The sequence below is a fragment of the Marinobacter sp. MBR-99 genome (assembly GCF_040547575.1).
Classification (GTDB): Bacteria; Pseudomonadota; Gammaproteobacteria; order Pseudomonadales; family Oleiphilaceae; genus Marinobacter.
In genome coordinates this window covers 1-57421 of the sequence record NZ_JBEPPY010000026.1, presented here as the reverse complement: position 1 = coordinate 57421, position 57421 = coordinate 1, and the positions used below count along the sequence as shown (strand labels likewise).

Below are 57421 nucleotides of genomic sequence, written 5' to 3'. Positions count from 1 at the left end.
CAGAATCGGCATCAAAGCGGGAAAGCCGGTTAATCTCATCCTGCAAGGCATTGAACTTATCAACAAACTCCTGCACCCGACCTGCAACCGCATCAGGATCCTGAGCAATCTTGACCGTAGACGTGCCGGTGGCGAACAAGTCAAAGGTTACACCATCCACCACTCCATCGACGGTATTGCTGGAGCGTATTACCTCAATACCGTTAATTTCCAGGCGCGCATCCTTCGCAGCCACCGTCTCCGTCATATTGGACGTTACACCATCAAAGGCGAACTGAGACAGGCCGGTATTGTCCGTGTTATTGCCATCATCATCCGTTACGGAGATCTGAATCGCGTTATCAAGACCAGACTCATCCGCCGACAAAACAAGGCGAAAGCCGGAACCTGTGTCCACAACACCAGCCGACACTCCGGCATTCGAATCGTTAATCGCTTTCGCCAGACCATCCAGTGTGTTGTTGGTTTCATCAACGGTAATGGCCGTTTCCACCCCGCCCACGTTAAAGGTCAAGGTTCCACTGCCCACCTGGGTGCTATTTCGATCAGCAAAGGTGCCAGACGCCAGCGATTGCGCCTGCGCAAGTTCCTTTACATCCAGACTGTAAGAACCACGGCTCACTTTGGATGGGTCTGCAGTAACGCCGGCAACGCTCTCATTAGAAGAAGACGCGGTAAAGGCACGAAGCCCCTCAGGTTTGCTTAGAGCCTCCATGGGCGAACGCAGCGCTTCAATCGCACTCCGGATTCGGCCAAAGGCAGAAATCTTGGCCTCGGCTTGCGACTGCTTTTGATCCAGCCGAAGCTTTGCCGGGGCACGCTCTGCCTGAACGAGCTGGTTGAGCAGGTCATTGGTAAAAATACCAGACCCCACACCCAACGATGATATACCTGCCATAAGCGCCTCCTGAAAGGCTGATTAACTAACCGCTAAACCGTTTATCGGCTGAAAGCGGCAAAACTTTGCCCTAAACGGCAAAATCTCTGTAAAAAAATGTAACCCTGAAAACCATAAGCGCAAACACCGCCGGACCCAACTCAGGGTGCGGCGGTGCTGAACAGCCATTGCTTGCGCAGCAAGCCCGACCAAACAAAAAATCAGACTTTCACGCTAAACAACGTCAGCGGTTCGTCCTGCTGCAATTTTTCTGCCAACCTCAACGCCACTTCATCAGGAATCTGGCGGATAACCTCCTGGGTTTGTTGATCGACCACACGAACGATGGTCTGGCCCAAGTCGTTATCAATCTCGAACTGCAAATCCCGCTGAACGTTCTGTGCGTAGTCGTTCAGCCTTGAAACTGCATCGTCCAGAGACTCCCGTTGCTCGGCTGCCTGCTCCTTCAGTCTAGCAGAAGCAGAGGCGGCTTGAACCGCCGAAGCATTTGCAACGGATGCCGGCTTACCTGATGGAGAAGCTTGAGCGGAGACATTGCTGCCTTCGTTCCGAGGTGACGCGGTAGCCCGAGCCGGAGCCTGCTCACTGGAGCGTACCAGCTTCAAGTCCGGGCTGTTCAGGTTCACGTCATTCATAGCTTTACCTCGCTATCCTCTAACGGCGGTAAACCGGCCTTCCTTGTATGAGAGACCGGTTACTCACCGTGCTATCCCTGTTACTGCAGGAGGGACAGAACCTGGTTAGGACGAGCATTCGCCTGAGCCAGAACGGAAATGCCGGCCTGCTGGAGAACGTTAGACTTGGCCAGTTTTGCGGTCTCGGCGGCGAAGTCGGCGTCGAGGATTCGGCTGTTGGAGGCGCTCAGGTTCTCAATACTGCTGCTAAGATTTGCAATGGTAGACTCAAACCTGTTCTGTTTTGCACCCAGCTCGGCGCGGAATTCATTTACACTTGTCAGGGCCGCATCCAAAGTACCTAATGCCGTAGTAGCAGCTGAGCCGTCAGTACCAGTAACATCTACCGAAACGGTGGTTGCATCAGACGCCAGACTAAGCCCTACCGCAGTCATGTCAGAACTCAAATCAATCGCAATAACTTCGCTGGCGTTCGCACCTACCTGAAAATCAGTAGATCCTAAACTTCCATCCAACACGTTAAGACCATTAAATGTCGTCTGGTCTGCAATTCGTTGAATCTCAAATACTCGCTCATCAACCTCGGCCTGAATTGCACCTCTATCTGTCTCACTGTTCGTTCCGTTCGCTGCTTGAACAGCCAGTTCCCGAATACGCTGAAGGTTATTGGTAATCTCATCCAAGGCACCCTCTGCAGTTTGCGCCAGAGAGATGCCGTCGTTAGCGTTCCGCTGGGCAACAGTAAGGCCGCGAATTTGGGCGTCAAAGCGAGTGGAAATAGCAAGACCCGCCGCATCGTCTTTGGCTGAGTTGATTCGCAGGCCTGAGGACAAGCGCTGCAACGCCTCGTTACTGAGACTCTGAGATTTACCCAGTTGGTTTTGAGCGCTGATTGAAGCTACGTTAGTATTAATACCGAGAGCCATAATGCTTCCCCTTCGACAGATGTCGTTATTTCATGGAAAAGGTCTGGCGCCCGTTTCTGAGTTGGTAGCGCCGCCCTGTTATTCCACTTAACGGCACCACATTGCGATGCTTTAGGAAAAATTCAGCCAATTTTGTAAAGTAATGTAAAAGATCAATCGACCCCCTCAAGATGCTCAAAAAAGCGGCAAAGCGATTCCGCTCAGAATTGGCAGATTACCGTCACCACAATCAGCACCCCCGCCAACCAGAATAAGAACACCGTTTAATTTCAAATACCTAAAACAAATAACCGCATATTGGCACGCCCTTCGCTTATGCCTTCGCACAACGGCAACATAACGAATTTCTGCCGGTGGAGATGCAAGTTGAAACATCTTTACCCGGCACTTCTGAGCAGGGAGAATCGATATGCCTCAGGTCATAAACACTAACATTGCCTCGCTGAACGCACAGCGTAACTTGAATTCATCACAGGGCCAGGCCAACGTGGCTCTGCAGCGGCTGTCTTCTGGCTTACGCATCAACTCGGCCAAAGACGATGCGGCGGGCCTGGCGATTTCCACACGGTTTGAGTCCCAGATTTCCGGTCTGAATGTGGCTCAGCGGAACGCTAACGACGGCATCTCCCTGGCTCAAACCACTGAAGGCGCACTCAACGAAGTGGTTTCCAACCTTCAGCGTATTCGTGAACTGTCAATCCAGTCTGCTAACGCGACCAACAGCGAATCAGATCGCGAAGCGCTGGATGCTGAAGTGCAGCAACGTATCGCTGAAATCAGCCGAATTTCGAATCAAACCAACTTTAACGGTTTGAAAGTGCTTGATGGTAGCTTTGGCATTGCCTCTTTCCAGGTAGGAGCCAACTCTGGCGATACCATCAGCGTTAACCTGACGGAAGGCACCCGGGCAAGTGACATTGGGGCGATTGCAACTGCCAATGCACTGAATGTTGATTTTGACGATGGAGATAACACCGTCGTCGACGGCGACACCCTTACAGTGACAGTGGGTGATGGAGATCCTCAAACCATTACCTTTACCGGAAACGAAGAAAGCATCTCCGATGTGGTCGAGACCATCAACAGCCAACTCAAAGGCGCATCTGCTATCATCAATGCTGACGGTGACGGCATTGAGTTAAAGTCAGACCAAGCACTCAGTGGCATCGCCTTTAACACAACGAACACTGACACCGCACTGACTCTTGATGAGACCGAAGCAGCCTTGGCAGACAGCCTCGAGAACGTTTCCGTGGCCACCGTTAACGGAGCCAACGACGCCATCTGGCGTGTCGATGCAGCCCTGACAACCATTAACTCGATCCGAAGCGAACTCGGCGCCATTCAAAACCGCTTCGAATCCACCATCGCCAACCTGAGCACCACCTCAGAAAACCTCTCGGCCTCCAACAGCCGAATCCGCGATGCCGACTTCGCCGCAGAAACCGCCGAACTGGCCCGCACCCAGGTGCTCCAGCAGGCTGGCCTCTCCGTACTGGCCCAGGCCAACGCAAGGCCCCAGCAGGTGCTCCAGCTACTACAGGGCTAAGCTCTCGCACCACAACCAAAACGGCCGGGCTATTCACCCGGCCGTTTTACTTTTGGGGTCAGACCCCAAGACATTTCACCACTTCAAATGTACTTTCGTTCCCGACATTCATCGCCGATTAACCTGACTCTCCATATATTGTCTGAGCAATTTGTTAATCCGGGTTTGATAACCTTTCCCCTGGGCCTTGAACCAGGCCAACACATCCTCATCTATCCGAAGCGTGACAGGCTGCTTGGCTGGCACTCGCAGTTCGGCCCTCTCGAAGAATGCATCATCCAGCTCTGGTATATCGCCGGTATCGATTTGCTCGTCGCTTTGTTCCGCCATTCGCTGCCAGTCTGTTTTAGATGTTCTGTTCATAGAGCCTCACCTCCCGACGGGTAGCTTTTCGAGCCGAAATAATCCGGACAGCATCCACGAAATCGATACCGTGCTTGCGGATGTTCCGGGCATTCTTTGCCTCATCCCACTCAAAGCCCATCGCACATCCTTGTATTTACATCTGTATGCACAAAGTACCGCATTTGGGGTCAGACCCCAAAACATTTCGCTGGCCCAAATGTACTTGATTGGCAACTCGCTCAATAACGCTCCTCGCCCACCACAAACCGCTCAACCGCAAGCTGCACAGCCTCATTCAACCCAAGCCCTTCACCGGCTGCTTTCATTGCCAGCTTCTTGTGTAGCTCTCTGCCAATTCGGATATTGAACGAACCTTTGAACGGCTTATTCGGTTCGATCCCCATCGCTGCGCAATCGGCCAGATACTCATCCACCGAAACCCGGAACTCTTCCTCAAGCGTGCGCAGGTTTTCAGCTTCATATGTGACGAGGTCGTTTATAAACAGGAGCTTGCCGTAAAGCACCCCCCTGTCCAGATCATGCTCGATTGAGCCAACCTGCCCCTTATGTTTCAAGATATTTGAATTCATACCAGCCCCCAGGCTTTCAGTGTCTGCACCACATCCCGAATCATCAATGGGCCGCAAACTTTCTCCGGATGCGGCCTGTGCAACCGAATCATCAAACCACGCTCGCCGGAGTCAGCCTGCAAGTAAAATCGCACCCGCGAACCACTGCCTTGGACTTCTTCAAATCCCAAACTGAGCAAATATCTACGCAACTCAGTCCACGCAATGTCCTTAGGCGTGGGCTTTCTGAGCAGCCTGGCCCTGAACTTGTCCTTATTAACCATTGGATCATCCTGATCAACACATGCAACTATATTACGGTTGCAAAAGTTTGATCGCAACCCTAATGTGAGAATTCGGGGTCAGACCCCAAGACATTTCACTGGTCCAAATGTACGGGGGTCAGACCCCAACCTAAGCCTTAGCAAACAGCCCCTCGAACAAAGCCGTTCTCCGTAGCCGTTGCTCACCCTCCCCGCAAAACGGGGCTCGCTCAGGATTCAAGTCGATGAACCCCAACAGTCGGAACAGGCGAATTACCCTGGAGTCCAGCGCCCAGCGGGTTTGCTGTTCTTCGCTGGCATACGGCCGCGGGTGCGCCGAAAGGGGCAATTGGGGGAAGGCTGTGAGCATGTCGTCTATGTAGGCCTCAACCGGCAACCAGTCGCCGCCTTTCTCTGCCAGCAGCCACAAGAAGAAAGGGCCGACGGTTTGTATATCTTCCAGCCCGTCGTAATGGTCCACCCAGGCCCAGTTGAATTCAGAGAACGTGGCGGCCAGCATGTCCTGGTAAAGGGTTAGCCAGCCTTTGGTGTCGAGGCGTTTGGCGGCGGATTTCTTCAGTAGCAGGCGACCTTTTTCCTTTCGGGTGTAACCGGCCAATTCCAGGAGTACACGAGTGAGCTGCACCCCAAGAATGTCCTCCTCGGAACGCACAGAACCGTAACCGGCAAACGGCACCACAACCTCCTCGCCGGCGGCCTCAATCATGGCCTTCACCTGCTGGAGCGGCAGGTTTCCTTTGCCGGTCAGGCGAATGCCTTTCTCGCCCAGCTCGTTCACCAGCACTTTCGCCATTTGCAGGATGGGGGCCGTATCCAGTTCCTGGTCTACCGCTTTTGCATTGATCAGCGGCTTGAACACAGACGGGCAATGCAGCGGGCTCTGGAGGAGCTCATGCATCTGACCTGGACTTAAGCCGCAAAAATCAACAGGCGGCAGAGCATCAACGTCGCTCTCCGCGAACAGAGCATCCCGCTCTGGAAGCAACTGATTGATCTCCTCCAGGTTCACAAACTCAGGATCAAACACCCCGCCCCACCATTCCATCACACCCTCATGCTCTGGGTGTAAGGGATCAAACATTGCGTTCAAAAACTCATAGTAACCGTGAACGCCACCCACATCTTCCGGCGGGCACTGGCGCACAGCCTTTATACAACGGGGAAGTTGCCCGTCATCGCTTGCGGGCAGAATCTTCTCTAGCCTTACCTGGTGCTCCCAACTGTCGCCAAAATCATACTCATACCTGATGGCCTGACCTTCCCGCTTCAGAACACTGCCCACCAGCAAGCGGGTTTCATCCCGAAAGCCCATCATGTCATCCTCATCCTCCGCCGGGCCGCCAATCAACCGACCATCAGATGCCTGAAACAGATGCAGATGCGACGCCCGCCACCCCATGGCGATCTGAATAATCCTGTGTAAATCCTGAAACGTCGCCTCCGGCGAAATCAGCAACCTCCTCCAGATGGGCGGCCTGATCGCAGATAGCGTGACCTTGACCTGATAAACACCCGTACCCTGCGAACCCATAACCACTCCTATTTTTGGGGTCTATTTTTGGGGTCAGACCCCAAGACATTTCGAGGCTGCAAATGTTTTGGGGTCTGACCCCAAATTCCACACCTTACCTGACCACCTAGCCCAAGTTATGATAACTTTCACCTTGCACATTCCTGAAAACGCATGAGGTAATAGCTATGCAACTTGACGAGCTAATCAGCATGGTCAGCCGCTTGCCGCCGGCGAGACAACAGGAAGTCATCGATTTTGCGGCCTTTCTTGAACAGCGATACGCTGCAAAGAACAATCAACAACAAACCGACTGGTCTGAGGAAGACTTCAAGGCCATGAGTGCAAAGCAAGCAATGCGGGGCTTAGAGGATGAGCCAGAACTCTATTCAAACGAAGATATTCAGGAGCACTGGCAGTGAAGCAGGCTGGCGATATCGCTTTGATGCCATTTCCATTCACCAACCTGATCAACGCTAAAAAGCGGCCTGTCCTGCTTTTACGAAAATTGGACAATAGTCACGACGACTGGCTGGTCTGCATGATCTCCTCCCAGTTACACCAGTTCAACCCAGATCTCGACTGGAAACTCGACAACACCCATCCGGAATTCGGTGAGTCTGGCCTGAAAACCTCCAGCGTCTTCCGACTGTCAAGAATAGCGGTACTCGATGGATCGCTATTACTGGGCAAGCTCGGCACTCTACCCGACACCAGACTGCAAAACCTCAAGCGCCGCCTGGCAGCCTGGATCACCGAATCCTGAATAACGATTTGGGGTCAGACCCCAAGACATTTCGAGGCTGCAAATGTATTGGGGTCTGACCCCAAATTCATACACCAAACTGGCACACCTTTCGCAACACCTCCCTCAAAGCACGGCAAACCGTCAAAAAACTGCAGACCTTTGCCGCATCGAATCATGGCTGGTAACGAGGTGTTCCATGCACGTACAACATCACAACGCTCATCTTTCCCGCTCTGTTCAGGCTCAGGTGGCGCGGTTGGTTTTGCAGGCGAACCTGGCGTATGGGGAGTCCAACAGTAACGGGCTTTCCTATGTGCAGCGGTTGAAGGCGCGGCATGAATGCCGGGAGTATCTGGACCAGGCGTTGGCTATGGAGCCGGAGAACGCGGCAGCCCTTGGGCTGTTGGGCCGGGTGGAGATGGACGATGGCCAGCTGGAGAAAGCTCACACTCTGTTCAATGCCAGCCTGAACAGCCAGCCGGGGCAGGCGCAGCAGTATTGCAACCTGGGGTATTGGGCCCTGAAGAGCGAGCGCCCGGCCCTGGCTGAGGAATACTTCCTGCGGGCGTTGGAATGCGACCGGCAATCCGCCGCCGCTTTCTGTGGTGTTGCCCACGCCAAGCGCCTGCAAGGGCAATTCGATGTGGCCTACCTGCATTACCGCAAACTGCTGCAAACCGGCTCCCAGTGGGATTCGGTGTATTCCGGCATGCTTACCTGCGCGCAGCATCTGCAGATTCACAAGGCGGACACCGACCTGGCGCAAGATGCCATCGCCCTGCTCCGCAAAGACGGCCTGCCGCACCAGGAAATCGGCCGGTTTGTCGGCGCCATCATTCAGCAGCAGTACGATCTTGATAACCCGAATGCCGGGGTGTTTCTGGATGCTGCCGCTGAAGACGAACTGCTGATTCTGGCCCTGCAGAAAACCCTGATGCCCAACGCCGCCGTGGAAGAACTGGTGGTGATGCTGCGCCGGGCGATCATGGCGGAAGTGGCGCAAACCGCCAGCCTGCGGGATGAACTGCAGCCCCTGTGCCTGGCCATTGCCGAATACGCAGACCGCACCGGTTACGCCCTGGCCGCGGAAGACGATGAAGAGCGCCTGGCGGCCACGATTAACGACAGCATTGTGGCGCAATTCGCCGTGCGCGAACCGCAAGAAGCCCTGATTGGCTCGCTGATGATCAGCGCCATGTACGGTGCCCTGTTCCATCAAAGCTTTGCCATGCAGCTGGGGCAATGGAACCTGGTGGACTGGCCCCTGGCCATGCAGCCGATGATGGCCGCCAGCTATTACAGCCGCGCCGAAGAAGAAGCCATCAAACAGAATTTTGACGAAAAAGCGGAAGAGCTCTGCCTGGCCAAAACCGACGTGCCACAGGCCTGGCCAGCGTGGAGCCAGCTGGCCTACCGCACCGAAACCAGCCTGAAAGCCGTGATGGCCCAGGAACTTGGACTGAATACAGACAACCTGCCCGCCACCCTGCGCATTCTGGTGTGCGGCGCCCAGTCCGGCCAACGTGCCATGGAACTGGCGCAATACCTTAACGATGTCGAAGTGATCGCGGTAGACGAATCCCTGGCCAACATCGCCAAGGCCACCCGCATGGCGCAAACCCTGAACATGGACAACATCGTGTTCTGGCCCTGGTCCATCGCCCAACGCTTCGTGGCCGATGGCCATCAGGTCCATTGGGTGGAAGTGGGCCGCCTGCCATCACCGGCCATGACCGAGCTTTCCCTGGCAGCGCTCATCAATAGCGCCTCCATCAGTGGTGCCGTCGTTCACATGCACACCAGCATGGCCGAGCAAACCGCCGGCGACAAACAGATCCGCCGACTGATTGCGGAGCACCAGCTGCAACCCTCCCGCACCAGCCTGCGCCAGCTTCGCCGTATGGTACTGGCCAACAAGCAAGACGCGGTGTGGGCCAACCTGCTGAAAGACGACGACTTCTACAGCCTCGGCGGCTGCCGCGACCGCTGGTTCCGCCCACAAGACGCCGCCCAGCTCAAAGAACTGCTGGCGCTGGTCAGTAACGAAGTGGAATGGAAACTGGTCAAAGCCCGGGACGAAGACGGCCACAGCCTGGCCACCGCTCCGGTACAACGCCAAATCCAGGCCGAGGCCCTGGGCAGCGAAGTGCAAAGCCTCATGGGCCAGAACCTCAGCGTCTACTTCCAACGCCGCAGATAAACGTTGGGGTCAGACCCCCGGACATTTGGCCGCATCAAATGTCTTGGGGTCTGACCCCAATTTCAACGCTGCAGGATTGCAATCACTCGATCAACCAGTCGGCCCACAGCCTCATCACTCAGGCAGGCGACTTCTTTGAGCAGAATAGATTCGTTGGCGGTGAACAACTTACCGGGCCGGGCAAAGCTCTGGCGATGGAGGGTACCTCTGGCTGCTGATATCCGAGAAGGGAAACCGAATCAGAACTACACTTCCTTTTTTAAATGCTCCCACGCTTTTTCTTCCTCATCCTTGAGCCAATCCTCCGCCAGCGCTGATTCTGCAGCAGCCAGCACCTCATCCTGAGGCTCCACCTCATCCAGCAAGGTAATCAAAACCCGGCGGGCGCCCTTGATAGAGACCTTCTCTAACCACTCAATATGGCCCTTCTCATTGATAACCGCTTCAACTGTATGTAACACCTTAAGCCTCCTTATTGGACGGCGTTTGTTCAATTATAACCCAATTCAGCAACAATCCCGGATTCCTCGAATTTGGGGTCAGACCCCCGGACATTTGGCAGCATCAAATGTCTTGGGGTCTGACCCCAATTTTACATGTAGGGGATGAGGGATTCGCCGTAGAGGTGGAGGTCTTCGAGGATTTGCTGGTTCTTGGGCGTGAGCTCGGGGTCGGCGGCGAGTTTTTGCAGGATGCGGCCGTACTCTTCCAGTGAGCGCCAGCCCTTTTTGGGATGCATCAGGCGTTGGCTGCGAAATTCTTCCCAGCGTTCCATTTCTTCGCCGCTGAGGGTGCCGGGGTAATTGCGAGCGCGGTAGCGGAACAGCATGTCTGGCAGGCGTGCGTCTTCAAAATTCACATCCTGCTCGCCCAGGGTATCTGCCGGCTGGGTCAGCAACCAGTTCAGTTTCTCCCGGTCGGTTTTGCTGATGAAGCCGCCAGCGTAGAGCTGTTCGTCCGGGTCGGTCAGATCGCTGCCGGCGAAATCCTGCTCGAAGGCTTGAGCGATGCGGCCTGGCAGGTCTGGCGCTTGCCGCAGTTTGGCCAGGTTGGCGCGCAGCACGTCGCCATCCAGCTCCAGTTCCGCCAGCCGTTCCGGCGACAGGGTTGACAGCATGTTAGCCGGGGCCAGCACCGGGCACTTATTCAGTTGCACACCTTTCAAAGGGAAACGGCTAACGCCCTCACCCAGCTCCGCCTGTGACGTAAATACCCGCTCACGAATCTGCTCCACGGTGGCGTTGATCAGTTCAGCGGGGTCTTCCCGCAAGTCGTACACAATCACCTGGTTCTTGTTGCTCAGGCTTTCCGCCACCGGCGCCACCAGGGCGCAGCACCCGCGGGTGGCCGGGTACTTGGCGGAAATGTGGAACACCGGTTTCATGGCGGCGGTGTCCAGCATTTGCCGGGCGGAGTGCTTGTCTTTGTTGTTCAGAACGAAATCAAACAGCTTGGGCTGCTTTTCTTTGATCAGTTTGGCCACGGCGACGGTGGCCAGCACGTCAGACATCGCATCGTGGGCAGCCTCGTGGGCAATGCCGTTAGCCACCGTCAATTCTTCCAGCTTGAAGCTGGGGCTGCCGTCTTCTTTCTTCGGCCAGTTGATGCCTTCCGGGCGCAGGGCGTAGGTCAGTCGCACCATGTCGATGATGTCCCAGCGGGAGTTACCGTTCTGCCATTCCCGGGCGTAAGGATCACGCAGGTTTCGGTACAGGGTGTGGCGGGTGACTTCGTCATCAAAACGCAGGCTGTTGTAGCCCACGGCGCAGGTGCCGGGCTGGCTGAAGGCTTCGTTGATCTGGGCGATGAATTCCGCCTCCGGAAAGCCATCCTCCAGCGCCTTCTGCGGGGTGATGCCGGTAATCAAACAGGCTTCTGGGGAAGGCAGGTAATCGTCTGTCGGCTTGCAGAAGATCACCAATGGATCTTCGATCACGTTCAGATCGGCATCGGTGCGTACGCCGGCGAACTGGGAAGGGCGGTCATGAACCGGGTCCACGCCGAAGGTTTCGTAATCGTGCCAGTAGAAAGAACGGATCAAGGGAGCACTCCTGCCAAACGGATCAATGGCAGGAGTCTACCAAAATTCAAAACAACTTCGCCCCCATATCCACCTGATGAGTCCGCAACCGGTCTACACCCTCACCGGTCAACTGGCTCAAGTCCACCGTCATATTGGTGGGCAGATTAATAAACACCCCCTTACCCACGCTGATGGTGTTGGCGCCATCCAGGCTTTGCCAGTCAACATTCTCATCACGCTGGAACCCGATGAAGAAGCCATCGGTGAAGGCTACCTCGCCCTCCGCCGCACCTTCGTCACCTACAATGATGGAGCGCAGGTTGGTGAGCGGCGCGCAGTTCACCCCAGAAACACAGGACAACGGCTCATCGCCATTGGGCACAATACCAATGTGGGATGCGCGGTAATTCGTAGCTGTTTCACCCTCACCGGCAAACAATGCAGTATCGTAAATGGTGCCAGACTCGTCTTCCCGTACCTTCAGGCCGGGCATGGCGCCACTAAAACTGGTGGTATGAGAAGACACCGAACCCCGCGCCTGCTGGAACCCCAAACGGAAGCCCGCCAGGCCCTGAGCATCTTCAGCCAGTTCGATATAAGGCCGCTGGGCCTCAAAGGGAATAACCTCACCTTCATTATAGGTTCGGCCATTGAATACTTCGCCGTCGGCACGGGCGATATGCCCCAGCGCCAGGTGGCTTGCTGAAAAATCGGTGCCGCCATCAATCTGGCCCACCTGAATGTCGTCTACATTTACCCGCGTTTCCACGTCCATACCCAGGGTCATCCGGGTGAAGTCGTGGTTTTCGCCGGCAATGTTTTCTATCTGCATAAAGGCCTGCCCGGTCACCTCGCCCATTGCATCATCTGAAATGGGCTTAAGATCGGCCTGGGCAACGGGCGAAATACCCAGGCAGAACGTGGCAAGGGCAGCGTATCCATACGCTTGCGTCTTCATATTAGTGTCTCTGATTGTTTTTGTGAGTCAGTTTCCGACGCCGACTCATGCCGCCCGCTTATTTTGTTATTTCGGTGCTGGCATACGGCCACGTTATTCTTTGTAACGTTATGTGTCTTTTTGACCGTCACCAGACTATAACGGAGGCCCGCGCGTATATAGAGTGACCAAAATCACATTCACTCATTACGTAGATGTCATTTCCTCGTTAAGCATGATCGCCATCACAGGATTACACTTATCCTCACCTGCCCACAGCACGGAAGAAACAATAACCAGCGCACCGGAAATCAATGATGTAGCCTATAGATACATATCATCCGGCACTGCTATACTGAATCACTTTACCCATGGCACTGATCAACCACCGATGTCTACCCAGATCCTGATTTGCGACGACTCTGCCCTCGCCCGCAAGCAAATGGCCCGGGCACTGCCTGCTGGCCTGGCGGACGACATCCTGTTTGCGACCAACGGCGAAGAGGCCCTGCAAATTCTTCGCGACCACAAGGCCGAGCTTCTGTTTCTGGATCTCAACATGCCAGAAATGGACGGCTATCAGGTACTTGAACATATCCGCAAGGAAGACCTCCCCGTCTTGACCATTGTGGTCTCCGGCGACATTCAGCCCGAAGCCAGGGAGCGTGTTCGTAAACTCGGCGCCATCGACTTCATCAAAAAGCCCACAGACACCGGCCTTGTTACCAGATTGCTCGAGGAGTACGGCTTTTATCGCCCCGGCGAACTGGAAACCGCAGCGCTGAAGGATTCCTCTCTGCGCAGCAGCGTCAGCAAAGCCCGGGAAATCTCCGTCAGCCTGAACGACTACCTGCAGGAGATCGCCAATGTATCCATGGGTCGTTCGTCTGACCTCCTGGCACGGCTACTCAGGGTGTTCGTAAAACAACCGATCCCGAAAGTGGCGTTTATCGCCAATTCCGAACTGCATATGGCCATCTCCGCCGCCCAGCAAGGTGAAGCCTACTCCGCCGTGTGCCAGGGATTTACCGGCGCCGGTCTTGCGGGCGAGGCACTGCTGTTGTTCGAAGACGCCAGCTTTCAGGAAATGGCCGAACTGCTGCATTACGATGTGGTCGAGGGCGAAGCCGTTAACGTGGAAGTGCTGATGGACATGTCCAGCATCCTGTTCGGCGCTTTCCTGAACGGCATTGGCGATCAGCTGGATCTAAAACTTGGCCTGGGCCATCCCAGCGTTCTGGGCCAACATCGCCCCATCAACGAACTGCTGGAACACCACAGCAAGCGGGAAGAACAACTTCTTTGTATTGAAATCAGCTACGCCATCGAAAACCGCGATATTCATTGCGATATGCTGATACTGTTCACCGAAGACTCGGTGCCCTTCCTCGAAAAACGCCTCGAATACCTGGTGGATTGACCATGGCCTTTCAGAACCCCGAAGCAGGCGCCTTTCACTGGCTGGTAGACATGCTCGAATCGGTCGAGGTAGGCCTCGTGGTGCTGGACCTCGATTTCCGCGTGCAGGCCTGGAATGGCTTTATGGAGCATCACAGCGGCATTACCGGCAGCCAGATCCAGAACAAAGTCCTGTTCGACGTGTTTCCGGACATCCCGCAAGCATGGCTTACCCGCAAAGTCGATGCCGTCGCCATGCTCAACACCCGGGCGTTCACCTCCTGGGAGCAGCGCCCCTACCTGTTCAAATTCCGGAACACCCGGCCCATCACCGGCACCGAAGAGTACATGTTCCAGAACCTCACCATCAGCCCGCTAACCGGCACCAACGGTGAAGTCGACAAGATCTGCCTGTTGATATACGACGTCACCGAATTCGCCAGCAGCAAACGGGCCCTGGAACGAGCCAACGAGCAGCTCGCCAAACTAAGCATGACAGACCGCCTGACCGGCCTGCTCAACCGTGGCACCTGGGAAAACCTGGTAGATGCCGAATACGAACGCTATCGCCGCTACGGCCAGGCCACCAGCCTGGTGATGTTCGACATCGACCACTTCAAACCCGTCAACGACAACTACGGCCACCTGGCCGGCGATGAAGTCATCCGTCACACCGCCCAGACCACCCGCAACAACATCCGCCAATCCGACAGCGCCGGCCGCTACGGTGGCGAAGAGTTCGGCATCATCCTGCCGGAAACCGATGCAGAGAATGCCCGCATCATCTGCGAACGCATTCGCGAAAGCATCGAAAAAAGCACCGTGGAAACCAGCGCCGGCAACATCACCTACACCATCAGCATGGGCATCGCCCAACTCACCGAAGAGCCGGAGAACTATATGCAGTGGATGCAGAAGGCGGATGAGGCGCTGTATTCGGCTAAGGAAAGCGGGCGAAATAAGGTGGTTGTTGGGGAGTGATTTTTGGGGTCAGACCCCCGAACATTTGGCACCACCAAATGTCTTGGGGTCTGACCCCAACTTAAAAGAAGCGGCCGATGAGCCCGGTGATAGCTCCGGTTATCGGCGACAGCAACCTACCCAGCAGGCTGTCAGCAGTGGTCAGTGCGTTTCGGTCCAGCTGTTCAGTAACTTCGCGCACCACGGTGGCCAGGGCATCCGATAGAAAGTTGGTGGGCAAGGTGGCGTTCTGGTTGATGGGTTCTGGCGCTTCCTCAAGCAGCAGCACTTCCAACACCAGAGTATTCAACGCAGCGTTGATTGAACCGATCAGCGCATCAGAAGCGGCCGAACTGTCCAGTTTGGAAACTTCCTCCAACGTGCCACCAACACCTCGCAAAGTGGTCGCCAACAAGCTAGTGACACCCCGCAGCACTGGCGCTGGCTCGGCCTGTTGATCCACCGCATCCAGAATGTTCTCCAGATTAATCACCAACTGTACGACCGGCCCCAGTAGGAACGCGGTGTCTTCCGACAACCCCTGGCCAGAGCTCGCATCGCCCTCCCCCCCGAAACCAAGCGCGAAGGCTTCAAACGCCGCCCCAAGGCGATCAAAAGGTGCTGGCAGCTCGGAGGTATCTATAGCCTGCAAACGCTCGGCAGCCGCTTGTACCGCCAACGTAGCCTGGGCCATATCCTCCGGAGAGCCGGATTCAGAGACCGATGACGCCGCCGCATCCAGCGTCACCAGCAGAGTATCCAGACCGTTGATCAGCTGGGCAACGGCTTGCTGGGTTTCAACGTTCGGATTGGCAATATTCAGGGTATTCAGGCCACTGACCAGCTCCTCCCGGAACAGCTCTAACGGGCCCGTGAAGTTGCCGTCAAAGCCCGCACCGCCAGCCAGGGGCACCGGCAGGGAAACCGGCGAGCCGGAGAAATCCTTGCCCCGGGCGATGTTCATTGGCTCGACCTTTTCCAGGCACTGGGTGTAGGCTGGAGTAAGCCCACCATCAGCACCCAGCACACCAAAGCCTTCAAGCTCCGGGTCTACGGTGTAGGCCTCAAAGCACATTTGTGCAGGCGCGCCCGTGGCCGGGTTGCTTTCCATCGCCTGCACCCAGAAAAAGCCGTAGGTATCGCCGGCCTGGTACATGGCCTGGTTTCGGCTTTCATCCTGCAGGGAGCGGGTTTTGCCGGCGGCGCCGCTCACCAAAAAACGGGTTCGACCACAGCTTTCCACCGGCTCCAGCAATTGCAGGTCGTGGTCGTGCCCGGTCATGATGAAATCGGCGTAGTCGCACACCCCCTCTTCCAGAAAATCCTTCCAGCGCTGGCCGGAGATCACCGGCAGAATGTACGAGGGAATGAAATCATAGTTGCCTGCGTTGCCGTGCAAGCCATTGGACAGATACGGGTGATGGGCCATGGCGATGTTGAACAGCGCCTGCGACGAGATCAGCTCGTCCTGGGCCCACATCAGCTGAGTCATGCCGTAGTTTTTCCAGGTAAAGCGGGCGTCCGCGTCTGCCAACAGCGAGGCAATCGGATTGGAATCCAGCGACACCACCGTTAACAGTGGCTTGCCTTCCCGGGTTTTCGGCATCAACGCGGTGGGTATCTCGCCGCTATTGAACGCATAGTAGCGGGCAGGCATGCGCCAGCGGGGGCTGTTGCCCTCGTAGTGGTAATCCACCTGAATATCGCCCCGGCTGTTGTTGGCGCCATCGCCACCCACATAGCCGGTGTTGTCGTGGTTACCCAACACCATATAGAACGGGCGTTCCCCCATGGGCTCAAACGGCTTCTCAAACTTCTCGATAAACTGAATGTCCTCCACCGAGGTGGCGCCGTCTTCATAGATGTTGTCGCCAAACCCCAGCACAAACTCGCAGGGGCCGGCTTCTGCCGATTTGAGCTCGCAAACCTGTGCCATGGCTTCGCCCACCGCATACTGGCCCGGGCTGCCGGAGCCAGAATCGCCGATGGCGATAAACTGGGTTGAGGCCACCGCACGGGCGCCATCCTCGTCACCCGGCGCAGTTACATCGGGTTGGGTGCCCGGCGTAGTGGGTTCGATATCGTCATCACCGGAACCGCCACAGGCCACCAGGGTGAGCGGTACGATCAAAAGGGCAAGCAACTTCAGTTTAGCGTTCATACGACAGACTCCAGGGAATGAACGGCGCCCAGCACAGCCGCCAGTTCCTGTTGATGTTGAGGCGTTGCGGCCGGCGCCAGCAGGCTGGTTTGTGTGGTTCGGGGGCGGGATGGGGTAAGGTTGTCTGTGATCAGGCGATACCGTTGGCCAAGCTGTTTGGCAGCGACTTTCACCAGTTTGCGCTTGCCGGTGTCCAGCTCGCCTTTGCGGGTTTCATCGGCAATCGACGCCACATAATGAAACTCCGCCTGGGCGCCGAACCGGTCCACATCCATCAGAATAAAACCGCGGGTTTGCAGCTCGGCGTACTTCACGTGCGGGTTGGTAGTGCGCACCGCGACAGCAGCCAATTCCGCCAAACCAGCCGGGAAGCCCGGCGAGGTTACTGACGGGCACACAAACTCCACCGCCAGCGCTTCAGGCGCAAACAAGTCACCCACCACAGACGCCGGATTCCGATAGATCTCATTGGCCCAGGAGGTATGAATATCACCGGTGAACACCACCACGTTCTCCACACTGTTCTGCTCGATGGCGTCCAGAATGCGGGTGCGGCTTGCGGTGTAACCATCCCACTGGTCCATATTCAGGCCCTGTTGGGTGGTGCCATAAGGCAGCTGTTCGGAGATCAGTTCCGGCTGGGGCAACTCCGCCAGGTTCAGCTGCCCGAACATCACCTGCTGGCCAATCATCTTCCATAAACTTCCTGAGCTGGTCAGGCCATCCGTCAGCCAGTTCATCTGGGCATCGCTGATCAGCTTTCTGTCCGGGTCTGTGCGCTCAGGGCCGAAAGGCAAAGACGCCTGGGCATCCCGGCCTTCGATGCGGGTATCCAGCATCCACAAATCAATCAGATCGCCATACCGGAACCGGCGCCACAGCCGTTGACTGTCTGCGCCGAAGTCCCGAACCGGCATCCACTCAAAATAGGCACGAATGGCTGCCTGCTTGCGGGTTTCCCAATCCCCCTCCGTGGCCGGGTCGTGGTTCTCCGCACCATCCATGTAGGCGTCATTGGCAATCTCGTGGTCGTCCCAGATGCAGATCATCGGGTATTGCTGATGCACCGCCTGCAAATCCGCGTCTCGCTTGTACTGGCCGTGGCGCACGCGGTAATCAGATAGGGAAAGGATTTCATTCGCCGGCTCATGAACACGATTCGGCACAGCAGCGGGATCATCGTATGTGCCCGGCTCGTACTCATAGAGGTAGTCACCCAGGTGCAGCACAAAATCCAGATCCCGCTCATCCACCTTCGCCAGTGCGTTGTACACGGAAAAATGCCCGTATGGCAGATTGGAACAGGAAACCGTCGCAAACCGTGCCCGTCGCACCCGCTGTTCCGGTGCCGGGAAAGTACGGGTTCTCCCAACCGGAGACACATTCGGGCCGCAGCGGAAGGCGTAGTAATACCAGGTGTCGCTGGCCAGGCCAGTAGCATCGACTTTCACACAGAAATCCGAGCTTGCCTCTGCGGTAGCCGAAAAAACCTGAGGCTGCGAAAGATCCGGCTGCCGGCTCACCAACACCTGCACAGGCAACGAGGTTTCGGTCGGCAGCGCCGGCGTAACCCTGGTCCAGAGAATCACCCGGTCATCCAGAGGATCTCCGGAGGCAACGCCATGCTCGAAGAAACCCAGGGGCGCATTACCCGGCCGCCCAGAACCACCTGGGGACAGCGCCGTTTCGGCAGGCAACTCCACCGAAGAACCAGAATCACCACACCCAACCAAAGAGAAAGCTGGCAGCGCCAAAGACGATGCGAGGAAAGATCGACGTTTCATTGTTGTCATCCAGATGCTGTATTCAGAACGGAATTTTATAGAACGATCGCTTCAGTTTATTGCATAGCATATTCTATGCTGCATATTATGACAAAAAAACAAAATTGGGGTCAGACCCCAGGACATTTCGGGTGGTCAAATGTCTTGGGGTCTGACCCCAAAGATACAGAATGTTACAAAAGCGAACTTTGCTCACAGAAATAGGAAAACTGACTATCTAGGCTACACACTCGAAGCGGTATAACAAATACAACCTTACCGCCCCCTTACACATTGCAATGGAGTGTTTTCGCCAATGAAGAAGTCCGCACCCTGGTGGATTGCCGCAGGATCCGTCCTTTTCTTACCTTCAGCAATTGCCGCTGAGTTGACCGTATCGAACAGCAGCCAACTTCAAGAAGCTTTATCTCAAGCTGCAGCCAGCTACGAAGACGACACCATCATCCTCCAGCCAGGCGTATATGCTACCAACGCCCAACCTTTCTCCTACTTCAGTGACAACGGTGGCAGCCTGACCATTAAATCAGCTGACTCCGACAACCGGGCCATCTTGGACGGCCAGGGGTTATCCGCTGTGCTTCGTCTGGAACATACCAACTCCGGACTGCTTTTCGGGGAGACAGACGACACCGAAATCAGTCTGGAACATCTGGTTGTGCGAAACGGAATCGGTGATGGAAACGCGCGGGACGGTGCCGGCTTGTGGGTAAAAGGGGCTCACCTGAAACTTGAACAGTCTTCGCTGGAGAACCATGTTGGGGCGGGAAGCGATACAGGCGCGGCGCTGTATTTTTACGGCAACCGCGATAAAAACATCATATTGTCCGGGACAGCTATTGAGAACAACACGGCCTCAACCAGCAGCCGAGCTGCGGTGGTTTTCATCGATAGAGCCAATCAGTTCACCCTGACAGATGGCAGCTCCGTCAGTGGCAATACCGGCAACGCGGGCGTCGTAAAACTCGACAATAGCCCGGCTATCATCGAAAAGAACAGCCAATTCATCGACAACATTACCCGCGCATATGGCGTCATCTATCCTGATCCGAGCAACTATGTTCAGATTCGCTCAAGCCAGTTTATTGGAAATGAAACCACCACAAATACCGGCTCGGGAGTACTCTACTATGGTGCGTACCAAATCGACGACGCACTTTTTGAAAACAACAAGGCTGTGGGCTATGCAGTCGGCACACTGAACAGAGTCAAAGACCAATATATCCGTAATTCGAGATTCATCAGCAATGAGTCAACGGGCGGGGGCATTGTCCGGCTGGGCGATATAACCGGTAATCAATACGCCCTTAACAACTCCCTTTTTGCCGGCAACGTGGCTTCGGGTACAGACAACGGTATCGTAACCTGTAACGCCATTTGTGAGATCGCCAATAACATCTTTGACCGGAACACAGGCAGCGCTTCCGTGCACTCAAGGCGAAGCATCGCTCAAGACTCCACTATTGCAAACTCAGTGTTTCTCGGTACTAACGATGTCCTGAGTTTCAAAGACAGCAACTCCAGAGCAACGCTGATTAACAACTTTCTGGATCCACAGAGACCTCAGTTAATTCATACACAAACCATCCAAAGAAATAACATCCAGAACCTGTCGGACAGCGGCCTGGATACTTCCAACGACTACCAGATACTCGATAACTCCCCTCTCATTGACGCCGGCACCACAGACGCCAGTGAGGTATCCCTGACCGCCACGGATATCCGAGGCAATGCGCGGGTATTTGGCGACAGCGTCGACATCGGCTGGGAAGAATACGGCTCCAGCATGACCGTCCCGGTTATCACGCAATTTGAACTCGTCACCACCGGTGCAAGCAATCTGGACCTTCTCCAGTTCAGGCTTGAATATGATGTGGCAGAAGGTACTGACTTCGAGTATTTGTCCGTCGAAGTCAAAACAGACGAAACAGAAATCTTCGAAACCGTCTCACTGCAGGATAACCTGTTTGATTTGGTCATGATGGAAGGTGGCCCTCACACGGTAACCGCCAAAGTGACCAACACCAGTGAGGGCGTTAACGAGTTCGCGACCCAAGACATCTCCTTCCGTTTAAAAACGCTGAGTGCCGAGGAAGTTTTTGAGCGCGCAGAACTGCATGCCAAGGAACTTTGTGCAGATAAACCCATTGATTGCGGCATCGATACAGACGCCATTCAACAGGCTGGATTTGAATCCGGTTATGCCGAGGCACTTGAATTGTGTCGCCTGAATCCGGAATCGGAAATATGCGACATCGACCTGCAAACCTATATCGATCACGGCTATGCGAACGGTTTCAACAACGGCAAGGCCACCTGCGTTCAAGAGCCAGAATCCTGCGGAATCAATACTGGCGGCTTTGATGGCACCCTGATTCCTGAAATGAGTTCAGCTTGGGAGCTCTTTGGAACGGGCCAGGAAATCACAACCACAGATCTGCCCACCACATTCGCCGATGCTCAGATCGTCTGGGCCAAAACTGATGACACCTGGAGGGCTTGGTCCCCAAACACAGCTACCCGGCAGTTATTGCAAAACAATAACGTACCGCTAGTCGAATCCATACCCGCCAACAGTGGCTTCTGGGTCAAAAAGTAAGGGGGCGATATGAAATTCTCAAGATACCTGATTTCGCTCATCCTTCTCTTCGCCCTGACGGGATGTGGTGGTGGAGGTAGCGACGGTGACGGGCAAGACCAGCCCGAGCAACAACCACCCGGAACCAGCCAACCCGCACCGGAAGAACCCGCCTTGCCGGATGAAAATGAGCCCGAGCCAGAAGATCCGGCACCAGAGCCTGAGCCCGAGATTGAACAGGCTACCGTGCCAGACTATCCCGCCATCGAGGATGTGCTACCGCCCGGCGTTCCAGTTATCAGCTAAAGCTGAAATTGGGGTCAGACCCCCGGACATTTGAGGTGGTCAAATGTCTTGGGGCCTGACCCCAAATCTACAAAGTCAGTTGATACCGGGCATAACGCCCTTTGCCTTGAATAGGAGAGAGTACACCTTGTGCGACCAGGTTCTGAAGGTCTCTGGTAGCGGTGGCTTTGGAGCAGCGGGTCAGGTTCTGGTATTTCTTTGCGTTGATTCCGTCCTCAAAACCGGGAGCATCGTGCCCGAGCATTTTGCGAATCAGCTTCAGCTGCCTGTCGTTCAGATCATGGTTATTAAGCGAATCCCAGAATCGGGCTTTTTTAACCACGTACTGGATAACATGGATGCTACCTTCCAAAGCCTCAACAATGCGTTCACCAAACCAATTAACCCATGGCGTTACATCCAGCGTCTCTTTCGAGGCTGCATTCAATTGCTGGTAGTAAGCTTTCCGGTGCTTACTCAATACGGTCGCCAAGCTCATCATCAACGGCTGCTTTAACATCTGGGAAACTGCCACATCGGCAATGGCCCGGCCTACCCTGCCATTGCCATCTTCATACGGATGGATAGTTTCAAACCAGAGATGAGCAATCGCAGTACGAGCCACACCCGGAAGCTCCAGCGAATCGTTATTGAACCAATCCAGAAACACCTTCATTTCCGCCGGCACCCTCGACGAGGGCGGCGCCTCGAAATGCACTGTGGGATTGTGAATAGCACCCGAGACTATCTGCATAGCATCAGAGTGCGTACGCCACTGCCCAGCCGCTGGTCGCGCATCCGAAAACGCGCTTAAACCGGCCCCTGGAAGAACCAACTTATTCCAATGGTGCAGCCGCTGCTCCGTGAGAGCTTCGCGATAAAGGTCCATCACCTCGAGAATGACTGCCGAGATCCCCGCTGCGACTGGGTCATGCACAGCAACCTTCTCATCCGGTTTCAGGAAATGATTCTTGATGGAACTGCGCACATCTTCACGGTTGAGCGCCTCCCCCTCAATGGCACTGGTCTCAATCGCAGCACTCACCAGAAGATCCAGCCTGGCTTCGCTTCCGAGATCCTCCGGCACAACCGCCATCGCTCCCAGAATTCTCTGGGAGGCTGCTAGCGCTTTCTGCGTCCAAAATTCCGCTGCTTCACGATCAAAGCGAAAGTGCGGCCAGTCCTTCAGTTGCCAGGTATACATTGCGTGAGCCATTAAAAGAATTTTATCGGCTCATAATATGATAAATATTGAGCCGAAGTAAGCGCTCTCTTGGCTCAAGGCTCTGGATTCGGAGAGATGGGTATTAGCAAGGAAGGCTTGGAGATTGGCTCTGGCAGAAGGGTGGGGTCTGTCCCCACGGGACCGACCCCAAACGCACCAGCTCTAACTATGATGCGTAAACCAAATCGGGCCGCTAATTCAGCAGCCCGATTCAATCAATCCTGCTGCCAGCTCTGAACAGCTTCCTTACCGTGCTTTTCACGCCACTCGTTCAGAGTCTTGTGATTGCCGCCACGGGTTTTAACCACTTCACCGGTGTGCGGGTTCTTGTAGGTTTTCATCGGGCGCTTGGCGCGGGTGCCGGTTGAAGTGTCTGCTTTGGCACCAGCAACCGAGGGATCAATCGCCGCCAGAATCTGCAGAACGTCCTTGGGAGATTTGTCATATTCCTTCATCAAAGCACGAACCTTGTTTTCAAATTCCAGTTCGCCTTTCAGTGCCTGGTCCTTCTCGAGCTGTTCCAGCTCAGCGGCCAGCTTTTCCATCAGCTGTTTTTTCTGGTAGTAATCATTAATCTTTGCCATGGAAATAAAACCTTATTCGATGGGTTTTAATAAAACATTGAATATGACGAGAAGTCGAAGCCAATCATAATAAACAAATCACAACATGGCAAAGTAAATTACTTAAAAGTCATTAACAAAAAAGCCCGACAATATGTCGGGCTTTTTATTTGGGGTCAGACCCCGGAACATTTCACACCACCAAATGTCTTGGGGGCTGACCCCAGAATTATAATCTCAAATCAGCTTGCCCCAACGGCAACACACCTTTCAAATCAAACAACACACCATTGCCATTGGTATAACCACGTAATTCATCCGCATTCAAAGCCGCATATTCCCGATGTGGAACCGTCAGTAACACTGCATCGTAATCGCCCTTGTTCGGCGCCTGCACCAGGGAAATACCGTATTCATGCTCCGCTTCAGCATTGTCTGCCCAGCAGTCTGTTACATCCACCTGGCAACCGTAATCCTGAAGTTCACGCACCACATCAATCACGCGGGTATTACGCAAATCCGGGCAGTTCTCTTTAAAGGTAAAGCCCATAATCAAAACTCGGGAACCCGCAATGGTTTGGCCTTTCTTGATCATCGCCTTAACCAAAGCCGCCGCTGCATAAGGCCCCATATTGTCATTCACCCGGCGGCCCGCCAGGATAATTTCGGGGTTATAGCCAATGGCCTGGGCTTTATGGGTCAGATAATACGGATCAACACCAATACAATGCCCGCCCACCAGACCGGGTTTAAACGGCAGGAAATTCCATTTTGTTCCCGCGGCCGCCAAGACTTCATTGGTATCAATCTTCAAGCGGGCAAAAATCATGGAAAGCTCATTCATCAACGCAATGTTCAAATCGCGCTGAGTGTTTTCAATCACCTTGGCCGCCTCGGCCACTTTAATAGAGCTGGCCTTATGGGTACCGGCGGTGATGATACCCGCGTACAAGGCGTCCACTTCCTCAGCAATCTCCGGCGTAGAACCAGAAGTCACCTTCATGATCGTCGTCACCCGGTGCTCCTTATCGCCCGGGTTAATCCGCTCCGGGCTGTAGCCGGCGAAGAAATCCTGGTTGAACACCAAGCCCGACAACTTCTCCAGCACCGGCACACACACCTCTTCGGTGGCGCCCGGGAACACCGTGGATTCGTAGATAACGATGTCGCCCTTCTTCAGCACCTTACCCACACTCTCGCTGGCCTTCACCAGCGGCGTCAGGTCCGGGCTCTTGAACTCATCAATGGGTGTAGGCACGGTCACAATGTAGATCTGGCAATCCGCAATGCCCTCCAACGAATCCGTAAACGACAGTTGCTTCGCTGCCGCCAGCTCATCGGCAGAAACCTCACGGGTATAATCCACCCCATCCTTCAGCTCGGCAATGCGCTTGCTGTTGATATCAAAACCAACCACCTCACGCTTCTCACCAAAAGCCGCTGCCAAAGGCAAACCCACATAGCCCAAGCCAATAACACCAATCCTTTTCATAGGTTCTCCCATTTTGGGGTCAGACCCCAAGACATTTTGATCGGTCAAATGTTCTGGGGTCTGACCCCATTATTTGATGTTCTGCTGATAGGTTTGATCTAGCTGCTGCTGGATAAGCCGAGTAGTCTCGGCGCTCACGCCCAGCTCCTTGGCCACGGCGGAAAAACCGGCCAAGGCATCCAGAACACGCTCTATTCTCTGCCACGCTTTTTCCCAGTTGGCAAAACCGGCTTCAGCCGCCAACTTTTGCAGCGCCTTCACTGGCGGCCTCTTTCCAAAACCTGCGTAGGCGGTGCTATGCTCGCCAAACCTGCCAGCGCTGAATGTCACATCATAGAACGGCGCAGGCTGCCAATTGCCGTCATCGCCTTGCAGGAACGCCCAGTTCTTGCTGTGATCATCCTGATTCATCGCGAACAAGTTAAACACGGCTCGCAAGAACTGCAGCTGCGCGGCGTTAACGCCACGGCATAGCTGGGCACTGGCTTTGATCAAATCCTCGTAATCCAGGCTGGGTGCGCGAAAATCCGCATCGAGCAAACCACAGGCACTGTGCAAATGAACACAACCGGGCACATCCTCTGCCCGCCATACCCGGTCAAATCGCTCAACCGCTAACCAGGCCTTGGCACCAGAAGCTTCAGGAGCCGGCAGTAGCTGCCAACGTGGAGGCAGCAAACCGGCGCGCTCCGCCAGCGATAAGTAGACAGCCTCACACAACCCCTCTTCATGCCCCAGAGGCAGGTTGGCCGAGGTAAACTTCACCAGCCAGGCTTCATCCCCTGCCTGGGCATGGGTGCGACACACCCCATACTCCCCAGGTGAAAAATACAACTGCGCCTTGGGTCGCGCGCCTGGCGAAATACCCGGTCCATCAACAATAGGCCCCAGCCATCAGGCAGGGAGTCGGCAAACACCCCATGCAGACCACCATGGGGCTCACGCGGCGCCGGTTGAACGCTCGCATCCCATTTCAGGACAAAAGGCGACAGCGGGCTGAACCGGGCCAGGTAATCTGCATCATACTGAAAAAACACACCTTGCCGGTTCTGCGCCAGCCCACCAACCCGCGCCCGCTGCCCATCGCTGTACGTGCGCCAAACCGCTAACTGGCGAACCGGGGCAAAGCTCACTGTGCAAGCACCTCATCCAGGGAGCGCGGCAAAGGCTTTTGCTCCATGCTCGTCAAATCCTGTAACCGATGAAGATCGTCTACACACTGCCACAGCAGCAAAAACTGCCTTAATGAAATTTGCCCAGTGGTTTCAAATTTCTTGATGGTCGGTGCCGGCACAGTACTGCGCTCCGCCAGCGCCGCCCGCGACCACTTCAAGGCCTTGCGACGCTCCTGCACGTACGCCGCCAAGGCAACCTGTACATTCCGCCCTGAAATCAGATCCAAAGAGATACCTCTATGTCTAAAAATCGGTTAATTATATCAAATTGGACACAGAGGTATCTATTCATAGTAGGAGTCAGACCCCAAGACATTTTGATCAGTCAAATGTTCTGGGGGCTGATCCCAAATTTACAGTTTCACGCCGCGCGTGATGTAATCGACCGGGAAGTCGGTGGCGAGATAGGCGGCAAAAACCGGAAAATATCAATCAACCTACTCAAATACAGCCCCCACATCTTGGTTACGCAGAATCCGCACGATGAATACCCCACTATCATCAATCTGATAATAGATGGCGTGACTCTTGTAAACGCTGCACCTATACCCTCGCCTAACATGATCAACGGCAGGGTATAAGTCAGGCTGCGCAGCAATCCGTTCAAAACGCGCTTCCATGCCGTTTAAGTAATCATCCGCCTGAGTCAGACCAAAATTCAGCAAACCAAACAGATAAATAGACTCGAAATCTTCATCTGCCCGCTCACTGAGCCTGTAACTTCGCATCTTTTTCTAGCCGCTCCCTGGCTGCCTGTCGAATCTCCTGCGGGGTACGATTGCTCACACCACTTTGCTCGCCGTCTAAGAGCGCCGCACGAAGCTGTTCCAATCCAGAACTACGCGCCTGATCCTGACGAATCAGATCACGAATATACTCGCTGTCATTGGTAAAATCGCCACTGGCAATACGAGACTTAACCCAATCACCTTGCTGGCCGGTCAAGGTAATCGTCTTACGAATCGTTGTCATGCCTCCACCTCCAATAAGAAAAGTCATACTATTGGTGCAGAATAGCACGAATGGCACAACTTTTAGCAACACCTGCACTTGGGCCTGCAAGACTGCCCCCAATTAAGGTATCACCACTGCAGCCTCAGGCAGGCTCTCACGCAACTTCCCCTGCAAAGCCCGCTTCGCGCCCTCGTCCCCATGAACAATTCGAATCTCGCTGGGCGCTTGAGGAATACCCTCCACAAAGCGCAGCAAATCCTCCTGCCCGGCGTGGGCGGAATAACCGCCTACGGTGTGAACCTGGGCGCGAATATCGTAGCGATCGCCGTCAAGCTCCACCCAGCCACCTCTGGGGCCGTAGGTAAGAATGTTACGGCCCGGCGTTCCGGCCGCCTGATAACCCACAAATAATACGTCGTTACGGGCATCGCCCAGCATCGCTTTCAGATAATTTACCACCCTGCCGCCAGCGCACATACCGGAACCTGCGATCACCACGCAGGGGCGATGGGACTTGGCCAGGTATTCCACGGCGTTGAGGTGGTCTTCGTGGGAATTGATGACGGTGAGTTGCTCGAACGAAAGCGGGTGGCGGCCGGCTTTGACCAGGGCTCGCGCTTCATCGTCCCAGAAGGGTTTGAGATCGCGGTAGATTTTAGTGAACTCGGCGGCCAAGGGGGAATCGACGACGATTTCCAGATTGCTCCAGGTCAGAGACTCGCTACGGGGTCTGTCCCCTTGGGGACTGACCCCAATGGCACCATCCCCGAACTCCGCAATCAGCCCTTCAATCTCATATAAAAGCTCCTGAGTACGCCCAATACTGAACGCCGGTATCAACACCGTACCGCCATCTTCCAGCGCATGCTCCAGAACCGCTTTTAACCGATAGCGCCTGGTTTCCCGGTCTTCGTGGTTCTTATCGCCGTATGTACTCTCTATCACCAGGCGGTCAGCACGTTCCGGGGGGTTGGGCTCCGGCAGCAAGGGAGAATGAGGCGCGCCGAGATCCCCGCTGAACACAATACGCTCTGCCCCCGAGCCAGACACCGCATCGCACTCAACATAAGCCGACCCCAAAATGTGCCCTGCCCGCTGCAGGCGCACCTTCAAACTCCCAACCTCCTCCTCAAACACCGAATGCCAGCGGCCATAAGGCAACGGCACAATCCTAGCCCGTATCAGATCCAAAACACGATGAATCAAAGCGCGATCCCGGGTAAAGCCAATCTTCAGGGCATCTTCCAGGATTTCCGGGAGCATGATGGCGGAGGGTTCAGAACAGATGATGGGGCCGTCAAAGCCGGCGGCAAGCAGGTAGGGAATGCGGCCCACGTGGTCGATATGAACGTGGGTGACCACCAGGGCGCGGATGTGCTCGATGGGGAAATCGATGGCCAGGTCGGCGGCGGAGGAGCCTCGGGCTTCTTCCTGGCCCTGGAACAGGCCGCAGTCTATGAGGATGCCGGCTTGTGGGGTTGCCGCAGGCTCACGGAACCCGCTACGGGGTCTGTCCCCTTGGAGACTGCCCCCAATCGCACCAAGTTCGGCGTTCGGCGCTGACAGAACTGCGGGGGCAGCCCCCTTTGTAGCCGGCCGCAAAAACCGCAATTCGTGGCAAGACCCGGTAACGCCATTTATGGCTCCATGGTGAATAAGCTCAATCATAAAACATCCCTGTCAACGCAAATAAATTCTTTCCAGCTAATTTGCCTTTTCCGATCGCGCTAAGCGATAGGCTAGGCCAACCAAAAAGGCAGGTGATATTTTCACGCCGAGATGCGCTAACGCATAAAAGGCGTTTGCCAGGATCGGCAAATCAAGTTGCTTAATTGCTTCGAGACGAATCTTAAACTCAGCCCACCCTTTTTTCCTATCCGCTCGGCGCTTAACAAAATTATCTCCGATGCGAAACAACAGCAATGGCTGCTGGATATTCGCAAACTCGTAGCCTTCTCGCATTAGGCGCATCCATAATGCCAAATCCTCCGTCCTGAAGAATTCCACTGGGTATCTAATCCCGGCATCAAAAACGTTCCTTCGAAACATCACCGTTGGATGAACCACCGGACATTGCTTAACGAATTGGCGAAACAGAGTAGAGTGGAATTGCGGAAGGCGTTTATCAAAAACAACGTCACCGTCACCTATAATTTCGAGGCATCCTGTTCCGAGAACCGAGACATCGGGATGGCCTCCAAGATATTGAACCTGCTGCTCAAATCTCTGTTCCAAAGAAACATCATCGGCATCCATCCGAGCAAGAAAATCGACTTTTCGGTCTGCCAATGCAAGGTCTATAAGGCTATTCAGCGTCTGTGCCAAGCCGCGATTTTCTGGATAGCGGATTACTTCCAAACGATCATCATCGAATCCACTAACAGTCTCCGAGAGCTCGTTCGAGAGGGGGCCGTCGCATCCCACAAGCAAAATGAAATTCTGATATGTCTGTTCAAGAATACTACGCAGTGCTCTTTCAACCTGATCTGGCTTATCTCCAGAATAAACTGACATAAGGACTGCAATCCTGCCCGATCCCGTCACGAACGCTTCCCCTGCCGATACAACGAACAGTATTTCTCAGCCATTGCGTCCACAGAAAACGCGTCACAACTCCTGCGTTGACCAGTTCTCAACCAATAATCATTCACTGCCTTAAAACCCTCTTTCAACTGATCTACGGAACCCTGTTTAGGCTTATCGAGGCTAAAAAAAGAGACTTCAGGGAGCGATGCGTTGGCGACAGTCACCAATTCGCAATGTGCTGATATATCTGAAAGGATGCATGGAAGGCCAGTGGCTATAGCCTCCATAACAGCATTCGGCATACCCTCCGACGCTGAATTTGAGATAAACACATCAGATGCCCAAAGCGCAGGCCGCACATCCTCGCATTTTCCTAAAAATCTCACATTGCTTGATATCCCCACTGCAGCTTTGCAACTATCGAGTTCTGGGCCGCCCCCGACCACCAAAACATCCAATCTCGCTTTGAGCCGTCCAAGCGCTAAAAGCAGCTCAGGCACCCGCTTTCTGCGAATCAAATCTCCAACGATCACGACAACAAAGGCATCCGGATGTAAAGCCAAGTTCACCCGGCTCTGCAAGCGCTCCTCGGAAGAAGGGGCACAGAAAAGCTGAGAGTCAACAGAATTGTGTACTATCTCCACCTGCAACTTTCCGTTAGTCTCCAGTGATCTGGCAATCGATCCAGACACCACCGCCACTCGCCCAACATCCGCCAATGCCCGCAAGTGAAACCATGCCATTAACCAGCCTTTGAGCTTCCCATACAAAGGTGGGTAATCCTCAAACGGGTAATTTCTGAGAGTAGCGACTCGACTTATTGCTGGATCAAGCCCGGATACCAAACCATCAGCCCGGATTCCCTGTGTATGAACAACCTCTACTCCCTTGTCGGCAACTAATTTTCTTAGGCGAGCTCTACCCACGAAAAGACTTTTCAGCCGCCCCACGTTCAGGGACAGAACCTCCATACCTTGATCGAGAAAAATAGCCTTTAGAGAATCCTGGGGTTCCGGAGATAAAGTCAGAACCCACACCCGATGACCTAGCTCCTGCATCTTCGTCGACAGATATAGTAATTGCCTGGTGGGTCCCGTTCGCTCAAGAGTGGAGACAACGTACAAAATATTAATGACTTACCTCTCAACGCTTTCATCAGGCTTGGATGACTTTCCAAAGGGCATCGTAAAAACCACAAACGTCAACACGGCCAGAGCCAAGAAACGTTGGTCTAATAAAAAGGGCTCTTTGAAATGAATAAAGAACAGCCACAAACACAGAGTAGAAATGAAAATCCTGTGCCTGTCTTTGCTCGCGCCTTTGAAGGCAAGTAAAAAGAGAGAGAGTATGAATACGTAATACAGGATAGAGCCTAACACTCCCATCGCCCAGAGCAGACGAATATATCCCAAATCACTGGGAATGCGGTTCAGCTCATACGAGGAGGGATCGCCCCAAAAAACGCCACTCCACGAATTGGGCCATAGTACAAACGAAGAAAACGCTTTCCAAATACCAACATCCCATTGCCCGGAAAACAGATAATAAAAATCGTCCAATCTCCGGATATTAAATAGACCAATCCAGTTAAGAACCAACAACCCGAAGACACCGGCAGCACCACCAAACAAAACCACCTGTATTCCCGCCGATTTCTGGTTTAGCAGATAACGATATCCGAAACCTACCACTGTGATCGCTATGAGGATCAATCCTGTTCTTCCGGCAACCAGACAAGCCGAGAAAAGAATCGCCATTCCTATCAAGCGCATTAGCTTTTCCCGGAGCGCTTTGGCTTGCTCGAAACGCAACCATCCGGCAAAAAACGCCAGGGCAATGAGAGCAGACGTGCCGGCACCGCTGGCGTTCAATAGGCCGCGAGCGCGGGCACTCGTGTCCGCTATGTTGGAGTGATTGACAGTAAACAGGGCAAACCACTCTCTCGCATCAACCCAAAGTGCACCGACGACAACAGTCGATCCATAAAACACCATGCCCCAGAACAGAATATCCATAATAAAATCATAGTCTTCCTCAAGTGAGGACAGGACAATGGCAATTAACAATGCGCCCGGAAACAGCTGTATCCCAATAAGCGCAATGTCTTTGAATACCCTATAATCCTGGCTTCCCGTTACACCATACAGAGCCGCGAGATACAGCATCAGGCCGAGAAACAAGACAAAAAACCATTGAAATGCTCCGTTCCAACAACGACCACGGAGTAGCCACGGCAGTAACAACACCCCGAAACCGCCCACCCAGCGGGTTGTGTAACCAGGCAAACCGTTGAAGGCCACGGGGATAAGATAAAGAAATCCTATTACGCCCAAAAAGTATCTGGCCAGGACAGGGTACTCAACCAGCTTTTCTTGAAAACGCGATATCGGTACGACCATTGCCTTCAAGGGTTCCTGCATGGTTCACTCCCGCTAAGCAGATCCCAATAGGAGCGGGCAACGGAATCCACCGCGAAACGGGAGACGGTACTGGCAATATCATCTGGCTTCCAATTCCAGTGGGCAGCTCTCTCCATGCAATCAACAAACTTATCAATCTGTCCACGCCCGACCAGAAAACCGTTCACCCCCGCTTGGATTACTTCATCCGGGCCTGAAGGGCAGTCAACAGATACAACCGGCTTTCCATGAGCCATGGATTCGATCAGAACGTTGGGAAAGCCCTCATAATGTGAGGTAAGCAGGGTCACATCACAGGACTCATAGAAACGGTCGGGGTTTTGCCATCCTGAAAAACAGACGCTATTCGAGATCTGCAGCACCTTACAGAGTTCCTCCAGCTTCGGTTGTTCCGAACCTTCTCCAAGGATTGTAAGCCTGGCATCGCCCATTCGTTTTCTGAGCCTAGAGAACGCACTTAACAGAAAGGGTAGGTTTTTTACTGGCTCCAACCTGCCAACGAATAGAAACTCGCAACCAAGATGACGCGACTCGTTACGCCTAGCGTCAACAGTCTTGAACTCAACGGGGTTCGGAATCAACTTAATCTTATGTTCAGGAAAACCGTAATTCTCAACAAGGTCTCCAGCCATGCCTCGGGATTGCGCCACAACCGCATCAACCCTCCGATAAACAAGCTTTACCAGCGGATTCACTATATGCCGGTGCCAGATTGCCCCCTCCCTCGCATACTTCTCCGACAGGTTACTTATGTTCCGGGCGACAATGCGCATCTTTACCCCGGAGATTGCACGCGCAACAATCAAAAGAACCGCCAGTTGGTGATTAAATACCAAGACTACTTCAGGTCTCGTGGATCGAACCCAACGAATCAAACGGGGCAAAACCGATCGGGCGTGGTGGCAGCGGAAGGATTGGAACGCCAGGGCTTCTGGCAGCGGCCAATCACCCTCATCACCGCGCAATGTCAACAAACCAATCTTCCGACCCTGCTTGTCTAGCTCAGAGGCCAGAGTGCTACAAACCTTTTGTGCGCCTCCCTGGCCCATATCACTAATGAAAACCCAGACATGTTCAGAGCGCATCATCAAAAACACCCATTGATATACTTCGGGCACGCGCCTCCCACGTGAACTTCTTCAAGAAGTCACTCCGTGCTTTGGTACCAAGGCGATCGCATAGCTCGCTTTCCCTATGCAACATATCGATCGCCTCACACCAATGATCAGGGTCTTCGGGTTCGCAAAGTAACGCGTTATCGCCATCATTCAGTACCTCCCGAAGCACCGAAAGATCCGATGCCACAATCGGCTTGCCGGCAGACATGTACTCGAAAATCTTCAAAGGCGACATCCAGCGGGAAATATCGCCTCCACCGCCAGCCGTTGTTACTCGTTTCTGATACGGCGCCAGAACTACGTCGAACCCCTCAATCAACGAAATGGCCTCAGCTTGGGGCAAAAATCCCGTAAAACGGACGTTATCCAGGTGCTGCAAATGTTTTCGCCATTGCTGTATATCTCCTTCGTCCCCGCCAACGATCGTAAATTTAAATAGAGGCCTTTTTTCCGCGATGGCCGCAATCATCTCCATGCCTTTGCCAGCGTAGAGCTGGCCAACATACCCCAGTTCAAATGACTCCTCGGAACGCCTATTGAGGGTAGATACCTGAGAGTTTACGGCTGGACTGGCGGCATCGTGGGCTACCTGAATGTCATTTCCCCCTAACTGGGTATTATTCTTGTACCAACCTGCGAGGGCATCGGAGATTACAACCAACTTACGAAATCCTCGAGCACTGCAAAGCACTCTGAGGCAGAAACTACCAGCCTTACCCATTGTCTCAGAAATCGGAGCATGCGCCTCGTATGCTGTTGGAAGGCCCACCAGTGATGGCAGTACCAGGGAGGGCAAGTGACGGCCGTATACCCGCACCGCCTTCAGTCTTTTGATCGCGAAGAAAGCCTGCAACGCAAACCACCAACCCCGCCCCGGCATTTTCACCCAAGGGAGTCGAACAATACTGAAGCTCCGCGATACGCCATAGCCATCGAACAGATCGGCCTCGTTTATCGGTGTCACCTCTGGCACCACCAAGATTACCTCATACCCAAGAGAGGCAAATGCATCGCACATTTTCATCACGTGTACGCTGTTCGCCGCCCGCGACGGTATGATTGAGTTGGCAACATACACCAATCTCACCGCGCCCCTCCCGGAAAACGCAATCGCTCCAATCTAACCCGAGTTCCTCGAATCACTGCTCCCGTCGCTCTCACAGCCATAGACGATCGCCGCCAGCGACGAAAATCAGACTCAAGCAACTCTGCCAAACGCATCCAAGATTCAACAATCGCTTGCCGGCAACAGATCTCACTCGCCGCTCTGCCATGACTGGTGAGGCTATTGTATAGCGCAGCATCTGTTACAAGGCTCTCTAGCGCTTTTTCAAACTGATCCAACGTCCGAACCTGTAGGTAATTCACGCTTGGCTTACCAACCTGTTCATAGGCCGAATCAACTCCACCAATAAATGGCGTGTTTGCCAACCAGGCGTTGAACAGTTTGCTCGCTGGCTTTCGCGGATACCGCCCCCCAGAAAAATCACGAACACCAACCAAAACATCCACATTGGAATAGTCGTTCCAATCGCTCGGTGATAGTTGTCGGAAAGAAAGCCCGAAGTACTTGCAGACAGAGGCCAGAGCCCCATCGGATAAACCGCTGTTCACAGGCAAACCGGCAAAACCCACAGTCTTGACATTACAACCACGTTCAGGGTCTCGTGGTATGAGCCCCGGCTGTGGCCAATGATGCAACCAATAGCGATTAAAACCTCGCTGGCTTGCATTCTGGACAATATGGGCATGGGCCCAGGGAATCAAAGTCTTGTCAGCCGCCAAAGAAACCGTGTAGCACCGCTCACTCCCCAAACGTCGGCCCATCATCATGGATGCGGGTATAAAATTAATCGCGTCTTCCCTGGGCGTCGAGTCCAGAGTCACCCTGGCGCCAGCCCGGGCAAGAAAAATTGCAGACTGTAGAGACCAAGCGGGTTCGCTGCGGCCGAATGATCTCCAGTCATAGTCAGGGTCGGCCGCTAAGGAAAGTTGACTGGCGCCCGGCATCACGAAGTGCAAATCAACCAACGCGCGCACCTCGATTACCCCAACGCTGTATGATTAAGAGCTTGATCGCAACCACAGAAAAGAACTCTATTCCAAAAGCCAGAACAACGCCCATTAGTCCCATAACACCAGTCAAATACCAAAGTAACCAAAGATATACTGGCGTCGTACACAACAGAATGATGACGGTCTCTCGTGCAAACCCGAGGGAGAGGAATAATGGGTGAACAACACCTGCCCCCAGACTTAACGCACTCAACACTGAAAAAACAACCAATGGTGCGACCAACCCAGTGTAGCTTTCCCCCAAAACCGAAGGTATCCACCAGATACCGGGTACTGAAACCATCAGCCCCAAGGGGACGGCCAAAACCACAACCAAATAGCCGCTGTCCCGGGCAAGACGAATACCCGACTGGGCTTTACCCTCTCCGACATCACGCGACAAGAACGGATAAACTGCCTGATACAACGGTGACGATATCTGCCCCAACAGTTGGCCAACCTGACGGATAACCTTAAACTGACCAGCTGCAGCTTCGCTTAACACAGCGCCAACAACCATCACATCAAAGTGCTTGACGGGGACCGTCAGAACCGAGGAAAGATTCGTCCAAACCAAAAAAGACAGGTACTGCTTGAAATAGGAATACGTGCTGGTTACCAGCCCCAACTCCCATCTACGGGCAATGGATAGGCCCCCAAACATAATGACGGCATACCCGAGCAACATAGAAAGGCCATACACCCAAAGAAACCAGGTCATGCCGGCGCCCAAGGCAATGCCCACCGCCACGCCAACTAACCGACAAGCGTTCGCGAGCACTAAGTGCGCGGCCAACAACCGGTATAGCCCTGCAATACGCAACAGCCCGGTAGCCGCACCCGTTACATTGAAAAGCACCACCAGACAAAACCACCTGGCACCCGCCAGCACGGTCTCAGACCAGCCGAGTAATACCCCTACAAATTGAACCAGGAAAAAGCCCATAGCAGCGGCAGCGACTGCGCTGATCAGGTCTGCCATCAGACAAAATGAGACCAAGCGGGAAAGGCTAAGAGAGCCTATCGTCTCAGGAACCATACCCGCGCCAAACTTGATAAGCGTCTGCCAAGATTGAAAATTAATCAGCTTATCAACGATCACCGCATACGTCGTGATCAATGCCAGAGCGCCAAAATTCTCGGCCCCCAAATGTCGAGCGGTCAGTAAAAAAGCGACTAAGCCCAGAACGCCGGCAAAGATATTTCCCGTAAACAACGTTCCAGCCTGCTTAAACAAAAGACGAAGCCGGTCCGTGCCAGATCCCAGGTTTATCATTAGCTCGTCTTTTCAAACGGTGTAAATGGGGCCGACCACCCGAGCCAATCGGCCGTATGTGCATGGTCTACCCGCAGCGAACCACATAACCGACCAACCGCCTCACTTCGCCCAAGAAGTCTACCTGCAAGCTTCAAACACCAAACTGGTACGGGAAGCAGTAAAGGTCGCACATTGTTGGTGTAAGCCAACTGACGAACCATTTCGCGAACACTAAAATCCCGCTGGTCGCAAGGGATGAATACCCTGCCCGCAGCTTGCGGATGCGTTAGGCAACACTCAATAAAGTCTACGAGGTTCGGAAGAGAAATCAGGCTTCGATTGTTCTTCAAAAGCCCGAGCGGCAAAGGCCTTCGAGCAATTATGGCCGCCTGTAAGCGGGCGAAATTTCCTTTTACTCCCTCGCCATAGATCAGCGGTGGACGCACCACCACAAGCTCACACTGATCACCCAACGTTTCACTTAAGGCCTGCTCAGCTTCCCACTTGGAGAGCCCATAGGCGTCTTCGGGCTTTGGTGTGTCAAGCGGGTGGAACGGAGCCCTACCATCCGTGCACTCCCCATTTACTTTTACAGAACTAAGGTAGATAAAACGCTTTACACCTGCGCTCACTGCGGCTCGTGCCAGCCGCAATGAGTAATCAACGTTAATATCTCGATAGGACTGCAAGGAACTCCCTGCCGCATCGCCCATAACATGGGCTCGCCCCGCACAATGGATAACGACATCCACGCCGTTAACAGCCCCTGCCAAAACGGCTGCGTCAAATGGATGGGCCACCACGGACTGATCAACCTGCTCAGGGAAACTAAAATTCCGGAACCGGGACAACGTACGCACACGGAATTTGCCGCTACTGGCAAGCCAAGGTGCTAAACGGGAGCCGACAAAACCGTTGGCACCGGTAATAAGCACCAGAGGAAGGTTTGAACCAACGCCTTCAGACACGGCTAGGCTCGAGCTTCCCGGCGCCAACATGCACCATGAAACCACATGAAACTAAAAACACCAGCAGGAACAGTATCGGCCCCGAATGGGGAAAGACATTTGCCATCATCGACAGAGGAACCAAAGCAAACAGCATGAATGCGCCATAGCCCAAAGTCACGGGCAGGTGCCGACCGCATCGCCTGGAAAGCTTTTGATAAGCGTGAAGATTATGCGCCTGCAGCGGATTCTGCCCCGTCAATATGCGAGTAATCAATGTAACAGACGCATCTGCAACAAAAAGGGTCAGCAAAATAATCCAGCTCCACAAACTCACGTTTGTCTGGGATGCCGACAACAACATGAGAAAACCGATTACAAATCCTAGAAAGCCACTTCCTCCATCACCCATGAAGATTTTTGCGGGGGGCCAGTTCAAAATCGCAAAGCCCAATACGGCCGCCAGCATAAACGCGCTCATCCAGCTCCAGCGCACCTCTCCCATGAACCAGAAGTTCAGCGCCATACCACCAAAAAGAACAATTGCCTGCACAGCAGCAAGGCCGTCAATGCCATCCATGAAGTTATAGAGATTAATTAACCAAACCCACGCCAAAATCAATAATGGCCAAAGAACAAACGCTGAGGAGGCATCTATTGTGTAACCGAATACAGATAATACTGGTAACTTTGGAACAGACCAAAGCCCGATCACAGTTACTACAAAATGCAGAACCAACCGAAACTTTGCAGATACGTCACCAAAATCATCCCAAACGCCCAATGCAAGCATCACGAAGCCCAACGTTATAAACGCGAGCATAGAGGCGTCAGGCACCCAATCCAGAATGGAAAAAAGAATACCCAACAGAATAGAAATCGCCGCGATTGCAATTCCGCCGCCATGGGGTGTGGGAATCGAATGAGAGCACCGCTCGCTAGGCTGCACCAAAGCGTTACGACGGACAGCCCATGAGCGAACCGCTACCGTCAGCCACGCGGCACTCGCCACCACCGACAACATGACAATAGCAAGAATGATTAGAGAATAATTCATGGCACAACCTAAAAATTTTGCGCGATTATACCACGAAATTCTTTACTCTTTATTTCAACAATCAGACATATTGTTAACACACATAAACTATTGATAAAATTCTCACCAATCTACAAATGTAACACGCGAGCTCCGCCAAGATCGCTGCTCACGTCTCGCGGACCATTACACCAAACCAAATCCGCCAAATCACCGTTCGGCGAATATCCGGTATTAGCCTCTTTTAACAATCGCACAACAGCCTCACAGTTAAACGCCTGGCTAGCGCGCGAAAACTCACCCAGCAAATCCGACACCTTTGCCCAAGGCAGCGAAACCTCGCGCGCCATCATAATCCGCGGGTGCGCCGTGCCCTGTGGGTTATCCCCAATCAGCAACTCTTCAAACAACTTCTCACCCGGCCGCAGGCCAGAGAACACAATCTCAATGTCCCCACCAGGATTGGCTTCCGTTTTCTCCTCCAGGCCCATCAGGTGAATCATCTTGCGGGCCAGGTCGGCGATTTTTACTGGTTCCCCCATGTCCAGCACGAACACCTCGCCTCCCAGGCCCATACTGCCAGCCTGCAGCACCAGCTGGCTGGCCTCGGGAATGGTCATGAAATAGCGGATAATATCCGGGTGCGTCACGGTTACCGGGCCGCCATCACGTATCTGGTCACGGAATAGCGGCACCACAGAGCCAGAAGACCCCAGCACATTGCCAAACCGCACCATAGAGAACACGGTGCCGGACTGGCGCTGGGCCAAGCCCTGCAACACCAGCTCCGCCATTCGCTTAGAGGCGCCCATGACATTGGTGGGCCGAACGGCTTTGTCAGTCGAGATCAGCACAAAACGCTCAACACCTGTGGCAATGGCGGCCTCTGCCGTATGCCAGGTACCGAACACATTGTTCTGCACGCCTTCAATGATGTTGTGTTCTACCAGGGGCACATGCTTATAAGCCGCCGCGTGATAAACCGTCTGAATCGCAAACGCACGCATAACAGACTCACACCGGCGGCGGTGGGCCACATTACCCAGCAGCGGGTGAATCTCCACCCCCAGGCCTTCAATGATATTGATTGCCTGCAGCTCCCGCTCGATGCTGTACAGCGAAAACTCGGATTGCTCAAACAACACCAACACCCGGGGCCGGTGATGAATAATCTGTCGGCACAGCTCGGAGCCAATGGAGCCTCCGGCGCCGGTTACCATTACCGCTTTGCCATACAAGCTGGCCGCCACCTGGGCGTTATCGGGCCGCACCGGGTCGCGCCCCAGCAAATCCTCAATTTCCAGATCCCGAATATCGTTAATGCGCTTCTGCCCGGCAATCAGCTCAGACATACTGGGCACCGTTTGCACCGGAATGGCCAGGGGCTCCAACTGTTTCAACAACCGCTTGCGATCTACCCCGGAATCCACATCCAACGCCAACAGCAGGCGCTTAACCCGGTGCCTATGAACGGCCTGCTCGATATGACCGATGTCGTAAACCGGCACACCGTTAATCAACGCCCGATGATTGGCCTTCAGAAAACTCACGAACATCACCGGCTGATATTCCGTGCCCTGCTCCAGCGCCTGGCATAGCTGCAAACCGGTCTCTCCGGCACCGATGATGGCTACCCGCTCCTTGTCATGGCGCGACGGCCGCATCACCAACATGCGGATAGACATCCGGCTGCCAGACACAAAAATAAACGCCAGTGCCGCATAAATAACCGGCACAGACCGCGGCACCGCCACATTCAGCCAGTACCCCAACAAAATCAACGCCACAGCCGACGCCACCACACCGCCAACGACGGTCAAGAATGCCCGGTCACTCAAATACCGAACCACAGCACGATACAACCCCAGGCGCACAAACACCCCAATGGTGAACACCACCGTGATCACCGACAGCACCGCCTGTTCCTGGCTAGGCACCCAGAACTGCTGCTCAAACCGCAAAGAAAACGCCGCCCACAAGGCAAACAACAGCGCCACCACATCGGCAGTGACGGAAATCACTCGCTTATGGAACCGCGGCAAATTCAAGAATTTTTGAAACATGGATACCGTCCTTAGACCAGAAACAATGCTAACTTACAGCCAAATCCATAACTTCACGCAATACTCGACAGGTTTTATTAATTTCTGCCTCTGTCAGCGTGGGGTGCACCAAAAACATCAAACTAGTCTCCCCCAACTCCTGCGCCACCTTCAACGGCGTAACCGGCCGCCAACCTGTGCCATCAAAGGCTTTCTCATGGTAAACCTCAGAGCAAGACCCCTGAAAACACGGCACACCACGGGCACTAACCTCATCCACAATCCTATCCCGGCTCCACCCTGGCGCCAATTGCTCCGGCTTCACCTGTACATAGCATTTATAGTGGGCGTGATAACAGCCATTTTCATCGGCACACCGGGCGTCACAGCCCCCATCACAAGCAAATTCCGGCACCCGCAACCCAGAAAGCTCACGACAGGCAGCCCAAATACGTTCCGCATTGGCGGTGCGAGCCTCGTGCCACTGAGCCATCATGCCCAGCTGAATGCGGCCAATCACCGCCTGCATTTCCGTCATCCGCCAGTTTGTACCAAACGAATCATGCAACCAACGAAAACCCGGCGGGTGTTCCCGCTCATACACCGCATCCCAACTCTTACCATGATCTTTATATGACCACATCTTAGACCACAGAGCCTTGTCATTTGTGGTCACCATGCCACCCTCGCCACCAGTGGTCATGATCTTGTCCTGGCAGAACGACCAACAGCCCACATGGCCAATGGAGCCCACCGAGCGCCCCTTATAACGGGCACCATGGGCCTGGGCACAGTCCTCAATAACGTATAGACCAAACTCGTCTGCCAGCGCCATAAAGCCGTCCATGTCGCACGGCCAGCCCGCCAGGTGCACGCATACAATGGCTCGAGTACGGGGGGTAATCACCTTACGCACGGATTCCGGTGTAATGTTCTGGGAATCCGGGCACACATCCGCAAACACCGGCACCGCACCGGCGGTAACGATACTGGAGGCAGACGCCAGGAAGGTGCGCGGCGTAACCACCACCTCATCGCCCTCACCAATACCCAGCGCTTTCAACGCCAGATCCAGCGCCACCGTACCGTTGGCCAGGGCGATGGCGTATTCAGAATCCGCAAACTCCGCAAACTCCCGCTCAAACTCGCGGCACTCCTGGCCTGTCCAATAATTCACCTTATTGGAGAGAAGCACATCGCGCACTGCATTGGCCTCTTCTTCTGAAAACGAAGGCCAGGGGGAAAAAGGTCCGTTTAGCATGGTTACTCTGTTTGTCGTTTGAAATTTGAATGTCGCTAAAAGCGGGGAGAAAAGAAATGCTTATGGTTATTTTTGCCACGTACGCACACGGACATCCGCGGACAAAGCAATACAGGTTTGGGGCCAGCCGACAAGAAGGAGGTGGGGCCGCCCATTTTGAATCCTTACGGTATGGCGCACCTATCCAGCAGGCTGCAAAGGGGGCGTACCCCGCAGGGGTATGACCCCACCCTTCTGCCAGCGCCTCACGGGTTAACCTGACAAACTAAGCCACACTCTCACGCTTTGGGTGAGTCTGATCCCCCAACCCAGCCAACAGTCCCTGCACGCTGATGTCTTCATCCAGGGCATCCCAATGGATACCATGAACGCTCAGCTCAAACTCCTTGCGGCTGGCACTATCAGCGTTCAACAAACGGGGGAACCAAACCAGCGGCGCACCAACCGTTCGGCCATCAGACAACAGCACCCAAAGGTTATCCTCATCAAACCAGACTTTCTCAGGCGAAATAGTCATGCCACGCATCCTCCAAAAGCTTCTGATTTGCCTGCACCACCTCTAACAGTACCCGAATAGTGCGGGCATCAAAACCGTCATTTCTTGCAAGGGATATATCCGGCACCAGCCAGAATTTGGCTTCTTTTCCTCCAGAGCGCACATGAATATGGGCCGGTTCCAAAGGATTGCCTTCGTTAGAGTAGAAAAAGAACTTGAATCCTTGATATCTAAACACTACCGGCATTTGCATCTCCCTCCCTGGCGTTAGTTGGAATTCCTTTTCTTGTGAAGTCTTTTTTAAACTGGGTTGAGTATTCAAGGCTGTGCATGCGCGATTTTGCCATCCGTGAGCTCTTCTAACAGGCTATCCAGCGACTCCGCGCGGTGCCCCCTCCCTTCCCTGAGTTCCTGCATCGCAGCAATGCTTGTTTCGTTCGGCTGAGGCACCTTGATCTCAAAGGGGATGCCGCCGTGATTAATAACCGCACGGGCAAACAATTTGATGGCCTGTGAAGGGCTAAGGCCAACCTCTTCACAAATGTGCGAGAACGCAACCTTGGTGTCGTGGTCTATACGGGTGCTAAGCATCTCGGTTTTCATGATGCGCTCCACTTGTCTTACGTTGTCAGACATTGTGACGCAAATTCCGGACAAATGATGATGTTCTTCATAGTGCTTCCTTACTCCCTGGAGTTAATTGGAAACTCCTTTTTCTAGCCTTTCAATGCCCTTTTCGCATCCTCTCGAGCGCCGCCTCTGCTAGAAACGCCGATCGGGATCTAGCCTCAGCCGGGTGCTCCTGCACATACCGGTCAATCTGCTTCAACACCAGGCTCGGTACCGTGATATTGATCTTCTCTGCCTTGCCAAGAAACGGCGTAATATCAACTTCAACAAAGCCCCAGATAGCACCGTCAAAGTCAGGATCGCTCCTGTGCACTGCAATCGCCTGAGCGGCGGGGATCTCCTCGCCCATCTCCGCCAGCAGTTCCAGATGCCCCAGAATCGCCTCCCTGGCATTGTCCAAAGCTTCATCTTCACTGTCGCCAGCAGAAAAACAGCCCGGAATATCCGGCACCGTCACACCAAACTGCTTGCCATCATCTGTGTGAAGCGCAACTGGAAAGCGCATAGCCAATACCTCCGCTTTTGGCATCCTATACCGAAACATTTACTTCCACCCCGCCTGTTTCCAGATACTTCTCAGAGTACCCTTTGGAATTTCGGATTTCGGGTGCGGTAGCGTAACCAACCCTGGTTTATCGGGATGTTTAAAGTGGTGGTGACTGCCCGTCACACGGACAAGCTCCCATCCATCTTTCTCGAGCCTCTTTTTAACTTCAGAACTTCTCATGCAAATCCTTTTGCCTTAGTGGTTACTATAACCACCACCAATTTTTAATCAACACCATAACCACCACTTACACCTCAGGAGGACGGCTTTCTAGCCACGGCCCCACACAGACAAAGCCAGTAAGGCTTACCAAACCAACCAGGCTACAAAGGGGTCGTACCCCGCAGGGGTATGACCCCACCCTTCTGCCAGCGCCAAATACCAACCGCCAGCGCCTACATCTCCCTCCCTGGAGTTAATAGGAAACCCTTTTTCTAGCCACGGACACTCACGGACCCACACAGACAAAGCAAGTAAGGCTTACCAAACCAACCAGGCGGCAATCTTGGCGATCACCTCCTGGAATGCATCCGGAGAATGTCCGTGTCATCCGGCAGTCACGCCGGCGGCGTGTAAGCCATCCGAAACCGAACATTATCCAACTCAGAATTCAGTCTGTCCTGAAGCTTTTCCGGCTTTGACGGCAAATTAAACCGAGTCCAGTTTAGCTGTGCCGTTTCAACAATCTTCAGACCACTGGCTTTAAATGCACCTTTCCGTCGCTTTTTCTTAAAGCCAATCCCTTCCCAGGTTTCCAGAATCTGCCAGGCCCGGGCAAGCTGGCTCGTTGTGACGACACCAAGGTCCTGAGCTAACCGGCTTAACTCCGCGGCCTCATCTTCGGGGAAAAGTACATCACCACCATCAAATGCACGCCAAATCGCCTCAGCAGATTGTTCATCATGCCGAAAATAATGTTTACTGACCCCCGGCAAACTCGCGAAACACTGGTTTGCCGGCAAGATGAAAGCGCTTGCACGTTGTTGAGCTGGGCGGGGTAAGGGCTGCCAACCAACGAAGCTAAACTCCGCCGCCAATTCAACCAAGCCCATACTGTAAAATGCAGGCTCAACACTGTAGATAATGCCCGGTGCCTCCCTTGCGACAACAGGCAGATAACACCCCGCATCATCATTCCACTCACAACACGCGAAAAACGTGGCGACATCGAAGTTGCTGGTCACATCCAGCATGTCGGTATGAAAACCGTAATGCTGTGCGACACCCTGGAAATTGATGTGCAATGGGCGCCCATTAAAATACTGACTGGCGCAATACTTAACGTATGGGTGTGCACGAATCACATCCTCAAACGCCACATTGCGACAAACCGCTACCAACTTGTCCTCAAGGCGACGCAACCGGCCGAGGCCCGGCACGCAGGGAGTGAACTCCTCAACTTGCCCCCGATACACCAGGTCCGGAAATTCAACCCCAGTGTTGAACTGCACCTCCCCCTGACGATTGACGATGGCATGTTGAGCCTCCATATCGTCTACGTACAGCCCCATGGCCTGATAGCCAGGGTGTACATAGCCGGAATCAGGATCAGCAACCTTCAGCATTCGTTTCAGCTGATCAATCGTCGGTAGATTCAGCAAGCCTAGGAGTCTGCGCGGCAGAAGTGTTTTGAGCAAGTGCCTCCGCCGCGCCGAATCACGGTTGTGCCCGAGAGTATAGGCGCAGTATCCAACCGGATAGAGTCACGATTTTCTGTCTAGGCAATCAAGACGGTTATAGGCAAGTTCACAACCGTAGCCCGACCACTCAGCACGGCCCAGCACGCCGCCTCAGATCGCCTATGTCAGCCTCATCAGCGAACTCATCCGCCTGAGGTTAAGCGACAGGCAGACCAGATCCCATTCGCCTTGCACGGCATTAAGCCCCCTCAGGCTGAACTGCCGGAAGCCCAGAATATGCTTGATCCAGCCATTAACCGCCTCAACCAGATACTTGCGCCGGGCGTAAACCGATCGCCCCGTCGCGGTGGCCAGCTTCTCGGCCATCCGTGACGTGGCGGGATAACCGCTCGCGTCTATCTCTGCGCTCTTTTTCCCTTCCCGACGCAGCGAGACATAACCGTCGATCCTTTTGTCCTCCAGGGACTGTAAGTCGTCTTCTTTACGGTAACCGGCATCGGCCAGGCATTGTTGCGGATAGGTTTTCAGGATGTCTTTCACGTCATCCAGTAGCGGTATCAGGCGACCCTGATCACTGGCATTGCTGCCCAGATGATTAGCGACAATCAGTTGGAATTCACCATCCACGGCCAACTGGCCGTTGTAGCATTGCTGGAACCCATCCGCCGTTTTCATAATCCGGCTTTGCGGGTCGGTAAAGTTGCTTTGATCTTTGTCGTCCGGCACCCCGTAATCTCGCTTGAAGTTCCGGCCACCGCGGGGTGGGCGGCGATCATCGTCCGGGTGCCGGCCTTTGGCTGTATCCCGCGCTTTCTGATCCGCTTCCAATTTCTCCTTGGCAGCGCGGATCTTGTCCAGTCGCGCCTGTCGGTACTGCAACTCCTCAGGTAGCTCATCACCCCGCTGATCCGGGCCGAACTGCCGATCTTCCGACTCATCCGTTCGACGGGCCTGACGACATAGCCCATCGATCTCTTTCGATAAACGATCTTCTTCCTCGCCCATGCGGCCATAGCTCATGGCCTTGTGCTTACTGGCATTAGCCCGAATCTTTGTGCCATCAATCGCCAGTGTTCCCAGCGTGATCAGCTCCGCCTCCCGGGCAATCCGTACGACTTGAATGAAGATGGCCTTGAAGGCGACCAGATGGTGTTTGCGGAAATCACAGATCGTGCGGTGCTTGGGAAAATTACCCGCAGCCAGAACCCGAAAGGCGACGTCTTCCTCCAACTTCCGGGCAATCTTGCGTGAGGAGAATACGCCGGTGGCGTAGGCGTAAATAAGAACCTTCAGCATCATCCGCGGATCGAACGGCGAGTTACGCCGACCGTTGCCTTCGTAGCGGGCGTAAAACGCACTCAAATCCAGCTCCTCGACAACATCACTGACAAAATAGGCCAGGTGGCCATCAGGCAGCCACTCGTTCAGGCTTGGGGGAAGGAGCAATTCCTGGTCGGGCGAGTACGGGCGGAAAGTGGTTCCCATCAGACGTCCTGTTGCCGAAAAATTTTCGGTTTATTATGCCAGAAACGAGCTTCTGCCGCGCAGACTCCTAGTTTAGACATTAGAACTTAAATAGATGCCCCCAACACCCGGGCCGGGTTACCCACCACCGTAACCCCCGGCGGAACATCTTTGGTCACAACAGCGCCCATGCCAACCACAGCGCCCTCACCCACCTCTATCAACTGCCGAACCGAAGCACAGGCACCAACCCAAGCCTGCGCACCAATCTTCACCCCACCAGCCAACACCGCATTCGGGCTAACATGGGCGAAGTCCCCCATCTCACAATCATGCTCCACCACTGCCCCGGTATTCACAATACAGCCCTCACCCACTCCCGCGCAGGCGTTAATGACGGCATTAGCGAATACCACAGAGCCAGCGCCAACCACCGCATACTCACTAACTAGCGCAGCGGGGTGAACAATAGACACCAGCCGCCCCCCCGAAGCCGCCAACTCACGCTGCTTGACCTGGCGAATCCCGTTATGTCCAATGGCAACAACAACGCCATCGAACCCCTTAACACCTTCAAGCAAAGCAGCGGTGTCGCCTAAAACCGCCCAAGGTCCATTCCTCGTCAGCTCCGGCCAGGCATCATCAAAAAACACCACCTCATCCCAGCCAACCAGCCCGGCGGCATCCGCCACCACTTTGCCGTGGCCACTGGCACCGAGAATGGCGAGGCGCATCAATCTTTGCTCCCGGTAAACTTAGACATCGTCACCTCACCCTCCCCACTAATCCCGTCCCGAACCAGCACCTTCTTCACCGTAAGGAACAGAATCTTCACATCCAGCCAAAGCGACTGATTGTCCACATACCACACATCCAGCCGGAACTTGTCTTCCCAGGAAATCGCATTGCGGCCATTCACCTGGGCCCAGCCCGTTACACCCGGGCGAACCTCGTGGCGGCGGTATTGTTCTTTCGAGTACAGCGGCAGGTATTCCATCAGCAATGGCCGCGGACCAACCAGGCTCATATCACCCTTCAACACATTCCACAGCTCTGGCAATTCATCCAGGCTGGTGGCGCGCAGAAAGCTACCGAACGGTGTCATGCGCTGGTCATCCGGCAGGGGGTTGCCGTGCTTGTCGGTGGCATCCAGCATAGTGCGGAACTTCACCATCTCGAACGGCTTACCGTTCAGGCCAGGGCGGGTTTGGCGGAAGAGTACGGGGGAGCCGAGTTTGCGGTGGATGAGAACAGCAACTACCAAGATCACAGGAGAAAGCACTAAAAGCCCGATACCGGAAGCAACAACATCAAAAATCCGTTTCAACATCAGGCATCTGATCCTATGCGATAAAAGGGAATTCGAATCGGCGCAATGCCAAGGCGGGTGCAATGTGATTGCACAAACTCCCGCCAATAGGGCCAAACGTGATAGCCCACATGCTCCTGAGAGAACGCCTTTACAGCCTCCTGGCTCAGCTTTTCACGGGAACGATAAACCGCATTAAACGTGGCGTGGATTTCCACCAAGGGGTCACCATCTTTTTCCTTCTCCACCAACCGGGCACCGGCGGCGTAGAAAAAGTTATACTCCCACCAGTCTTCTTCACCCTCTTTCAGGGCGATTTCTTTAATCTTGCCCACGCCTCGCAAGCCCTGAACTTCCATCGCGCGGTTTTTGAGTTCCTGGGGTTCAAGCTCATCAACCAGCCGTACATTGGCGTTGCGCAAACGCACCTCTAACACTCGCAATTCTTTGAGCGCTGTTTCCAGATCATCAGACATCAGGCCACTTTCTCCCATTGGCCAGGATCGCGCATATCAATCACGTTCTCGCCCAAAACCTGAATCACGTCGTAACAAACACCATTGTCACTGGGCTCCCAAACCGGATTGTCATCCCGCTGAACCCCCAGCTCCCTGGTTTCAGCAGCTTCAACGCCAAAACCTACCTGCGGTGTTATACCCAACTCAAAGCAAATATCAGACAAAGTCCCCAACGTCATATTCCGGGCGCCGCTGAGCATTTGAGTGACATAAGAGCGGGATTTCCCCAACCGGCGCGCCAGTTCCAGCTTGGTAACGCCAAGCTCTTCCATCTGCACCAACAAATCTTCCGTCACGTTATAAATAAGATCTTCCCTGGCATAGGCCCGCGCTTCTGCGCGACTGAATTCGTGCCCGGCGCCGTAAAACAACTCTTTAGCGCTCATCTCCATTCACCTCAATTCGTATCCAGTTTTTGCCCAGTCTTTCTGTATCTCTGGCTTTCAGCTTCTGATAATCCTTGTAAACGTAATGGCTGATAAACCAGGTGTTCTCACAACACTCAGAGCGCCAGCAGTAACCGCGAACAGGAATACGCTTTAACGCCCGAAAATGGCCAGCACTCTCTCCATTCAGCTTCTTGGGCAGCTCGCCTTCAATCGGAAAGTTTTCGCTACTCATCTTGTGGCCATCGGCAAGGCGCTGAATCTGCTGAACCATGCCTCTTCGAAAAGAGCCGCTTTTCCGAGCCTCAACTCGCTTGAGTGCCTGCTCAAAACTTTCCCTGGCACCTTCGCAGTGGACAACCCGAAATGCGCTGCCCGTTATTTCATCCTTGAACTCATTATCCACTCAAACGACCTTGTTAATATAAACATTAACACGTAGCTGTATCTTTAGCACTAGAGGGAAATCACTTAATCCCCATCTCCCCCAACATAAACTCATTAACCCGATGCACATCGTACTTCTGCTCCGCCACCAGCCGTGAGCGTTCACCCATACCAGCCACCAGCTCCGGGTTCTCTAAAAACTTAACCATCGCCGCAGCCAACTCATCCACGGCCTTTACCGGCACCAGAAACCCGTTATCACCATCCGTAACTGTTTCCCGACAACCAGGCGCGTCGGTGGTAATCACCGGCCGGCCCATGGCCATGGCTTCCAGCACGGTGCGGGGTGTACCTTCCCGATACGAGGGCAGCACGTACACATTGCAGTCCGCAACAGCCGGGCGAACATCCGCCAATTTGCCAAGAAACTCGACCGTACCCGTGTTCACCCACTCATCCAGCTCCTGCTGGCTGATGGCATCCGGGTTGTCGTCTATCCAGCCCACCAATTGGAACACCGCATCCGGGTATTGGGCTTTGACCTTGCGGGCTGCCTGGGCGTATTCACGCACGCCCTTGTCACCCAACAAACGGGCAATCAGCAGAAACGAAGGCTTCTCCGGCAAGGGTGCCAGCGCATAATCCGCCACATCCACACCCGAGCCATTCACTACGCATGAAGGAATGTCTGCCGGCAACAACCCCAGTTGCCGAAACAGGGCTTCGTCATCCGGGTTCTGGAAGAACACCTTACGGCTTTTGGAAAGCCCGAACCGGTACAACCGCTGAATCAGCCTGCGAAGCAAGCCACGCTTGCCAGACGCCTCCCCGGTAAAGGCATACCCCAACCCGGTAACCAGCGCAAAACGGTTAGGGACACAGGCCAGCCAGGCCGCTAACGAACCATAAATCACCGGCTTGATGGTGTACCCCAGCACATAATCCGCCCGAATACGGCGCATTAACCGCCAAAGCTCTGCGACCGTAGCCAGATCGGCCACTGGATTTGTACCGGTGCGCTTCAGGCCGATCTCATGCAGGGTAATGCCCAGTGCTTCCAGCTCGGTGCGGATATCCGGCACATCGGCCAGATCCGGCGCGGCCACGTGCACATCCAGCCCCTTCGCCACCAAGGCACGCAGCAAAGGCCCGCGAAACTTGATCAGCGAATCAGGGAAACTGGCAATCAGCAGAAACGTCTTCAAAGCCGCAAATCCGCCTCACCCAAAGGCAACACACCCTTCAGGTCAAACAACACACCATCCGCCTTCAGATAGCCCCGCATATCACTGGCACTCATAGCCGCGTATTCTTTGTGGGGCACCGCCATAATCACTCCGCTGTAACTGCCCTGCTCCGGCTTTTCCGTCAGGCTGATGCCGTATTCATGCTCCGCCTCGGTGCTGTCGGCCCAGCAGTCGGTTACGTCCACCTGGCAGCCGAAGTCTTGCAGTTCTTTCACCACATCAATCACCCGGGTGTTGCGCAAGTCCGGGCAGTTTTCCTTGAAGGTGAAGCCCATTACCAGCACCCGGGCATTGGCGATGGTGTGGCCGGCTTTGATCATGGCTTTTACCTGTTCAGCCGCCACGTAGGGCCCCATGCCATCATTGGTGCGGCGGCCAGCCAGGATGATTTCCGGGTGGTAGCCAATGGCCTGGGCTTTGTGAGTGAGGTAGTACGGGTCTACCCCAATGCAGTGGCCGCCTACCAGGCCGGGCTTGAACGGAAGGAAGTTCCACTTGGTACCCGCAGCCGCCAGCACTTCGTGAGTATCAATACCCAGCCGGGCGAAGATCATCGCCAGCTCGTTCATCAGCGCGATGTTCAAATCCCGCTGAGTGTTCTCAATCACCTTCGCAGCTTCCGCCACCTTGATGGAACTGGCCTTATGGGTGCCGGCGGTGATGATATCCGCGTACAGGGCATCCACTTCCTCGGCAATGGCGGGGGTAGAGCCGGAAGTCACCTTCATGATGGTCGTTACCCGGTGTTCCTTATCTCCCGGGTTAATCCGCTCCGGGCTGTAACCCGCGTAGAAGTCCTCGTTAAACTTAAGGCCAGACACCCGCTCCAGCACCGGCACACACACCTCTTCGGTGGCACCCGGGTACACGGTGGATTCGTAAATCACAATATCGCCGGATTTAAGCACCTTGCCCACACTCTCACTGGCCTTCACCAGCGGCGTGAGGTCCGGGGTTTTGTAGTCATCAATGGGCGTGGGCACGGTAACAATAAACACCGTGCAGTCTGCGATGTCATCCAAGGAATCGGTGAACGACAACAGGGAGGCAGCAGCAAGTTCCTCGGTGGAGACTTCACGGGTGAAATCCTCACCTTGCTTCAGCTCGGCAATGCGCTTGGCGTTGATATCAAAACCCACCACCGGGCGCTTTTCTCCGAAGGCAACGGCGAGGGGCAGGCCTACGTAGCCAAGGCCGATAACAGCAATTTTTTTCACGATATTAGTCCATTACAGATATAAAGATTGTTAGCCACGGACACTCACGGACTTACACGGACGAAAGACTTAAAGACAAAAAGTATTTTTTCTTGTCCGTGAGCGTCCGTGAGTGTCCGTGGCAAAAACAGCTTGGCAGGAGATTAGTTCTTCAAGTACCAGGGCATCGCCTTGGCAATCCCCTCACGAATCCTAAACTCCGGCGCATACCCAAGCTTACTCGCCGCCTTACCAATATCCGCCTGGGAATGCCGCACATCCCCCGGCCGGAAATCCCGGTACACCGGCTCTTTGTCATACACCACACCATTCTCCGCCAGGGCACTCTTCAGCGCCGCGAACAGATCGTTCAGCGTAGTACGGTCACCCACCGCCACGTTGTAAACCTCATTCTTGGCAGAATCCTCCGCCGTGGCCGCCAGCAGGTTAGCCTGCACCGCATTCTCGATAAAACAGAAATCCCGGCTGGTTTCGCCATCGCCGTTGATGAACACATCCTCACCGCGCATCATGGCGGCCGTCCATTTCGGAATCACCGCCGCATAGGCACCGTTGGGGTCCTGGCGTTTGCCGAACACGTTGAAGTAACGCAGACCAATGGCCTTGAAGCCGTAACTGCGGGCGAACACCTCCGCATACAGCTCATTCACATACTTGGTGACCGCATAAGGCGACAACGGCTTGCCAATGTTATCCTCCACCTTCGGCAACGCCGGGTGGTCGCCATAGGTAGAGCTGGACGCCGCATACGTGAAACTCTTCACCCCCGCATCCCGCGCTGCCACCAACATATTCAGAAAGCCGGTAATATTGGCCGCGTTGGTAGTGATGGGGTCGTTCAGGGAGCGGGGTACGGAGCCCAGGGCGGCCTGGTGTAGCACGTAGTCCACACCCTCGCAGGCCTGTTGGCAGTCTTCCAGATTGCGTATATCGCCTTCAATGAAGGTGAAGCGGGACCACTGTTCTGGTGACACTAAGGACTGCACTTCATCCAGGCTGCCTTGGTGGCCGGTGGCGAAGTTGTCCAGGCCTATTACGCGCTGGTTTAGTTTTAGGAGGTGTTCGAGGAGGTTGGAGCCGATGAAGCCGGCGGTACCCGTGATTAGCCAAGTTTTGGCATTACCCTTAAGCTTACCAAGCAAGTTCTTATAAATAGTCATTTCACCTAACCAATGAGATTTTTAAATTCTTCAGCATAATTCTCTGGCGAAAAGTAAGCATCGGCAGTTTCTTTAGCCTTCGCCCTCAAAGCCCCATCCAAGGCCAAATCAACAGCCCTATCAATTACGTTGACTAAGCTATCAATATCAGAATCAGGACAGACTAGCCCATTGACGCCGTCCACCAGGTAGGTATCCAGATCGCTTGTTATATTCGCTACAACAGGTGTACCAAGAGCCATGCTCTCCACAAACTTCGTAGGAAACCCGGCCTGCACACTTCTAATATTCGGTCGAATGATTACTGAATAGTCTGACCTTCCCACAAGGTCCACAGTGTCGCTGTGACTCAATACCCCATGACACTTAACAACTGTATCAATTACCGCCTGACTAAAACCGGTCGGCGGAGTGTACTCACTAAGCTTTTCTCTTGAGATACCGGCTATATGTAACTCAACATTTCGCCCTGCATCATGAGCACTCAGAACGGCAGAAACAATGGAAGACAGAGAGTCCTTCTTTCCTGGAGTGCCTGCGTAGACGAACGTCACTGGCTCGTTACGCTCAGCCGAACTGGCAAAACCATTAACATCAAAACTTGCTGTCGGCGGGACTTTTATTATGTTTTTAAAATGAGGCATATAGTATTTTTTCAAATACTCGCTAATAACAATTAAGCCATCACACCTCTTGATCAAAACTCGCATCGCCAACTCAATATTAAGAAAATATGGCGATAAAAATTTGGATATTAGCCCTGGCGGGTCGTACCACTCAACAGCATCAAATATTAGTTTAACGTTATTTTTACGTGCCCAAGGCAGCAAACGAATCAGGTATGGGGAGTAGCCGCTATATAGTATGACCGCATCAGGCTTTCTCTCCAACGACTCCAGCCAGCGAACAGTGCTCTGGCCAGCGGTAAAGTACATCAAATGCTTCAACAGCGTTGGCAATCTTTCATGCCGCCGTTCGTTCAACGACACAACTGGGATTCCGTTGTAGTCTTGTATAGGCGAGTCGGAAAGCTGGCCGGAGCTAACCACCACATCATAGCCCGCACATTGCAACGAACGACAGTTGCCATAAATCCTTCGTGCAGCAGCACCCCCATTTGGGAAGCTGTAAGGGCCTACATAGGCCACGAGTTTCCTACCCTCAGTCATACTGCTTCCAAACCGTCTGCATCACATAATCCCGATAACTGTGGATTATCCGCACCACCTTCTCCGCCACGTTCGGCATGCTGTAATCAGCAACCAGACGCATAGACCGCTCATCACCACGGCTCTGGTTTTCCAGAATGGCCAGGCCCTGCAGCACCCGTTCAGTACTGAGACCGACCATCATGGCGGCTGTTTCCTCCATCCCCTCAGGCCGCTCGTGAGCCTCGCGCAAATTCAGCGCCGGGAAATTGAGAATGGAAGCCTCCTCGTTGATGGTACCACTGTCCGACAGCGCAGCCTTGGCGCTCAACTGCAGCTTGTTGTAATCCTTGAAGCCCAGCGGTTTGAGCAAGCGCACATTCTCGTGGAACTTCACCCCCATGGCATCCACCCTTTTCTGGGTACGCGGGTGGGTAGAGACGATTACCGGATAGCCATACTTCTCAGCGACAGCGTTCAAGGTAGTTACCAGCGCCAGAAAGTTTCTGTCCGAGTCCACGTTCTCCTCACGGTGAGCGCTGACAATAAAGAACTTGCCCTCTTCCAGGCCCAGGCGAGTCAATACATCAGAGGCCTCAATACCTTCACGGAAGTAGTTGAGCACCTCAAACATCGGGCTGCCGGTCTTGATCACACGATCCGGCGGCAGACCTTCGCGCAGCAGATAATCCCGCGCAATGGTGCTGTAGGTAAGGTTGATATCAGCCGTATGGTCAACAATGCGGCGGTTGATCTCCTCCGGTACCCGCATATCAAAACAGCGGTTGCCGGCTTCCATGTGGAAGGTGGGAATTTTTCGGCGCTTGGCGGGGATAACCGCCATGCAGCTATTGGTATCACCCAGCACCAGCAGCGCTTCCGGCTGAACTTCCGCCAGCACTTTGTCCACCGCGATAATCACGTTGCCGATGGTTTCGGCACCGCTGGCGCCGGCCGCACTCAGGAAGTGGTCCGGCTTGCGGATGCCCAGATCCTGGAAGAAGATTTCGTTCAGCTCGAAATCGTAGTTCTGGCCGGTGTGCACCAGAATATGCTCGCAGTGCTCATCCAGCTTGGGAATTACTCGGGAGAGACGAATAATCTCTGGCCGGGTGCCGACCACGGTCATTACTTTCAGTTTTTTCATGGCAGTTCCAGATTCGTTCAGGCTTCGGTACCCACCGGGCACGCAAAGGTATCCGGGTTGTCCCGGTCAAAAATTTCATTGGCCCAGAGCATACACACCAGCTCGTCTTCGCCCACGTTGGTGATGTCGTGGGTCCAGCCCGGTACGGTTTCCACAATCTCCGGCTTTTTGCCTTCAGTGAACAGCTCGTAGAACTCCCCGGTAAGCATGTGGCGGAAACGGAAGCAGGCCTTGCCCTTGATCACCAGAAACTTCTCGGTTTTCGAGTGATGGTAATGGCCACCACGGGTTATGCCCGGGTGGGCGGTAAAGAAGGAAAACTGGCCGGCGTCCGAGGTTTTCAGCATTTCCACAAACACCCCGCGCTCGTCGCCATGCTGGGGCACGGTGTAGGTAAAGCGCTCTGGCGGCAGGTAGCTTACGTAGGTGGAATACAGCGCCCGTACCAGCCCGGTACCCACCGGCTCGGTGATCAGATTATCCCGGGTGGCTTTAAAGCGGTTCAGCTGGCTGGCCAGATCACCCACGGTAATCTGGTATACCGGCTCCACCTCTACAAACGGGCCGTTCTGTGGCCCGCCGCTCAGCAGGCGGAGGAAACTGGCGATTACGTCGTCCACATACACCAGATTGATCACGGCATCCCGGTCGTTAATCTGCACCGGAAAATCCCGGGCGATGTTGTGGCAGAAGGTGGCCACCGCCGAGTTGTAATTGGGCCGTGCCCATTTACCGAATACGTTGGGCAGGCGGTAGATGTAAACCAGACAATCTGTGGATTGTTGGAGCTCCAGCAGGGCGTCTTCCGCTGCACGCTTGCTGGTACCATAGTCGTTATCCCGCTCGACCTGAATCGACGAGGTGTAAACCACGGGAACGTTGCGACCGGTTGCTTTTACCGCGTCACACAGCGCCTTGGTGAGGCCGGCATTGCCGGTATCGAATTCCGAAGGGTCTTCCGGGCGATTGATGCCCGCCAGGTGAAACACCCAGTCCACGCTGTCCAACAAGCCAGGTAAGTCCGCCTCAGTGTGCTCACGGGTAAACGGCACAATGTCTACACCGCCCCGCTCACGCAAATGCAGTTGCAGATTCTTGCCAATGAAACCGTTAGCCCCGGTTACCAATACCCGCATGATTCACTCCTCCGTGTTGAGGTATTCACCCCGTTCCAGGGCACGAATGAATTCCAGCTTACGCAGTAAGGTTTGCATGCCGGCTACATCGAGGCGTTCGGTGTTATGAGAATTGTAATCCTCGGTGTGGGAGATCTTCTCCTCCCCCTGCTCCACAAACTTGCCGTAGTTCAGATCCCGCAGATCCGGTGGAACGCGATAGTACTCCCCCATATCCTGGGCGCAGGCCATTTCTTCCCGGCTGAGCAGAGCTTCAAACAGTTTTTCGCCGTGGCGGGTACCAATTACATTGATGGGATGGTCCGGCTTGCCCACCAGATCGGTCAGCGCTCGGGCCAGGGTTTCGATGGTGGCCGCTGGAGCTTTCTGCACAAACAGATCGCCATTGCTGCCATGCTCGAATGCATACAGTACCAGGTCCACCGCATCCGCCAGGGTCATCATGAACCGGGTCATGTTCGGGTCGGTAATGGTGAGGGATTGACCAGCACGAATCTGGTCTACAAACAACGGAATCACCGAGCCGCGAGAGGCCATCACGTTGCCGTAGCGGGTGCCGCAGATCACGGTTTTGTTTGGGTCCACATTGCGAGACTTGGCTACCATCACCTTTTCCATCATCGCCTTGGAAATACCCATAGCGTTGATGGGGTAAACCGCCTTGTCAGTACTCAGACAAACCACCCGCTTGACTTCATTCTGAATGGCCGCTTCCAGAACGTTCTCGGTGCCAATCACGTTGGTTTTCACCGCCTCCATGGGGTGAAACTCGCAGGAGGGCACTTGCTTGAGCGCCGCCGCGTGGTAGATGTAATCCACACCCCGGCTAGCATTCAGAATGCTGTTGTAGTCCCGCACATCGCCAATGTAGAACTTGAGCTTGGGATTGGCGTAGCGCTTGCGCATGTCATCCTGCTTTTTTTCATCCCGGCTGAAGATGCGGATTTCTTTAATATTCGTTCTTAGAAAACGTTTGAGTACCGAATTCCCAAAAGAACCGGTCCCCCCTGTAATTAGCAAAATCCTATCCTTAAATGTCACCGCCGGAGTAATACTGACCCACTAGCGCCGACTTAAAATTGACCCACCTGAGGCAAAATGGCCGCCTAACAAACTGACCAGGGCGGCGG

Annotated in this window: 60 protein-coding genes (1 of these 60 cut by a window edge); 8 read left to right on the top strand and 52 right to left on the bottom strand. The window is 54.2% G+C overall.

What is annotated here, in order from left to right; genetic code table 11:
• The 3 genes from fliD to ABIE59_RS18335 all read right to left on the bottom strand — a co-directional run.
• Nucleotides 1-898, bottom strand: partial view of a flagellar filament capping protein FliD gene (gene fliD, locus ABIE59_RS18345; protein ID WP_354449126.1) — the 5' portion only. The gene continues 509 nt to the left of window position 1, outside the view; 898 of the gene's 1407 nt are visible here — the first part of the coding sequence; its start codon is at nt 896-898; its stop codon lies off the left edge, out of view.
• 200 nt (nt 899-1098) lie between these two features.
• A complete protein-coding gene (locus ABIE59_RS18340; protein WP_354449124.1) occupies nt 1099-1533 on the bottom strand; it encodes a flagellar protein FlaG in 435 nt (144 codons plus the stop codon).
• A gap of 80 nt (nt 1534-1613) precedes the next feature.
• Complete coding sequence (locus ABIE59_RS18335) at nt 1614-2459, bottom strand: flagellin domain-containing protein (RefSeq protein WP_354449122.1); 846 nt, start codon at nt 2457-2459, stop codon at nt 1614-1616.
• Nucleotides 2460-2868: 409 nt separating this feature from the next.
• On the opposite strand from ABIE59_RS18335, the gene ABIE59_RS18330 reads away from it, so the two are divergent.
• Nucleotides 2869-4008: a flagellin gene (locus ABIE59_RS18330; RefSeq protein WP_354449120.1), complete on the top strand. Its 1140-nt coding sequence runs from the start codon at nt 2869-2871 to the stop codon at nt 4006-4008.
• Between the two features lie 108 nt (nt 4009-4116).
• Here ABIE59_RS18330 and ABIE59_RS18325 read toward each other — a convergent pair whose 3' ends face one another.
• From ABIE59_RS18325 to ABIE59_RS18305, 5 genes are all read right to left on the bottom strand, one after another.
• Nucleotides 4117-4371, bottom strand: coding sequence for a BrnA antitoxin family protein (locus ABIE59_RS18325; RefSeq protein WP_354449118.1), 255 nt, complete (start codon nt 4369-4371; stop codon nt 4117-4119).
• The gene (locus ABIE59_RS18320) at nt 4355-4492 is read right to left on the bottom strand and encodes a BrnT family toxin (RefSeq protein ID WP_354449116.1); all 138 of its coding nucleotides are present in this window, start codon (nt 4490-4492) and stop codon (nt 4355-4357) included. The genes ABIE59_RS18325 and ABIE59_RS18320 overlap by 17 nt, the downstream gene beginning before the upstream one ends.
• Nucleotides 4493-4592: 100 nt before the next feature.
• Nucleotides 4593-5000 carry a type II toxin-antitoxin system HicB family antitoxin gene (locus ABIE59_RS18315; protein ID WP_354449114.1) on the bottom strand — a complete coding sequence of 136 codons (408 nt, stop codon included), beginning with the start codon at nt 4998-5000 and terminating at the stop codon, nt 4593-4595.
• A complete protein-coding gene (locus ABIE59_RS18310; RefSeq protein WP_354449112.1) occupies nt 4940-5206 on the bottom strand; it encodes a type II toxin-antitoxin system HicA family toxin in 267 nt (88 codons plus the stop codon). The genes ABIE59_RS18315 and ABIE59_RS18310 overlap by 61 nt, the downstream gene beginning before the upstream one ends.
• 130 nt (nt 5207-5336) lie before the next feature.
• Nucleotides 5337-6737, bottom strand: a complete 1401-nt coding sequence (locus ABIE59_RS18305; protein ID WP_354449110.1) for a plasmid pRiA4b ORF-3 family protein — start codon at nt 6735-6737, stop codon at nt 5337-5339.
• 167 nt (nt 6738-6904) lie between these two features.
• Between ABIE59_RS18305 and ABIE59_RS18300 the strand changes: the two genes are divergently transcribed.
• The 3 genes from ABIE59_RS18300 (at nt 6905) to ABIE59_RS18290 (ending at nt 9664) form a co-directional block, all read left to right on the top strand.
• Complete coding sequence (locus tag ABIE59_RS18300; RefSeq protein ID WP_354449108.1) at nt 6905-7138, top strand: DUF2281 domain-containing protein; 234 nt, start codon at nt 6905-6907, stop codon at nt 7136-7138.
• Nucleotides 7135-7482: a type II toxin-antitoxin system PemK/MazF family toxin gene (locus ABIE59_RS18295; RefSeq protein ID WP_354449106.1), complete on the top strand. Its 348-nt coding sequence runs from the start codon at nt 7135-7137 to the stop codon at nt 7480-7482. Before ABIE59_RS18300 ends, ABIE59_RS18295 begins: the two co-directional genes overlap by 4 nt.
• A 178-nt stretch (nt 7483-7660) precedes the next feature.
• On the top strand, nt 7661-9664 hold the full coding sequence (locus tag ABIE59_RS18290) for a tetratricopeptide repeat protein (RefSeq protein WP_354449104.1): 2004 nt from the start codon (nt 7661-7663) through the stop codon (nt 9662-9664).
• Between the two features lie 245 nt (nt 9665-9909).
• On the opposite strand, the gene ABIE59_RS18285 is transcribed toward ABIE59_RS18290, so the two are convergent.
• From ABIE59_RS18285 to ABIE59_RS18275, 3 genes are all read right to left on the bottom strand, one after another.
• Nucleotides 9910-10125 (bottom strand): hypothetical protein, encoded by a 216-nt coding sequence (locus tag ABIE59_RS18285; RefSeq protein WP_354449102.1) that lies wholly within the window; start codon nt 10123-10125, stop codon nt 9910-9912.
• 131 nt (nt 10126-10256) lie between these two features.
• Nucleotides 10257-11705: an exodeoxyribonuclease I gene (gene sbcB, locus ABIE59_RS18280; protein WP_354449100.1), complete on the bottom strand. Its 1449-nt coding sequence runs from the start codon at nt 11703-11705 to the stop codon at nt 10257-10259.
• 46 nt (nt 11706-11751) lie between these two features.
• Nucleotides 11752-12645 (bottom strand): DUF6160 family protein, encoded by an 894-nt coding sequence (locus tag ABIE59_RS18275; RefSeq protein WP_354449098.1) that lies wholly within the window; start codon nt 12643-12645, stop codon nt 11752-11754.
• Between the two features lie 370 nt (nt 12646-13015).
• On the opposite strand from ABIE59_RS18275, the gene ABIE59_RS18270 reads away from it, so the two are divergent.
• Both ABIE59_RS18270 and ABIE59_RS18265 read left to right on the top strand, forming a co-directional pair.
• Complete coding sequence (locus ABIE59_RS18270) at nt 13016-14044, top strand: response regulator (protein WP_354449096.1); 1029 nt, start codon at nt 13016-13018, stop codon at nt 14042-14044.
• A 2-nt stretch (nt 14045-14046) separates the two neighbouring features.
• The gene (locus tag ABIE59_RS18265) at nt 14047-15003 is read left to right on the top strand and encodes a GGDEF domain-containing protein (protein ID WP_354449094.1); all 957 of its coding nucleotides are present in this window, start codon (nt 14047-14049) and stop codon (nt 15001-15003) included.
• Nucleotides 15004-15064: 61 nt separating this feature from the next.
• On the opposite strand, the gene ABIE59_RS18260 is transcribed toward ABIE59_RS18265, so the two are convergent.
• A complete protein-coding gene (locus tag ABIE59_RS18260) occupies nt 15065-17143 on the bottom strand; it encodes a metallophosphoesterase (protein WP_354449092.1) in 2079 nt (692 codons plus the stop codon).
• Nucleotides 17140-18927: an alkaline phosphatase D family protein gene (locus tag ABIE59_RS18255; RefSeq protein WP_354449090.1), complete on the bottom strand. Its 1788-nt coding sequence runs from the start codon at nt 18925-18927 to the stop codon at nt 17140-17142. Before ABIE59_RS18255 ends, ABIE59_RS18260 begins: the two co-directional genes overlap by 4 nt.
• Nucleotides 18928-19222: 295 nt before the next feature.
• Here ABIE59_RS18255 and ABIE59_RS18250 point away from each other — a divergent pair, with 295 nt between their 5' ends.
• Nucleotides 19223-21523 carry a choice-of-anchor Q domain-containing protein gene (locus ABIE59_RS18250; protein ID WP_354449088.1) on the top strand — a complete coding sequence of 767 codons (2301 nt, stop codon included), beginning with the start codon at nt 19223-19225 and terminating at the stop codon, nt 21521-21523.
• Between the two features lie 9 nt (nt 21524-21532).
• Nucleotides 21533-21808, top strand: a complete 276-nt coding sequence (locus tag ABIE59_RS18245; RefSeq protein ID WP_354449086.1) for a hypothetical protein — start codon at nt 21533-21535, stop codon at nt 21806-21808.
• Between the two features lie 67 nt (nt 21809-21875).
• Here the strand turns inward: ABIE59_RS18245 and ABIE59_RS18240 are convergent, their stop codons facing one another.
• The 39 genes from ABIE59_RS18240 to ABIE59_RS18050 form a co-directional block, all read right to left on the bottom strand.
• On the bottom strand, nt 21876-22991 hold the full coding sequence (locus ABIE59_RS18240) for a Fic family protein (RefSeq protein ID WP_354449084.1): 1116 nt from the start codon (nt 22989-22991) through the stop codon (nt 21876-21878).
• A gap of 236 nt (nt 22992-23227) precedes the next feature.
• A complete protein-coding gene (locus tag ABIE59_RS18235; RefSeq protein WP_354449082.1) occupies nt 23228-23596 on the bottom strand; it encodes a histone-like nucleoid-structuring protein, MvaT/MvaU family in 369 nt (122 codons plus the stop codon).
• A gap of 208 nt (nt 23597-23804) precedes the next feature.
• A complete protein-coding gene (gene tviB, locus ABIE59_RS18230) occupies nt 23805-25067 on the bottom strand; it encodes a Vi polysaccharide biosynthesis UDP-N-acetylglucosamine C-6 dehydrogenase TviB (protein ID WP_354449080.1) in 1263 nt (420 codons plus the stop codon).
• A gap of 69 nt (nt 25068-25136) precedes the next feature.
• Complete coding sequence (locus ABIE59_RS18225) at nt 25137-25874, bottom strand: type II toxin-antitoxin system HipA family toxin (protein ID WP_354449078.1); 738 nt, start codon at nt 25872-25874, stop codon at nt 25137-25139.
• Complete coding sequence (locus ABIE59_RS18220) at nt 25829-26200, bottom strand: HipA N-terminal domain-containing protein (RefSeq protein WP_354449076.1); 372 nt, start codon at nt 26198-26200, stop codon at nt 25829-25831. Before ABIE59_RS18220 ends, ABIE59_RS18225 begins: the two co-directional genes overlap by 46 nt.
• The gene (locus tag ABIE59_RS18215; RefSeq protein ID WP_354449075.1) at nt 26197-26469 is read right to left on the bottom strand and encodes an XRE family transcriptional regulator; all 273 of its coding nucleotides are present in this window, start codon (nt 26467-26469) and stop codon (nt 26197-26199) included. Before ABIE59_RS18215 ends, ABIE59_RS18220 begins: the two co-directional genes overlap by 4 nt.
• Nucleotides 26470-26679: 210 nt before the next feature.
• Nucleotides 26680-26970 carry a type II toxin-antitoxin system RelE/ParE family toxin gene (locus tag ABIE59_RS18210; protein ID WP_354449073.1) on the bottom strand — a complete coding sequence of 97 codons (291 nt, stop codon included), beginning with the start codon at nt 26968-26970 and terminating at the stop codon, nt 26680-26682.
• Nucleotides 26948-27214, bottom strand: a complete 267-nt coding sequence (locus tag ABIE59_RS18205) for a type II toxin-antitoxin system ParD family antitoxin (RefSeq protein ID WP_354449071.1) — start codon at nt 27212-27214, stop codon at nt 26948-26950. Before ABIE59_RS18205 ends, ABIE59_RS18210 begins: the two co-directional genes overlap by 23 nt.
• Before the next feature lie 102 nt (nt 27215-27316).
• A complete protein-coding gene (locus ABIE59_RS18200; RefSeq protein WP_354449069.1) occupies nt 27317-28864 on the bottom strand; it encodes an MBL fold metallo-hydrolase in 1548 nt (515 codons plus the stop codon).
• 36 nt (nt 28865-28900) lie between these two features.
• On the bottom strand, nt 28901-29710 hold the full coding sequence (locus ABIE59_RS18195; protein ID WP_354449067.1) for a glycosyltransferase: 810 nt from the start codon (nt 29708-29710) through the stop codon (nt 28901-28903).
• A gap of 26 nt (nt 29711-29736) precedes the next feature.
• Entirely contained in the window at nt 29737-30846 is a 1110-nt protein-coding gene (locus ABIE59_RS18190) for a glycosyltransferase family 4 protein (protein ID WP_354449065.1), read from the bottom strand.
• Between the two features lie 12 nt (nt 30847-30858).
• Nucleotides 30859-32142, bottom strand: a complete 1284-nt coding sequence (locus ABIE59_RS18185; RefSeq protein WP_354449063.1) for a hypothetical protein — start codon at nt 32140-32142, stop codon at nt 30859-30861.
• Nucleotides 32127-33260, bottom strand: a complete 1134-nt coding sequence (locus ABIE59_RS18180; protein WP_354449061.1) for a glycosyltransferase — start codon at nt 33258-33260, stop codon at nt 32127-32129. Before ABIE59_RS18180 ends, ABIE59_RS18185 begins: the two co-directional genes overlap by 16 nt.
• Nucleotides 33217-34338 carry a glycosyltransferase family 4 protein gene (locus ABIE59_RS18175; RefSeq protein WP_354449059.1) on the bottom strand — a complete coding sequence of 374 codons (1122 nt, stop codon included), beginning with the start codon at nt 34336-34338 and terminating at the stop codon, nt 33217-33219. The genes ABIE59_RS18180 and ABIE59_RS18175 overlap by 44 nt, the downstream gene beginning before the upstream one ends.
• Nucleotides 34339-34343: 5 nt before the next feature.
• Complete coding sequence (locus tag ABIE59_RS18170; RefSeq protein ID WP_354449057.1) at nt 34344-35291, bottom strand: hypothetical protein; 948 nt, start codon at nt 35289-35291, stop codon at nt 34344-34346.
• Entirely contained in the window at nt 35284-36591 is a 1308-nt protein-coding gene (locus ABIE59_RS18165; RefSeq protein ID WP_354449055.1) for a lipopolysaccharide biosynthesis protein, read from the bottom strand. The genes ABIE59_RS18170 and ABIE59_RS18165 overlap by 8 nt, the downstream gene beginning before the upstream one ends.
• Complete coding sequence (locus ABIE59_RS18160) at nt 36591-37541, bottom strand: NAD-dependent epimerase/dehydratase family protein (protein WP_354449053.1); 951 nt, start codon at nt 37539-37541, stop codon at nt 36591-36593. Before ABIE59_RS18160 ends, ABIE59_RS18165 begins: the two co-directional genes overlap by 1 nt.
• Nucleotides 37534-38577 carry an MraY family glycosyltransferase gene (locus tag ABIE59_RS18155; protein ID WP_354449051.1) on the bottom strand — a complete coding sequence of 348 codons (1044 nt, stop codon included), beginning with the start codon at nt 38575-38577 and terminating at the stop codon, nt 37534-37536. The genes ABIE59_RS18160 and ABIE59_RS18155 overlap by 8 nt, the downstream gene beginning before the upstream one ends.
• A gap of 110 nt (nt 38578-38687) precedes the next feature.
• A complete protein-coding gene (locus ABIE59_RS18150; RefSeq protein WP_354449049.1) occupies nt 38688-40619 on the bottom strand; it encodes a polysaccharide biosynthesis protein in 1932 nt (643 codons plus the stop codon).
• A 28-nt stretch (nt 40620-40647) separates the two neighbouring features.
• Nucleotides 40648-41859, bottom strand: coding sequence for a DegT/DnrJ/EryC1/StrS family aminotransferase (locus ABIE59_RS18145; RefSeq protein ID WP_354449047.1), 1212 nt, complete (start codon nt 41857-41859; stop codon nt 40648-40650).
• 265 nt (nt 41860-42124) lie between these two features.
• Nucleotides 42125-42376 (bottom strand): DUF2442 domain-containing protein, encoded by a 252-nt coding sequence (locus ABIE59_RS18140; protein ID WP_354449045.1) that lies wholly within the window; start codon nt 42374-42376, stop codon nt 42125-42127.
• Entirely contained in the window at nt 42360-42602 is a 243-nt protein-coding gene (locus ABIE59_RS18135; protein ID WP_354449043.1) for a DUF4160 domain-containing protein, read from the bottom strand. Before ABIE59_RS18135 ends, ABIE59_RS18140 begins: the two co-directional genes overlap by 17 nt.
• 71 nt (nt 42603-42673) lie before the next feature.
• Entirely contained in the window at nt 42674-42958 is a 285-nt protein-coding gene (locus ABIE59_RS18130) for a type II toxin-antitoxin system RelB/DinJ family antitoxin (protein WP_354449041.1), read from the bottom strand.
• Between the two features lie 121 nt (nt 42959-43079).
• Complete coding sequence (locus tag ABIE59_RS18125) at nt 43080-43490, bottom strand: type II toxin-antitoxin system HicB family antitoxin (RefSeq protein WP_199006534.1); 411 nt, start codon at nt 43488-43490, stop codon at nt 43080-43082.
• Between the two features lie 39 nt (nt 43491-43529).
• Entirely contained in the window at nt 43530-43712 is a 183-nt protein-coding gene (locus ABIE59_RS18120; RefSeq protein ID WP_354449039.1) for a type II toxin-antitoxin system HicA family toxin, read from the bottom strand.
• Nucleotides 43713-44089: 377 nt separating this feature from the next.
• Complete coding sequence (locus ABIE59_RS18115) at nt 44090-45169, bottom strand: FRG domain-containing protein (RefSeq protein WP_354449037.1); 1080 nt, start codon at nt 45167-45169, stop codon at nt 44090-44092.
• 162 nt (nt 45170-45331) lie between these two features.
• Complete coding sequence (locus ABIE59_RS18110; protein ID WP_230716015.1) at nt 45332-46657, bottom strand: IS1182 family transposase; 1326 nt, start codon at nt 46655-46657, stop codon at nt 45332-45334.
• A gap of 86 nt (nt 46658-46743) precedes the next feature.
• The gene (locus ABIE59_RS18105) at nt 46744-47370 is read right to left on the bottom strand and encodes an acetyltransferase (protein WP_354449035.1); all 627 of its coding nucleotides are present in this window, start codon (nt 47368-47370) and stop codon (nt 46744-46746) included.
• On the bottom strand, nt 47370-47966 hold the full coding sequence (locus ABIE59_RS18100; RefSeq protein ID WP_354449033.1) for a sugar transferase: 597 nt from the start codon (nt 47964-47966) through the stop codon (nt 47370-47372). The genes ABIE59_RS18105 and ABIE59_RS18100 overlap by 1 nt, the downstream gene beginning before the upstream one ends.
• Nucleotides 47966-48421, bottom strand: coding sequence for a hypothetical protein (locus tag ABIE59_RS18095; protein WP_354449031.1), 456 nt, complete (start codon nt 48419-48421; stop codon nt 47966-47968). The genes ABIE59_RS18100 and ABIE59_RS18095 overlap by 1 nt, the downstream gene beginning before the upstream one ends.
• The gene (locus ABIE59_RS18090) at nt 48421-48849 is read right to left on the bottom strand and encodes a helix-turn-helix transcriptional regulator (RefSeq protein WP_354449029.1); all 429 of its coding nucleotides are present in this window, start codon (nt 48847-48849) and stop codon (nt 48421-48423) included. Before ABIE59_RS18090 ends, ABIE59_RS18095 begins: the two co-directional genes overlap by 1 nt.
• Entirely contained in the window at nt 48839-49255 is a 417-nt protein-coding gene (locus ABIE59_RS18085; RefSeq protein WP_354449027.1) for a hypothetical protein, read from the bottom strand. Before ABIE59_RS18085 ends, ABIE59_RS18090 begins: the two co-directional genes overlap by 11 nt.
• A gap of 61 nt (nt 49256-49316) precedes the next feature.
• Nucleotides 49317-50441, bottom strand: a complete 1125-nt coding sequence (locus tag ABIE59_RS18080; RefSeq protein WP_354449025.1) for a glycosyltransferase family 4 protein — start codon at nt 50439-50441, stop codon at nt 49317-49319.
• Entirely contained in the window at nt 50438-51700 is a 1263-nt protein-coding gene (gene tviB / locus ABIE59_RS18075; protein ID WP_354449023.1) for a Vi polysaccharide biosynthesis UDP-N-acetylglucosamine C-6 dehydrogenase TviB, read from the bottom strand. The genes ABIE59_RS18080 and tviB (ABIE59_RS18075) overlap by 4 nt, the downstream gene beginning before the upstream one ends.
• 143 nt (nt 51701-51843) lie before the next feature.
• Nucleotides 51844-52860 (bottom strand): NAD-dependent epimerase/dehydratase family protein, encoded by a 1017-nt coding sequence (locus tag ABIE59_RS18070; protein ID WP_354449021.1) that lies wholly within the window; start codon nt 52858-52860, stop codon nt 51844-51846.
• Between the two features lie 5 nt (nt 52861-52865).
• Nucleotides 52866-54029: a glycosyltransferase gene (locus tag ABIE59_RS18065; RefSeq protein WP_354449019.1), complete on the bottom strand. Its 1164-nt coding sequence runs from the start codon at nt 54027-54029 to the stop codon at nt 52866-52868.
• Nucleotides 54022-55155, bottom strand: a complete 1134-nt coding sequence (gene wecB, locus ABIE59_RS18060) for a non-hydrolyzing UDP-N-acetylglucosamine 2-epimerase (protein ID WP_354449017.1) — start codon at nt 55153-55155, stop codon at nt 54022-54024. The genes ABIE59_RS18065 and wecB overlap by 8 nt, the downstream gene beginning before the upstream one ends.
• A gap of 17 nt (nt 55156-55172) precedes the next feature.
• Nucleotides 55173-56291, bottom strand: coding sequence for a UDP-2-acetamido-2,6-beta-L-arabino-hexul-4-ose reductase (wbjC, locus tag ABIE59_RS18055; protein WP_354449015.1), 1119 nt, complete (start codon nt 56289-56291; stop codon nt 55173-55175).
• 3 nt (nt 56292-56294) lie between these two features.
• Nucleotides 56295-57332, bottom strand: coding sequence for a polysaccharide biosynthesis protein (locus ABIE59_RS18050; RefSeq protein WP_354449013.1), 1038 nt, complete (start codon nt 57330-57332; stop codon nt 56295-56297).
• Nucleotides 57333-57421 lie beyond the last annotated feature (89 nt).

Excerpts from the sequence above, each read along its gene's own strand:
- ABIE59_RS18340 (WP_354449124.1), bottom strand. The coding sequence starts at position 1,533 with ATGAATGACGTGAACCTGAACAGCCCGGACTTGAAGCTGGTACGCTCC.
- ABIE59_RS18335 (WP_354449122.1), bottom strand. The coding sequence starts at position 2,459 with ATGGCTCTCGGTATTAATACTAACGTAGCTTCAATCAGCGCTCAAAAC.
- ABIE59_RS18330 (WP_354449120.1), top strand. The coding sequence starts at position 2,869 with ATGCCTCAGGTCATAAACACTAACATTGCCTCGCTGAACGCACAGCGT.
- ABIE59_RS18325 (WP_354449118.1), bottom strand. The coding sequence starts at position 4,371 with ATGAACAGAACATCTAAAACAGACTGGCAGCGAATGGCGGAACAAAGC.
- ABIE59_RS18320 (WP_354449116.1), bottom strand. The coding sequence starts at position 4,492 with ATGGGCTTTGAGTGGGATGAGGCAAAGAATGCCCGGAACATCCGCAAG.
- ABIE59_RS18310 (WP_354449112.1), bottom strand. The coding sequence starts at position 5,206 with ATGGTTAATAAGGACAAGTTCAGGGCCAGGCTGCTCAGAAAGCCCACG.
- ABIE59_RS18305 (WP_354449110.1), bottom strand. The coding sequence starts at position 6,737 with ATGGGTTCGCAGGGTACGGGTGTTTATCAGGTCAAGGTCACGCTATCT.
- ABIE59_RS18300 (WP_354449108.1), top strand. The coding sequence starts at position 6,905 with ATGCAACTTGACGAGCTAATCAGCATGGTCAGCCGCTTGCCGCCGGCG.
- ABIE59_RS18290 (WP_354449104.1), top strand. The coding sequence starts at position 7,661 with ATGCACGTACAACATCACAACGCTCATCTTTCCCGCTCTGTTCAGGCT.
- ABIE59_RS18275 (WP_354449098.1), bottom strand. The coding sequence starts at position 12,645 with ATGAAGACGCAAGCGTATGGATACGCTGCCCTTGCCACGTTCTGCCTG.
- ABIE59_RS18270 (WP_354449096.1), top strand. The coding sequence starts at position 13,016 with ATGTCTACCCAGATCCTGATTTGCGACGACTCTGCCCTCGCCCGCAAG.
- ABIE59_RS18265 (WP_354449094.1), top strand. The coding sequence starts at position 14,047 with ATGGCCTTTCAGAACCCCGAAGCAGGCGCCTTTCACTGGCTGGTAGAC.
- ABIE59_RS18260 (WP_354449092.1), bottom strand. The coding sequence starts at position 17,143 with ATGAACGCTAAACTGAAGTTGCTTGCCCTTTTGATCGTACCGCTCACC.
- ABIE59_RS18255 (WP_354449090.1), bottom strand. The coding sequence starts at position 18,927 with ATGAAACGTCGATCTTTCCTCGCATCGTCTTTGGCGCTGCCAGCTTTC.
- ABIE59_RS18250 (WP_354449088.1), top strand. The coding sequence starts at position 19,223 with ATGAAGAAGTCCGCACCCTGGTGGATTGCCGCAGGATCCGTCCTTTTC.
- ABIE59_RS18245 (WP_354449086.1), top strand. The coding sequence starts at position 21,533 with ATGAAATTCTCAAGATACCTGATTTCGCTCATCCTTCTCTTCGCCCTG.
- ABIE59_RS18240 (WP_354449084.1), bottom strand. The coding sequence starts at position 22,991 with ATGTATACCTGGCAACTGAAGGACTGGCCGCACTTTCGCTTTGATCGT.
- ABIE59_RS18235 (WP_354449082.1), bottom strand. The coding sequence starts at position 23,596 with ATGGCAAAGATTAATGATTACTACCAGAAAAAACAGCTGATGGAAAAG.
- tviB (WP_354449080.1), bottom strand. The coding sequence starts at position 25,067 with ATGAAAAGGATTGGTGTTATTGGCTTGGGCTATGTGGGTTTGCCTTTG.
- ABIE59_RS18210 (WP_354449073.1), bottom strand. The coding sequence starts at position 26,970 with ATGCGAAGTTACAGGCTCAGTGAGCGGGCAGATGAAGATTTCGAGTCT.
- ABIE59_RS18205 (WP_354449071.1), bottom strand. The coding sequence starts at position 27,214 with ATGACAACGATTCGTAAGACGATTACCTTGACCGGCCAGCAAGGTGAT.
- ABIE59_RS18200 (WP_354449069.1), bottom strand. The coding sequence starts at position 28,864 with ATGATTGAGCTTATTCACCATGGAGCCATAAATGGCGTTACCGGGTCT.
- ABIE59_RS18195 (WP_354449067.1), bottom strand. The coding sequence starts at position 29,710 with ATGTCAGTTTATTCTGGAGATAAGCCAGATCAGGTTGAAAGAGCACTG.
- ABIE59_RS18185 (WP_354449063.1), bottom strand. The coding sequence starts at position 32,142 with ATGCAGGAACCCTTGAAGGCAATGGTCGTACCGATATCGCGTTTTCAA.
- ABIE59_RS18165 (WP_354449055.1), bottom strand. The coding sequence starts at position 36,591 with ATGATAAACCTGGGATCTGGCACGGACCGGCTTCGTCTTTTGTTTAAG.
- ABIE59_RS18155 (WP_354449051.1), bottom strand. The coding sequence starts at position 38,577 with ATGAATTATTCTCTAATCATTCTTGCTATTGTCATGTTGTCGGTGGTG.
- ABIE59_RS18150 (WP_354449049.1), bottom strand. The coding sequence starts at position 40,619 with ATGTTTCAAAAATTCTTGAATTTGCCGCGGTTCCATAAGCGAGTGATT.
- ABIE59_RS18145 (WP_354449047.1), bottom strand. The coding sequence starts at position 41,859 with ATGCTAAACGGACCTTTTTCCCCCTGGCCTTCGTTTTCAGAAGAAGAG.
- ABIE59_RS18140 (WP_354449045.1), bottom strand. The coding sequence starts at position 42,376 with ATGACTATTTCGCCTGAGAAAGTCTGGTTTGATGAGGATAACCTTTGG.
- ABIE59_RS18135 (WP_354449043.1), bottom strand. The coding sequence starts at position 42,602 with ATGCCGGTAGTGTTTAGATATCAAGGATTCAAGTTCTTTTTCTACTCT.
- ABIE59_RS18130 (WP_354449041.1), bottom strand. The coding sequence starts at position 42,958 with ATGAAAACCGAGATGCTTAGCACCCGTATAGACCACGACACCAAGGTT.
- ABIE59_RS18125 (WP_199006534.1), bottom strand. The coding sequence starts at position 43,490 with ATGCGCTTTCCAGTTGCGCTTCACACAGATGATGGCAAGCAGTTTGGT.
- ABIE59_RS18120 (WP_354449039.1), bottom strand. The coding sequence starts at position 43,712 with ATGAGAAGTTCTGAAGTTAAAAAGAGGCTCGAGAAAGATGGATGGGAG.
- ABIE59_RS18110 (WP_230716015.1), bottom strand. The coding sequence starts at position 46,657 with ATGGGAACCACTTTCCGCCCGTACTCGCCCGACCAGGAATTGCTCCTT.
- ABIE59_RS18105 (WP_354449035.1), bottom strand. The coding sequence starts at position 47,370 with ATGCGCCTCGCCATTCTCGGTGCCAGTGGCCACGGCAAAGTGGTGGCG.
- ABIE59_RS18100 (WP_354449033.1), bottom strand. The coding sequence starts at position 47,966 with ATGTTGAAACGGATTTTTGATGTTGTTGCTTCCGGTATCGGGCTTTTA.
- ABIE59_RS18095 (WP_354449031.1), bottom strand. The coding sequence starts at position 48,421 with ATGTCTGATGATCTGGAAACAGCGCTCAAAGAATTGCGAGTGTTAGAG.
- ABIE59_RS18090 (WP_354449029.1), bottom strand. The coding sequence starts at position 48,849 with ATGAGCGCTAAAGAGTTGTTTTACGGCGCCGGGCACGAATTCAGTCGC.
- ABIE59_RS18070 (WP_354449021.1), bottom strand. The coding sequence starts at position 52,860 with ATGACTATTTATAAGAACTTGCTTGGTAAGCTTAAGGGTAATGCCAAA.
- ABIE59_RS18065 (WP_354449019.1), bottom strand. The coding sequence starts at position 54,029 with ATGACTGAGGGTAGGAAACTCGTGGCCTATGTAGGCCCTTACAGCTTC.
- wecB (WP_354449017.1), bottom strand. The coding sequence starts at position 55,155 with ATGAAAAAACTGAAAGTAATGACCGTGGTCGGCACCCGGCCAGAGATT.
- wbjC (WP_354449015.1), bottom strand. The coding sequence starts at position 56,291 with ATGCGGGTATTGGTAACCGGGGCTAACGGTTTCATTGGCAAGAATCTG.